The following is a 57,671-nucleotide window of genomic DNA, read 5'->3' as shown; positions in this document are numbered from 1 at the left end:
CGCCTACGAAGGGAATGCGCAGAACTTCCGCATTCTCACATTCCTGGAGAAGCGGGCAGGCAGCGACAGCGGTCTGGACTTGACGGCGGCTGTTCTGCTGGCGATCAACAAATACCCGTTCAGTCTGGATGAGCCGGGCCGGCTCAAGGGCGTGTACGGGATGGAATGGCAGGGCATATCGCAGCTCCGGCATATGTGGAACATGCCTGCGGGGTGCTCTACGCTGGAAGCCCAGCTCATGGATTTGTGTGATGATATCGCGTACTCTACGCATGATATCGAAGACGGCATCCGCGCAGGTAAAATTCAAATGAACCGTTCCTTCTTCGAGGACGACCGGCTGGTCGGGCATCTGGTTCAGGAGATTGTAAACGATCAGGGGAATCTGGAGGTCGGCTGGGACCAGGTGGACATTCCGGCCATGGTCAAGCGGGTGCTTGCCTCTTACCTGGAACAGTGGGAAGTGATCTACGCCCAGTGTGACCGTGAGCCTTCACGGACGCGCAGGGAGATGAAGGCCCGCTGGGTCAGCACTTTTGCAGGGAAAGTCGGGATTATCGACGATCAGGATAAGGGCTGGAAGCGGGTCACTTTCGTCCAGGATGGACGGCAGGATCTGGACCTGCTGAGAACAATGGAAATCATCAAGAAACTCGCCTGGGTGACGCTGATCAAAGATTTCCGGGTTCAGCGCCTCCAGAAACGCAGCGAGATTATTATCCGCCGGTTGTGGGACAGCTTCAAGGTACAAGATCAGGGCAGTCTGATCATCCCTCCGGACTGGATAGAGAACTATGAGCGCCACCGCAGCGTATGGCCGTGGCCCCGTCTGGTTGCCGACTATATCTCCGGCATGACGGATGCCTATGCGGAGAAAGTCGCCGCAGAACTCTACGCCAGCAAAAGCGGCACCATCTACGAGATGGACTAACCGGCTCCGCACTCCAGCTTCGGGCAGTCCGTCAGCCTGACAGTCTGACGGGCGGGCGTATCAATATAGCCTCGTTGATTCCTGACAGACTTCCAGAGGAGCGGAAGCGGCGTTAAGAAGTGCAGCGCGCAGCATCAGGCACGCAGGGGCTCCGGCTCCGGCTTGCCGAAATAATACCCCTGAAACCACTCATATCCGAGATCCCTTAAGCATTCCAGGTCATCCCGGTCTTCAATCCCTTCGGCAAGCGCGCGTGAATTCAGCTCCTGGGTCATCTGGACCACGGCTCTGGCGACACGCTGCTTGCCTTTATCTTTGGCGATTCCGCGGCTGAATTCGATAGCCAGCTTCACGACATCCGGTTCCAGTTCCGCCAGAACCTGCAGACTGTTGAAGCCCGTTCCTACATCGTCAAGCGCATAACGGAAGCCGTGAGCTTTGTAGTATTCCAGAATACTGCGGAGATGCTGTTTGTTCTTTATTTCTTCGCTCTCCACAACTTCGAACACAATAGACTCCGGACGAATGCCCGAGCGTTGTACCATATCAACGGTAGATTGGAGGCAGTGCTGCGGATTATAAATGGACGTCGGCAGGAAATTGATAAATACCAGCCCGTCCCCTAATCCCACCGCATTTTTAACCGCTTCCAATCTGCAGGCACGATCCAGCGCAAACAAGCGGTCCCTTGCCTTAGCGGCCTGGAACAACTGCACCGGAGGAATGATTTCTCCCGCTTGTGACGTGCCACGGGATAGAAGTTCATAGCCTATGATGGAACTGTTCTTTCCATTATAGGAAACGATCGGCTGGTAGAAGGTGCGGATAGACCGGTTACGTATAATATCGTCGATCCAGTGGGCGTCCCTCGCCTCTTTAAAGGACAGGATCGGTTTGAGTTTATCGAGACCGTTATACGGGTCCTGTTTTGCAGTTTCCACAGCGAGAATGCCATTGGCTTGAAGATGTACCGCTATATAATCGAGCATCGCATTAAATAATGATTCGTGCATCCAGAATAATCGCGGATTAATTTTGCACCAATGATCCGGCGGAAATTCCGGTAAATAGGCATCCAGAAACGCGGAAGATTCATTTTGACTGAAGTAGACCGTGTAACCGCGCTCCCCAACGAAGCAGTTTGAGCAAGTGATTGCCATGAACGTTCTCCTCAAGTCACAAATTGGATGGATACTCGTTTATATTACTGAACATTGGCTATAAATTACAAGCCATGTCAGCATATTTTTGTCCGGAATGAGCCATTCAGCCGTTCATTATAACGATCCGCCCCGTTTGCCCCCTCTCCTTCTTACTTCCACTTCAATTTCCCCCTTTTCCTTCCAATAGATATTTCGTTTTCGCTCATGCTTATTCCAAATTAAGTATTTCTCATTCTCCCCCGGACATAATACTTGTAGAGTCGGCCGACCCTTTAATTCAAGGAATCAAGGAGCGTTATCCCCTTTATTTATTTGGTTTATTTTTTTATAATATCCGGTAAAATTGGTTGTCTCCTCCTAAAATCTGCTAAATCGTTATTTTCCAGCATATAAATAAAATAAAATTTGTGCCTTGACACCTATCACTGCTGGTAGTACGATACATACATCATTTCCGACTATAAACATAGGCATTAAGGGGGATTACCATGAACAACAATTTGATTCAAGCCTTCCAGACGAACTGGATCAGCTTAGTCATTTCTCTAGTCGTCATCGGCTTTCTTTATTTTCTCGGCAAAAAGCGTGTCAGCTTCGGCTACCGCGTCCTGATCGGTCTCGGAATCGGTCTTGTCGTCGGTATTTTCCTGAATGCTTTCAAGCTGGACGCCAAAAGCGTGTCAACCATAGGAAGCATTTATGTGAATCTGATTAAAATGATGGTTATTCCACTCGTTGTGGTGCTTGTTATCAACAGCATCGCCGGAATTTCCAATCTGGGTCAGCTGCGCAAAATCGGGATCAAGACCATTTCCCTATTCCTGGCTACTACAGGTGTCGCAGCGCTGATCGGCCTGCTCGTTGCTCTGGCTTTCAATCCGGGCTCCGGGATTGCGCAGAGCGTGCCCCAGAACTTCAAACCGAAAGAGATTCCAACCTTCTCCCAGGTTATTCTGGATCTCGTACCTGCGAATCCTATTAATGAGATGGCGACCGGCAAAGTCGTTCCCGTGCTTATCTTTGCGATCTTTATCGCGGTAGCCATCGTGCATATCGGCTCCAAGAAGCCGGAAGTTGTACAACCGGTGAAGCAGCTGATCGAATCGCTTGCCAGTGTCCTTCACCAGGTCATCAAGTATGTGATCCGCTTAACACCTTACGGCGTATATGCACTAATCGCCGCTATGGCAGCCAGATACGGCGTCGAAACCTTAAAGCCGCTGATCATGCTGATTATTGCGACCTATACGGCACTTCTGCTCCACTTCGTTATCACATTCGGCGGCCTTGTAACTTTCGTAGCACGAGTCAATCCGCTCAAATTCCTGCGTAAAGCTTATCCGACAATTGCGGTTGCTTTTACAACACGAAGTAGCTACGCAACCCTGCCGGTTAACCTTGAAGTTCTGACCAAGCGCATGCGTGTATCCCCACGTATCGCGAGCTTCGTGGCTCCGCTCGGCGCAACGATCAATATGAACGGCTGCGGCGGTGTGTGGCCGGCCATGGTAGCCATTTTCGTCGCCGGCGTATACAACATTCAGCTGGGCGTGTCCGACTACATTCTGATCGTCCTTGTCAGCATGATCTCTTCCGTGGGCGTAGCCGGTGTTCCCGGACCTGCCGCCATTTCGACCACTGTCGTGTTAACCGCCCTCGGCCTTCCGCTGGAAGGACTGGGACTGACGCTTGCCATCGACGCGATCGTCGATATGGGCCGTACCGCTGTCAATGCAACAGGTACAACCGTATCCACTCTTATTGTGGCTGATTCCGAAGGCGAATTCGACCGCGCCTCGTTTGACCGCGACGAAGAAGATGAACTGGAACTGAACCCGGCTTAAGAAGCCGCTGATCTTGGCCGATACTTGCTGTACAGTACAGTGTCAGCATTAAAATCTTCTCTTTAATAAAAAAGCGTACAGTCTATCTGGAACGAACAGATAGACCGTGCGCTTTTTTCTGCATTTGCCGGCCGCCTCGGCACCTCGAGTATCTGCGGGTGTTGGGTATGCCTGGCAGAGTGCCATGCCATACTAACAGGACATTCCCACCCAGACAGGAGAATTCTACGCCATGAACAACATCGGGAGCATTTATAGCCGTGACATACGGAATATCGTGACCAACTGGGCCGCAGCTGTCGTCATACTCGGACTTGTTTTACTTCCTTCGCTGTATGCCTGGTTTAATATTAAAGCCTCCTGGGACCCTTACGGACAGACAAGCGGTGTCCTCATAGCGGTCGCAAACAATGATCAGGCAGCCGATCTGCGCGGACAAGCAATTAATTTGGGCGAGGAGATTGTCACTTCTCTGAAGAAGAACCACAAAATCGGCTGGACCTTCGTCGATCAAGAGGCTGCGCTCCGGGGAGTTGAGCACGGCGATTATTACGCCAGCCTTGTAATTCCAGCCGACTTCTCGGCCAAAATCGCCACTGTGCTGACGGATGACCCGCAAAAAGCGGAGATTTTGTACACCGTGAACGAGAAAATCAATGCGGTGGCGCCCAAAATCACCTCCAAAGGAGCCTCCAGTGTGATTGAAGAGGTGAGCGGCAATTTTGTCAAAGTGGCGAACGGAACCATTTTTCGGATTTTTAATGAGGTCGGTATCGAGCTGGAAAATGAGCTGCCGACGATCGAGAAAGTAAGGACTCTTGTGTTCAAGCTTGAAACGATTTTCCCGGAATTGAATTCAGCCGTAACCACAGCGCTCACCGATGTGAAGAAAACTAATGAGATTATTCGCAAAGCGCAGGACAACCTCCCCATCGTATCCCGGCTGGCCCAAGACGGCGAGCAATTTACGAGCCGGCTCGGGGATTATCTCAGCAGAAGCTCTGAGGCGGTCAAAGCGGCGGCTCCGGATATCAAGCAGGACCTGATCCTGCTTCGGCATACCGCCGCTTCAGCGGAAGAGCTGACGGGGATTCTGCAGGATGCCGCGGCTGACCCTGCGCTCGTTAAATCGGCCTTGGACCGGACTGCAGGGCGGTTAACATCTGCTGTCGGGGCAGCAGACCGGATGGCCTCTTTGTTCGGGCAGCTCAACAGCTCCGGCGGATCACAGGTGCTCACTTCCGTCATAGAGAAGCTCCAACAGACGAAGAATCGCTTCCAGCAGATGCTGACGTTGGTCAACCAAATCACAGAAGGACTCGATAAAGGAGAGCAGCCTGCCAAGGAGCTCGTTGATAACCTCAGCCGGTTGTCGGAGGAGGCTGACAGCCTTCTCGGGGATATTCTCCAGCGGTATGAAGGCCAGATTCAGCCGCAGATCCTGCAAGCGATGAAGCAAGCCAATACTGCGGCCCGGAATGCCCATAACGTGCTGGTCGAAGCGAATAAGAGCATCCCGGATCTGACGAAGATCCTGCAGGACGCCGCCAAGGGCCTGACACTCGGAGACCGGGAGCTGCATGCGATCCAGAGCCAGCTGCCCGAGGTGGAAGCCAAGGTCAAAGGACTGGCTGAACGCATCCGTTCTTTTGAGAAGGAGGGCAACCTGGCTGAAATTATTGATCTGCTAAAAAACAATTTCGAGAAAGAAAGCGAATTTTTCGCGGAGCCTGTCTTGTTAAAAGAAAACAAACTGTTCCCTATCCCGAACTACGGCTCCGCTATGTCGCCTTTCTTCACGACCTTATCGCTATGGGTCGGAGCTCTGCTGCTCGTCTCCCTGCTTACCGTGGACGTCCATGAGCCGGTTTACCGCAGCTACCAGGTGTTCTTTGGCCGCTACCTGACCTTCCTTACGTTAGCAATTCTGCAGTCGCTTATGGTGACACTGGGGGACATTTATATTCTAGGCGCCTATGTGGCGGATAAACTGGGGTTCATCAGCTTCGGGATGTTGCTCAGCGCCGTCTTTATGCTCATTGTCTATACCCTCGTGTCGGTATTCGGTAACGTGGGCAAAGCGCTGGCCATTGTACTTCTCGTGCTCCAGCTGGCCGGATCAGGCGGCACCTTCCCGATCCAGGTTACACCGCCGTTTTTCCAAGCGATTCATCCTTACCTCCCTTTCACCTATGGGATCGATTTGATGCGCGAAGCCGTCGGCGGCATTCTATGGGATAACGTGTATTCCGATGTCTTCATGATGGCCGTCTATGTGGGGATTACACTCTTAATCGGTCTGGCTTTGAAGGAAACCATCAATACAGCCAGCAGGAACCTTGTCAAGAAGGCAAAGGAAAGCAAGCTGATCCATTAGGCGCAGCCGGCCGAAAAACACAAAAAACCGTCTCTCTCCTATAAGAAGAGGGACGGTTTTGGGACAGGTATTACGAACAGACTGGAATCAAATTCTTAGAATTTGACAGCCGCTTGAACGGTCGCAGCCAAGCCCTGTTCAACGATTTCACCCGCACGGTCCGGGAACTGGTTATGGGATTCGATGATGACTTCCTCAGGGTTGATTCCCCACAAAGCCAAATTCGCCTTCACATAACGGATTGCGGATTCAAAGGAGCTCATCGGCTCTGTAGAATAAACACCGCCGCGGGCGCTTAGCAGAACCACTTTTTTGTCGCCTGCAAGACCGACCGGGCCTTCAGCTGTGTATTTGAACGTTTTGCCGGCTTGGGCCAGGTAGGACAAATACGTGATCACTGGTGCCGGAGCTGTATAGTTCCATAGCGGGAATGCCAGCATAACTTTATCCGCTGCCAGGAATTGATCCAAGTAGGAATTCACAGTGTCCGCCATTTGCTGCTCTTCGGCAGTCAGGTCAAAACCCTGATTGATTTTGTATAAAGCCGTGATAGCCGTATTACCGAAGTACGGCAGGTTCGCTTCGAACAGATCCAGTTCAATAATCTCATCGTTCGGATTCTGCTCTCTATATGCCTTTACAAAGGCTTCGTACATTTGAACACTGACAGCTTGTTCAGCCGGACGGTCGTTAGCTTTGATAAAAAGAACTTGTGACATGATAATCCTCCATAATGTTGGGATAGGTTTTAGAAAATATTCTAATTATGTTAGTATGACATAAAGGTGCAATTGAAGGAAGTAGACACATTAAAGTATCCAAGTATCCTAAAAGAAACCTAAGGGGGAATGCCCGTGTCATCCGATGCAGAATCTTGCCAGGTTCAGCCGGCGCTGGAGATTATCGTAGGCAAATGGAAGTGTAAAATTCTGCTCCATCTGCTCTTTACCGGGACGAACCGGTTCAGCGAACTCCAACATGCCCTGCCTGGTATAACCAAAAAAATGCTGACCACTCAGCTTCGCGAACTGGAAAGCCAGGATATCGTGCAGCGTGTCGTCTATCCGATTGTTCCGCCCAAAGTCGAATATTCCTTGACCCCTTATGGCAGAACCCTTGAGCCTGTTTTGAAAATGATGCATGAATGGGGTTCCACCCATGTAGAGCACATGCGGATCAAACAGCAAGAGATTGAGACTTACGCATTGACCGCAAGCAAGGGATAAGATAACGGGCAGGTTAAATAGAGAGGAACGGAGTCTATCGTTTAGATTCTTACCGCTTCATGCAGGCGCCGCACCGCGTGCCCAAATCTGCTCGCGATACAAAACCAGAGGAATACTCCAACCACATTCACTAAGAACAGCCAGCCGCGGAAATCCCGGTTGGCTGTTCTGCTGTTTTGCTGTTTTGCTGTTTTGCACAACTTCTCGTTGACTGCCGGCCACGCTGGTTTTACAATAATCATTAGCCGACTAACTAAATAAGGAGGACTGCAATGTCTATGAATATCCATGAATCAGATTCTATGATGCAGATTATGTCCCGGGTGATCAAGCTTCACCGCAGACATTTACATAATCAGCTGCAGGACTATGAAGTCTTTCCAGGCCAGCCTCCTCTGCTGATCCGTCTGGCCGAGAAAGACGGGCAGAGTCAGAATGAACTAGCCGGGCAGATGCGCGTTAAGCCTGCAACTCTTACCGTGATGATCAGCCGCATGGAGAAGACTGGCCTCGTGGAGCGCAGAGCAGACAGCAAAGATATGCGGGTCTCAAGGGTATACCTGACGTCAAAAGGCCACCAAGCTACCGAAGCCGTCAAAAAAACACTCGCCAAGATCGAGAATGTCAGCCTGGAACAATTCACACTGGAAGAAAGGCTGCTATTCCGGCGTTTTCTGCTGCACGTATATGATAATTTAAATGAATTAGATGACAGCCTAGACTAGATAGCCGACTAACTAAATGGTGGTGAACCGCTCTGTTTAAACTCAGCCGTTATATCAGGCCTTACTGGAAGGCCGCACTTCTGGCGCCACTCCTGATGCTGCTTGAAGTCTACATGGACCTGCTGCAGCCCAAACTGATGGCCGATATTGTCAACCACGGGGTAGCATCCGGGGATCTTGCCTATATTCAGCGCACCGGGCTCCTCATGCTCGGCGTGGCCTTGATCGGGCTGATCGGCGGAGCAGGCTGCACAATTTTCTCCAGCATGGCTTCGCAAAGCTTCGGTACCGATCTGCGGGCCGACCTGTTCCACAAGATGCAGACATTCTCCTTCCGTAACCTGGACCGGTTTAAAGCCGGCTCCCTCATTACCCGTCTGACTGGTGATGTCGTTCAGGTTCAGACCCTTGTACAGATGACCCTGCGCGTGCTCGTACGCGCCCCTTTTCTGGCGATTGGCGGCGTTATTATGGCCTTCATCATCAGTCCCAGGCTGGCACTTATTCTCGCCGCATCTGTTCCGGTCCTGTTCCTGGTCTTATTCATCCTGATCCGGCTGTCCCAGCCCCTGTTCGTACAAGTGCAGCAGCGGCTTGATGGTGTAAACACCGTTCTCCAGGAGAATCTGAGCGGGATTCGTGTCGTCAAAGCTTTCGTCCGTGCCTCTTTCGAGAAGAGCCGCTTCGGCAAAGCTAATCGTGACTACACCGAAATCGCGCTGAAAGCGGCCCGGACCCTCGCCATCAACATGCCGGTCATGACGTTCATTATGAATGTGATTCTGATCGCGGTCCTCTGGTACGGCGGTGCCGAGAATTGGAACGGCAGCCTCCCGGTAGGCGATTTGATCGCTTTTCTCAATTATGTGACACAGGTGCTCACCTCGCTGCTTTCCGTCGGCATGATGATGATGTTCGTCTCGCGAGCCAGAGCATCCGCCGACCGGATCAATGAAGTGTTCGAAGCGGAACCGGAAATTACGGACAAGGCGGATGCTTCTGTGAGCGCAATTCATTCAGGAGAAGTCGTGTTCGACCGCGTCTCCTTCGCCTACGGCGAGGACCGCGGCGAGCTGGCTCTCCGGGATGTCAGCTTTACCGCCCGGCCCGGGCAGAAACTGGCTATTCTGGGAGCCACGGGATCGGGCAAGTCCTCACTCGTCCATCTGATTCCCCGCCTGTATGACCCGACCGAGGGACGGGTTCTCATCGACGGCACCGACGTCAGGGACATAGCGCTGGAGCACCTGCGCAGCCGCACCGGCATTGTGCTGCAGCAGGCCATCCTGTTCAGCGGGACGATCCGCGAGAACATCCGTTACGGCAGGCCGGATGCCTCGCAGGAGGAGATGGAATCGGCCGCCCGGGCGGCCGAGATCCACGACTTCATTGCGGGCCTTCCGGACGGCTACGACACGCTGCTCGGCCAGCGGGGCGTCAACCTGTCGGGCGGCCAGAAGCAGCGCATCTCCATCGCGCGCGCCCTGCTTGTACGCCCGGCGATTCTCATTCTCGACGACAGCACGAGCGCCGTCGATCTGGCAACGGAAGCGCGCATCCAGAAGGCGCTTAAAGAGCAGATGAGCCGCAGCACCTGCCTGCTCATCGCGCAGCGCATCTCGTCCGTTATCGATGCGGACAACATCATCGTGCTCGAAGACGGACACATTGCGGCTCAAGGCACCCATGCCGAGTTGATGCGCTCCAGCACCGTGTACCGGGATATCTATAAATCCCAGCAGGGAAAGGAGGAAGTTATTCATGGCGGATGACACTAACCGCAGCCGCTCCGGGTCCGGCAGCCCGGCAGACGCTATGGGAGGCGGACCCGGGCGCGGCGCGGCTCACGGCGGCTCCCGTGTGCTGCCCAAAGTCCGCCCCAAGAATACGGGCGCGACACTCAGCCGGCTGAGCCGGTATCTGGGCCGCCAGCGTAAAGGTCTGATTACCGTTATCATTCTAACGGTGCTAAGTGCCGGTGCGGGCTTAATCGCCCCCTACCTGCTCGGCAGAGCCATAGACGCCTACATCATTCCCCGGGATTACTCCGGACTGCTCCAGCTCTGCTTCCTGCTGCTGGGCCTCTATGTATTCAGCAGCGCCATGCTGTGGTTCCAGGCCTATGTCATGGCCGGAGTCACGCAGCGTACCGTAGGAAGCCTCCGGCAGGACCTGTTCACCCATCTTCAGAAGCTGCCGCTTAAGTTTTTTGACAGCAGAACGCACGGGGAGCTTATGAGCCGGACGACGAACGATATCGAGAATGTATCCAATACACTGAACCAGAGCCTGATTCAGCTGATGACCAGCGTGGTTACCATCATCGGCTCTCTGGCCTTCATGCTGGCGATGAATGTATGGCTGACACTTGTCAGCCTGGCTTCTATTCCGCTCATCATTTTCCTTACGGGTCAAATTTCCAGACGGACGCGGAACCATTTTAAAAGCCAGCAGAAGAACTTAGGGGAACTGAACGGCTTTATTGAAGAAACCATATCCGGTCAAAAAGTCATTAAAGTGCTCCGCCGGGAAGAACAGGCGGCTGCCCAGTTTAATACGATCAATGCTGCGCTCCGCAAAGCGGGTACTCAAGCCCAGATTTATTCCGGCATGGTCGGTCCGTTCAATAACGTCGTGAACAACTTCAGCTTCGCTCTCATCGCGGCTATAGGAGGCTGGATGGTCATCAACGGCTGGACAACGCTCGGAATCATTGTCAGCTTCCTCAACTATTCCAGGCAATTTACCCGTCCCATCAACGAATTGGCGAATCAATACAACCTGATCCAATCCGGAATTGCGGGAGCCGAAAGAGTTTTTGAAGTGCTGGATGAAGGGACGGAATATACGAGCGGAGAAAGTGGAGCAGGCACGGACACTGAAGCGGCCTCAAACGAATTAACGGGAGGGGGTTCGAAGCAGATTTCAGAGCCTGCTGCCGGCCGGACCGCAGTACAGAGCGTGTGGGCGGCTGACGGGCAGAACAGAAAAGCATCGAATGGTCCGGCTCCGTTACAGCCGCTGGCGGGCAAAGTCGAATTCAAGGACGTTTCCTTCTCCTATCACAAGGAATCTCCTATTCTCTCTGATGTGACCTTCGCGGCAAATCCCGGGGATACCGTCGCATTAGTGGGACCGACCGGAGCCGGCAAAACCACGATTGTCAATCTGCTCACCCGGTTCTATGACATTGACCAGGGCAGTATCTCTATCGACGATGAGGATATCCGCCATCTGGACAAAAGCTTCCTGCGCAGCCAGCTGGGCATCGTCCTCCAGGACGCCTACCTCTTCTCCGACACGCTGCGCGAGAATATCCGGTACGGACGGCTCGACGCCACCGACGAAGAGGTAGAAGCTGCCGCCAGGCTGGCTAACGCGGACGGCTTCATCCGCAAGCTGCCGCAGGGATACGACTCGGTTCTCTCTGCCGAGGGGAGCAACCTGAGCCATGGACAGCGGCAGCTTATCACGATCGCGAGAGCTATTCTCGCCGATCCGGCTATCCTCATCCTGGATGAGGCCACAAGCAGCGTAGATACACGCACGGAGATGCACATCCAGGAAGCGATGGGCGTACTGATGAGAGGACGGACCAGCTTCGTCATCGCCCACCGGCTCAGCACGATCCGCGATGCGGATCTGATTCTGGTCCTAAGCAGCGGGAGAATCATCGAGCGGGGGACTCACGAAGAGCTGCTGAACGCCCGGGGATTCTACTATGACCTGTATAGCAGCCAATTTCGTGAAATCGTGTAGGATGGATGCGCGGACAATGCCCCTTATGGCTAAACTAAAGCTCGTGCAATAGACCCGACTCATTTGTACTTGCCTCTGCTCAATGCGCCAGCAAGAACCTCGGAAATCCTGCTCCTGGCGAACGGAGCCTTTCTTTACCGGATACTTGCAAGAGCAGCTCCTCCGGTTGAACTGTGACCCCTAAGAAGGACACTTGAACAAAAGTGGCCCTCTTGCGGGTCACTTTATTTTTAATCCCCGAAATGATGAGAAGCGATTCGAAAATGTCCGCATTAAGCCCAGTACCATGTGTAAAAGCAACAGATCCTCTCCCGGGACCGGGCCATGACTGCGTCCGGACAATCAGGCGTTGAAATAATTCCAGGCATTCAGGAACCATAAGAGATTACCTCTCGCCGCATCAATCGCTAGATTATGGACGAGGGTGCAGGTGCAGTTACAATTATAGGTTACAGTTATAGTTACAGTTGAAATTTTCATCACGGAGGATAACAGATCAGACAAATGATCCAGAATTCCTTTGCAGCTGGAACCGTAATCATCGAATATATTCAATTTGTTCGCTCCCGCCGGAGGGTCCATATTTCTTTACTTCACATCTCTTCTCTTTACCCCCATATGCAGAATAAAATTGTTATTTCCAGGAAAATATAATACTTTATTGTGTAAACACACCCCAATTATTAACCTTACACGAGTTAATACATTTGTTGAAAAATTAGAGACCCGCACGTTCATTGTCCACAGTCCCCCCCGGTAATACCCCACATAAATCGTAGAAAAAATATCTCCATTTAAAGTAAGCGGATGCCTCATAATCTAATCCATTCAGTGCTCAATCTTGTAAAACTCAGGATAAAACTTCATGAGCGCCTTTTCACGGCAGCTTTCCTATTAATAAAAGTAAATATTATCCTTCCAGATACTACTAATAATTTGAAAATTTAACTATTTTATATATAATCAATAGTAAGAAACAAAGATCAAAGGAGGGTCATGACAATCTACACGGACAACGAACAGGAACAGAGCTTAATTACAGACCTTCTGTTACAAACGGACGGAACGACAACCCGCACGATTGAGATTATCGTTCGTAATCAGGTCAATATTCACGTTTATGAACATGACCGCGCAGCTCCGGAATGTATTCCGGAGGAGGTCCGGCAAGCTTTTCCGGCAGGCAGGCAATTCATCAGACGCCTTTCGAGCTTAACTTTGCCCGGCAGTGTGTTATCTTACAATATTGTCTATGCGAACCTGCTGTCGCTCCCAGCCGACCTGGCCCGGCAGCTCGATAACCGGCAGTTTCCGCTCGGCAAACTGCTGGCGGAGTATCCGACCCGAAGGGAAATAACGGAGACCGGAATCGAGCACAGAAATAACATGAAAGAATTTTCCCCATATCACCTGAGCGCTCCTACATACCTTATGAAAAAATATAAGATTATGGGGGGAGATTCGTGCTGGTTCTACCTGATCGAATATTATGATCGTGATGCAATTGTCCGCTCCGCTTCCCGCATTTCTTCCGCCTTCTTTCCAAGCTGACAACCGGCTCTTACTTTCACGAATCAATAAACGGACCAATAAGTCGTCAATAATTAATAAAAAAGCGCCTTCCCCAACCCGGGAAAGACGCTTCTTTAGCTTACATAACTAATGCATTCCGTGTGTGTGAGAATCCGAACGATCCCCTGCGCCGCTCTCGCGGTCACGACTGCTCATAAACGGCCAAAAGTTCGCAGGCCCGAACATGCGGACCATAACCGGAATAAACAACGGCAGCATGATTAGTGCATACATGAACAGTCCGCACAAGACGATGGTGGCAATCTGCAGCAAGGACATAACACCTGAAGGAAGCATTGCGGCGAACGTGCCCCCGAGAATAAGAGCTGCGGACATAATGACCGTCCCCATGTTCTTCATCGCTTCCAGAATAGCCTGCTGCGGAGATAAATGCTTGTATTCTTTAAAACGGTCCATCAGGAAGATACTGTAGTCGATACCGAGCGCCATCAGCATCACGAAGCCGAAGAACGGCACCGCCCAGCTGATGCCCGAATAGCCGAGCATACGGACGAAGATCACTTCCGTAATCGCCATCGACGTGTAGAAGGTCAATAATAGTGACAGGATCAGGTAGATCGGCATCACGATAGAGCGGAACAGAACGATCAGAATCAGTGCAATCCCGATAATCATCAGAATCGCCGTACGAGAATAATCCGCTGCCGAGATATTACGCAAATCGTTGTTCATGCTCGTAACGCCATCCACCGCGTAAGTGGCATTTTCCAGGCCCGTGCCTTTGAGGGCCCGCTCCACTGCCGCCGTCAGCTGGGCGGATTGCTCCATCGTCTCGATCTCGTACGGATTGCCTTCGAACACGACGTCGAACTTGGCAATCTTACGGTCTTCCGACATGTAAGCATCCAGCGCAGACTGGAAATCCGCATTCTGCAGCGCTTCATTCGGAATGAACCAGCCGCTAAGCTGCTTGTTCGGGGCCGATGCCAGCTCGTTCAAGTAATCCTGAGCCGATTTCAAACCGCCTTCCACCTGGGAGAGACCATCCGCGCTTTGCTGCAGCCCGCCCGTCAATTCGCCCAGTTGGCCATTGACCTGCGCGAAGCCCTGCTGGAGCTCCTTCTGCCCGGCGGACAGCTCGTCGAAGCCCTTCGTCATCGCAGGCAGCTTCGAGACGATCTGGCCTTGGCCATTTGCGGCCTGGTCGATGCCCGCCTGCAGTTTGGCGATGCCGTTCACGAGCTCGCCGAGCCCTTGCGCCAGCGCAGTCTGGCCGCCAGCGGCCTTCTCGAAGCCGGCGTTCGCCTGCTGAAGACCGCCCGCCGCACCCGCAAGCTGCTGATTCAGCTGCTTGAGGCCTTCGCCGAGCTGCACAGCCCCTGCCTGCAGCTGCGTCACCGTACCCTGCGTCTTCGCGAAGTCAGGGTCATTCTGCAGCTCCGGATATTTCTGCGCGAGGCCGCTGAGGCCCTGGCCGACGCCCTCCAGCCCTTGGGCGAGACCGGATGCCTGCGCGGCGACCTGCCCGTATCCCTTGGACAGGTCGCTCAGACCGCCGCCGATCTGCTTGTAGCTGCCGAGCAGCTCGCTTGCTGCAGCCGCCAGCTGATCGGCGCTCGCTTTGGCCTGCGCGAGGCCCGAGCGCAGTTCGCCCGCCCCGGCGGAGCCGCTGCGCAGCCCCTGCTCGAGCTGCTTCAGCCCGTCGCCGAGCTGGACGACGCCCGCCTTGAGGGCATCCGTGCCCTCGACGAGCTTGCCCGCGCCGCTGGCGGCTTCATTCAGCTTCGGCGCATTGGCGCTGAGCGCGCTGCTTGCCTCGGCAAGGCCTTTACCGATCTCGCCGAGACCGCTGCCGCTCTTGCCGATTCCGTCCTCGAGCTGCTGCGCCTGCTTCGTGACCTGCAGGTCATCCAGCGCATCGCCGGTCGGACGTGTCACGCTTCGTACGCTTTTGACGCCGTCGACCTTGGCAAGCTCGCGCGTCACCTGCTCGGCTGCTGCCAGTCCGTCCGCATTGTCGAGCGGCTTGTCGGTCTTCACAACGACCGTCGAAGGTAGTGAATCCCCTGGTCCGAAGCTTTCGGAGATTATATTGAACGCTTTGACGGAATCGTATTTGTCTCCGACTTCATCAAGCGAATTGAAAGATGTAGTTCCTTTATACGCCACCAGAAACGGCACGATAATAACCGCCAGAATAGCCAGCGCCCAGAGCGGACGCTTCAGCGAGAAATTGCCCACCGAACCCCACAGGCGGCTTGGCTTGTGCTCCAGCGAGCCCTTGGCGGGCCAGAAAATCGCCTTGCCGAGCACGGACATAAAGAAGGGCACGAGTGTATTGAGCGCCACCAGCATGACCGCAACGCCTACGGCAACCGCCACCGCGGAGCGGTAGAGGACAAACGTAGATAAGCCGATGGATGCGAAACCGACCAGTACGGCAAGACCGGAGAAAAATACCGTTTTACCCGCTGTTTTATACGTAGCGACAATCGCTTCTGTCGTATCCCCTTGATGATGAGCCAATTCTTCCTTAAACCGGCTGATCAGCAGAATACAATAATCCGTTCCGATGCCGAACAATACGGCGACAAGGAAAATTTGGGTAAAATTCGATAGTGGGAAACCCGCGTATTCCACGAGAAAAGCTACAACAGACTGCGAAGCCAGGTAGCTGAATCCTACCGTCAGCAGCGGAATGAAAGGAGCTACTGCCGAGCGGAATACCACAAACAAAATACCAAGGATAAAAAATACGGTAATAAATTCCGTTTTCTTGAGCCCTTCCTGCGAGCTCGCCATAACATCCTCTTGAATGAGCCAGTTGCCGGTGTAGTAGTGCTCCACCTTAATGTCAGAGACCTCTTTGTACAGCGCCTCGCTGACCTCTTTAGGCTCCCGGTCATTCCGGGTCGTGTTCACCAGGACAAGGACTGTTTTCCCGTCCGCGGACACCATTTGCTTTTCCAGCTCTTTGTTGTCAAAATGCGTATTCACCGTAGTGACGCCTGCCGAATCCTTGGCGTTCTTAAGCTTCTCCGTCCCCCGCTTAATCTCAGCCAGCTCGGCGTCCGTCAGTTTGTTCTCGCTATGAAACACGAGCACAGAGGATTCTTCCCCCGCCACTTCCTTTGTACCTTTCTTCATTTCTTCAATCATTTTGGAGGCGGTAGTAGAAGAGTATCCATCCGGTACGGTAATCTGCCCTTTCTCACGTACCAGGTTCTCCATGTTCGGTGCGGTGAGGAACAACCCGGCCGCAACGGCAATCCAAAGTACCAGCACCAGCCATTTAAATTTCAATATGGTTCTCATTTCTTCTCTATGTCCCCCTCATCCGGTTGAACCAGTACTTGAGCCAGTTTCTCGAATGTCTCTACAAAGGCGATGGCCTCGTGTTCGTCAAAATGCTGAATAACAGTCCCCAGCATCTCTTTGATTTTGTCATGCATGGCGTCTACGGCCGCCCCGCCTTTATCGGTCAGAGACAGATACGTGACGCGGCGGTCTTTATCGTCCGGCTGCCTGGTGATGAGCTGCTTATCGAACAAGCGCGTAATAATCGCGGTAATCGAGCTTTTACCGACGCAAAAAATACTCGCAAGCTCGGAGGATGTACTTCTGTCATGGCCCTGCAGATACTTCAGCGTACCATACTGCTCCAGCGTCAATCCCTCCGGCATCCCGTCCTTAATCATGGCATTGATCCGGCGGTTCACGGTAAAAGAGGCATTCTCATACCGGACAATAACATCGGCTAATATTTTCTCATCCATAACCTAACTTCTCCTTCCTGTCGTCCTGTCAGAGGCTTGTATAGATTGTTCGACAATCACATAGTTCTATTATAGAATTATTTAACAGAAGAACTATAGCAAATATTACCTGCCCCGTCAACTGACGAGCTTCACCCATGTGCTCTTTGTTGCCTGACCTATAATAAAGGCTCTTCCCACTCAATCGGGAAGAGCCTCTTTGTGTGTATCCTGTTCTTAGCGGGCGCCTGCCGGAACCTTCTCGTCGATCGGCACGACCGCATCGTGAAGATCGCGTTCCAGTTCTTGCGTGTAGGCTTGACGCTTGTCTTCAGACCATTTGAAACGTGCAGCCATGTAGGTGATAACCGCTTCTTTCCATGTTCTAACCCAGTCGATGTTGAAGAAAACGGCGCCTGTACGGCGTACGAAGAAGTCAGACGGCTTCACTGTCATTTCCTGCTCAATCGAATATACGAGTGCGGCAAACAGGGAAACCGGCATTTTGTTAGCTTCTGCTTCTGCCTTGTGGCTCTTGATCAGCTTGTAGACAGCATCAATGTTAGAGCCGTAACGGTGTGCAAGTACCTCGGCCTCATCGGCCGACAGGCCCAGCTTCTTGCCTTCGGCTACTTTGGACTCCAGGAAAGCCGGGAAGCGCGCGGATCCGCCTACATCCCCGCCGGAGATTGTCATGGTCTTGGTCTGACAGCCGGATACGTTGACGCCGCCGTCCGCTTGAAGCTGTGATACTACCAGATTCACAACCGTCTCCGCCATTTTACGGTAGCCCGTCAATTTACCGCCTGCGATGGAGATAAAGCCGGTGTTGGAAACGAAAATTTCGTCTTTTCTCGAAATCTCGGAAGGATCTTTACCTTCCTGGTGAATAAGCGGACGCAAGCCGGCCCAGCTCGATTCCACGTCCTGCTCCGTCAGCTTGAGGCTGGGGAACATTTCGTTCGCCGCACGGACAATGTAAGTACGATCCTCCGACGTCATAACCGGGCGGGCGATGTCTTCCTTGTAGTTCGTGTCCGTCGTACCGATGTAGGTTTTGCCGTCTCTGGGAATCGCGAACACCATCCGTCCGTCCGGTGTATCGAAGTAAATCGCTTGGCGCAGCGGGAAACGCGAGCTGTCGAACACAAGGTGGACACCTTTGGTCAGACGGAGCGTCTTCCCTTGCTTGGAGCCGTCCTTCTCACGAAGCGTATCGACCCAAGGGCCGGCAGCATTGACGATTCTCTTCGCGCGGATCTGGTGCGTCTCGCCTGTCAGCTGGTCCACGACTTGTACGCCGACGATCCGTCCATTGTCATAGACGAGGCTTTCCACCTTCGCGTGGTTAACCGCATGAACGCCGAAGGAGATGGCTTTCTTCATGACTTCAATCGTCAGACGCGCATCGTCGGTGCGGTATTCTACATAGTATCCGCCGCCTTTAAGATTCTTCTCTTTGAGAAGCGGTTCTTTCGCCAGAGTCTCCGCAGGGCTGAACATTGTGCGGCGCTCGCTTTTCTTAACACCTGCCAGAAAATCATAGACGCGCAGGCCGATCGAAGTGGAGAACGAACCGAAGGTTCCTCCTTGATAGAACGGCAGCAGCATCCATTCCGGTGTTGTTACGTGAGGACCGTTCTCATATACGATGGCACGCTCTTTACCAACCTCTGCCACAACCTTGAACTCCAATTGTTTCAAATAACGCAGTCCGCCATGGACCAGCTTTGTAGAACGGCTTGATGTTCCCTGTGCAAAATCCTGCATATCGACTAGCGCTGTCTTCAGACCGCGGGACTGTGCATCCAGTGCAATACCCGCTCCGGTAATCCCTCCGCCGATCACGAGCAGATCATAGACCGGATCCTCCATTCTATACAGCAGCTCTTTTCTTGTATCCCCCGAAAATTTCGTTTCCATGTTGTGCTCCCCTCTGAGATAGCAAAAAAAACCACAAACACGCCGGTCGCGCCCAAATAGGACGTAACGGCTGTTGTGGTTTCTCCTGATCTCCAACCAAATGTATGAACTTGTTACAATCAGTTTACCATAGTCTGCATCTTGTTGGAAGCCGTAATGCCAATTTATATCATTATGCGTTAAAATGCTTCCATAAATTCATATCCGATGTGGTTACAGCCGTCGCACCGGCCGCCAGAGCGTTCTCGACATCGTCCACGGTACGGATCAGTCCGCCAGCCACCACGGGGATACTCGTGTTCTCCCCGACCTCCCGGATAATATGCGGCATGACGCCTGGCAATACTTCAATGTAGTCCGGCTTCGTGCGTTTCAGCAGCGCATAGCTTTTACGGAGTGCGCTCGAATCCAGAAGGAACAGCCGCTGTATAGCCAGAAGCCCGTTTTCCTTTGTTTTCAGAATGACGCTGGCACGCGTGGAGATCAAGCCCGTCGGCTTAATGTGCTGGCACAGATACTCCGTTGCGTACTCGTCATTCTTGAGCCCCTCCACGAGATCAACATGCAGCAGGGGCTTCTTTCCGTGTGACTTCGCAAGATCGACCAGACTTTTGAGCATACCGATGTGACAATCGAGCAGTACGATGTACTCAAACGGAGAGAACAACAGTTTCTCCAAATCCTTGATCTTGCGGACCGCAGGCAGGACCTTCTGGTTGTTAAATGGCATGAACCGCAGCCCCCTTACTCTTTTGATTACGTGCTGATTGTTTCCACTTCCACCGCAATTACATCTTTTATTTTTTTGATTTTCGAATAGACGACGGTCGTCCGGTGCCTTTCCGGTGCAGCCACAACCAGCTGAATTTGTTTCATTTCATCTTTTAAATCCTTGATTTTAATATGCTTCACTTTGATAAATTCCTGCTGCATCTCGTCAATGACATAAGACAAGTCACTATCCGAGGCTACGATGATCAGAATCGACAAATTCCGTTCACTGAGTTTCTTGGGCCCGAACCATTTGAAGAACAGCGGGACGATATTAATCGCCATAATAATAAGGAACACAGCCGTCGAGGCTTCTTTGTAGAAACCAGCACCTGCCGCAATCCCGAGCGCGGACGCCGCCCAGACCATCGCTGCCGTGGTGAGGCCCGATATAATTTCATTGCTCCGGCGCAGAATGACACCGGCTCCGATAAAACCGACGCCGCTAATAATTTGTGCGGCCAGACGCATCGGGTCCATTGTGGTAAGCCCCGGCACTGCATACCTGTGAACGGATTCTATGGATACAATCGTAATCAGACAGCTGGCAACGGAGATAACCATACTTGTTTTGAGACCGAGCGGTTTGTGCTTGAGCTGGCGGTCAATCCCGATTGCTGCACCGAGCAGCATCGCCATGCACAGCTTTTGTAAGAATATCAGGCTCATAGGTTTACATTCCTATCGAGCAATTCTTTCAGTCTGGCAGGGTAATTCGTTATGATACCCGAGACATGTATAGCCATGAGTTTGTGCAGCTCTTCTTCGGTGTTGGCCGTATAGGGATAGACTTGAAGGCCGTGCTCGATAGCTTTCTCAACATCTTCCGCCTCGATTATCTGGTGATATGGATGAAGAGAATATACGTCTACATCGAACGAGCGCGCGTAACCAACCGGATCCCACATCTTGTTGCCATACAGCAGGCCGATTCGGATTTGCGGCTCCATTTGTTTGATTCTCCGCAGGCACTTGTGATCGAAGCAGGACACCACGACTTGCCCGAAGCAGCCGCGCTCACGCACGAAATCTACCAGCTTCTGCTCGATAGCGCCATCTACTTTCAACTCTACATTAATCATGACAGATTCAGGTACAAGATCAAAGACTTCGCCAAGTGTCGGAACCGTCTCCCCTTTGTAGGCTTCGCTATACCAGGATCCGGCATCCACTGCCTTAATTTCGGCTAGGGACTTCGCCAAGATTTCTCCTTGACCGTCCGTTGTCCGGTCGAGTGTCGCATCGTGGATGACGATCAGCTCACCGTCAGCCGACAAGTGTATATCAAGCTCGATGGCCTCGCATCCCTGCTCGAGCCCCAGTCTGAAGGCCCCCAGCTTATTCTCGGGTGCCAGCCCCTTGGCTCCGCGGTGTGCAATAATGATTGGTTTACTTGCTTTCATCATATAACTCCTTTCCCAGGCGGTGTTGTGACGCGCCCCGGCGGATAAAAGAAAAATCACATAAATTGCACAGTCTCCCGACCCGCAATTTATGTGACTCTCCTGTTCTCCGCCACATTTTATTAACTTGTTCTTATCATAGAACGGCTTCAACTTGCTGTCAACGGATTTTCCACCAATATTTCACTATTTAATCGGCAGCTTACTCGGTCCTTGCAGCAGAAAGCGGATTTAACAAGATCTTTCCTTATCTATTTCGTCTATTTCGCTCCGGACCGGAGCCAATATTTCTGTCCGGCGTAGCCAACTGCAAAAATTACAAAAGCTGCCCAAGGAGAAACGGAGAAGACAGGCAGGTATGATTTCAGGAAGAATCCGGCTGCGACAACAGCAGCAATACTAACGATATAAAGGAGAAGAAACAATACGTAGAATTTACGATTATGTTCAGTAAAAGCTGTTCTATTCATAAGGAGCATAACCAGTTTAACCAGAAGGAGCGAGGTCAAAGCTAAGCCCAGCAGGAAAGCTAAGCTCATCTGATTCGAGTATCCGTCAGGCGTACTGGTTACGAGCAGCAAGAGGCCCATCAGGCCTTCGGCCAGGAACAGCCAGGTGACGGCGATCCACGGGATCATCACCAGCATGGACAACCGGTCAACCATCTTCGGACGCGGCAGCTGAGAGACCAGTTCACGGCAATAGCCGGAAGGGTCGCTGCCGAATACATCCTGAGCGGACCGCCCTTCCTTCTGCGCTTGGATCAGATGAAGCAGCAGCTCAAGCAGCAGTTCCTCTCCGCGTCTGTCATCTATCCCGCTCGAACGGATGTAGACAATCATATCTCCGTAATATTTTTTATTCTTCGTATTCAACTGTTTCTGAAGTTTTGTATTATGTGCAATCATTTCCCGAATATTCATTGGTGCGCTCATGCTTGCGTTCCCCCTGTCAGTATGTCATCCACGCTTAGTTTCATCCGGCTCCAATTGTTCCTGAACTGCATTAGCACTTCTTCTCCCGGGCCAGTTAGCTTGTAATACTTACGCGGAGGGCCGCCGGACTTCGAATCCGATTTCATATAGCCTTCAATCCATTGTTCCTTCTGCATACGCAGGAGCAGCGGATAAATGCTCCCCTCGCTCACAAAATCAAACCCGCTATCCTGCAGTTTTTTGGATAACTCATATCCGTACACTTCATCCTGCGAAATAATCATCAGAATGCATCCTTCCAGGATACCTTTGAGCATTTGCGTATACGTCGACAAACCATTCACCACTCTTCACCATATTTCACTAACTATATTGCATTACAATCTAGTTATATAAAAAAAGAACAACCTCTCTTCCCTTCGTTGCCAACGGTAACTACCTTGTTATATAAGTTAGTTTATCTGCCGCTTCACGTTTTGTCAATCAGCCGTCGCCCCTTTAAAATATTGTTTCATTTTCCCTCCTTATGGGTATGCAATTCAGGACTTATCCTTATACAAAAGGGGATGAAACCGCAGCATATATCGTCCGTAATACAATTTTTACATAACGAGATGCCGACAAGGAGGAATTTCCCATTGGATGATGCGTTATCAAATTACAAGCTCCTGCAAGAACGAAGCGATCGAAAAATGAATCCTTTTTTCTGGATTCTTACCTTTGAATGTATGGTCATTCTTCTGCTCGCAGGAACCGCTGTCGCGGCCGGCCCCGTATACTGGGCGTTTACCTCCAGAACGGTCTTGTCCTTCCTTTCTTTGCTTCTAATTCTGCCGGGTCTGTGGTTAGTCCGATTCTCGTTCCGAACGCTGAAATCAGCCGTCTGGAAAAACAACCATTTGAGTGAATACAAGCTGTATGAGAATGAAATCCGCTTTGCTTATTATGAGGAAAAGACCAGACGTGAAGGTTCCATCTCTATGAAAGAGATTAACCGTGTATATGTGGGCTATTATATGGCGCCCAGCCATTATGCCTATGAGCCGAATGTGCGCCGGAAGAAGCAACTGCCCACCTTTCATCTCCTTCCCATGCTTTTCATCCGGTACCGGGAGGCCGCTCAAACTAGAGTCTTGCAAATTCCTTTCCACGATCTGATTGAGATGAAAAGATGGCTGAAATACTTCGGCAAGTTAAAAATGCCCGTCTGGGCAACCGACCTCCTATTGGCCGAAAGAACCGAGGAAGAACAGCTCCTTGCCTTTGATCAGGAGGAAGATGCCAGACCCTTCAGTGTGGAGGAGAGAGGCTTCAGTAAAAGGCTCGATTCTGTTATGAAAGAGCTCGACCAGAAGCGCCGGGAAAGATTAGGACTGGATGCACCGCGTGAACAGGCCGCAGCCGCAAAAACCAGGCGGGGCACGGCCTCCGGCGGCAAATTTATCGCCCCCGTCTCGGCTTCCGGCGGACTGCGCAGAACCACCTCTCACCGGTCGAGGCCTTACGGCAAGCAGAGCCGCGACAGCTGGAAGCTCTCTTCCTTCTTCATTTTCGGCCTCCTGTTCAGCTCTCTGCCCCTGCTCGTTCTAATGGCGATCGAAGGCAGTATCCATCCGGAGAATATGGGCATCTCCCTTCTTTTCCTGCTTGCGGCAGGCGCCGTCTACTTCCTTCTCGCGGAGCGGCTGAGATTCATGCTCGCCCTGCGATACTGCTTAATCGCTTTCATCGGCTGGGTCATGACCGGGGCTATGATGCCGCAGACAGATGAAGGCGTCGGGTCGCTTTTTTATGAAAATGCGGTAGGGGCCGCTCTTCTGCTTCCGTTTACGATATGGCTCCCATTCCTGCTTATCTGGCTCGTGCGGAAGTATGTACCTGACACAGATGAGCATGGCCAACCATCCAACCTGAAGGGGAGAAAAGCGTAATGAATTTAGCGCTGGATATGTTCGCATCCAAGTGGCATCTGATTACACTCGGTCTGATCCTGCTGGCTTTCATTTCCCTCTACATCGGAGGTTATGACCAAAGGACGATTCTTCGCAGCGGGGGCGGTGCCGCTCTTCTTTTGTACATCATTACGACAATTCCAATCGCGGTTATTTCTTATGAGATCCATGATCAAGAGCGGAAGACAATCGCTCAGATGGATCTTCACTACTACGAGAGGGCTAACGATGCCAACCGGAAAGGAAGACCTTTCGAGGAGAATAACAAGCTCGCTGCGGGTACATTTGCTTTCTGGGACGACACATCCGCCGATATTGTAATTTATGCAGGAAACTACAGCGATTCCTACACGTTCCGAGGCAAGCTGCTGGTAACTACCCTGAATAAGGAAGGCCGGAAAATTCATGAAAAGACATACGATAACGTAGTATTGAATCCGAATGACAAGAAGAAAATAGATAAAGTCTCTTCCAGCCAGGAATTAGACAGTTACACGTACACGTTCACACCGGAGCCTTAGGAGAAAGTTCTATGCGGCACGAAACATTAAAACCCTCCATCCTGTTTAGGATGGAGGGTTTTGTATAAGTCAATCCAGGCTGCCCTCGTAGGAAGCCGTAAATTTCCTCGGATAAAACAAAGAAGCTGTTCACAACATAATGTTGTGAACAGCTCCTCTTAGCTAATTACAGTTTTACAACGTTCTCAGCTTGTGGTCCACGGTTGCCTTGAACAACGTTGAACTCAACGCGTTGTCCTTCGTCAAGGGATTTGAAGCCTTCGCCTTGGATTGCGGAGAAGTGTACGAATACATCGTTGCCGCCTTCAACTTCGATAAAGCCAAAGCCTTTCTCAGCGTTGAACCATTTAACTGTACCTGTTTGCATGTGTGTTACCTCCAAAAATTAAATTTAACATGTTCTCTTTATTCTTAAAGCAAATAAAAATTCACATATTATAAAAGGCTCCATCGCACAAATGTTAACCCTTTATAATAAGTGAATCCAGGTTGACATATACTCGATTGACTTCATCTTATCATAGCCAAAAGTGAAAGGCAAGTTATTTTCCTATTTTCAGGTGCATTTTTTTGGAAATAAAAATGCTTTCATATAATACAATGTAAAATCCTGCTGTAGAAGGTTTCCGCGCACCAATCTTTTTGTAGTAACTTTCTCCAGCCTGATTAAAGTAGCGAGATCGAGGTTAATACTAAACAACCACGAGTTACAACAAAAAAACATCGGAACAATAGGAGGTAGTTAGAATGAGTTTCTTATGGTCTTTAATTATCGGTGGTATCATCGGTTGGTTAGCTGGAATGATTATCGGGAAAGATATCCCAGGCGGCATTATCGGTAACATTATCGCTGGTTTCCTGGGTGCTTGGCTTGGCGGCCTGCTGCTTGGCAGCTGGGGTCCCGAAGTTGGCGGTTTCTATTTCTTCCCGGCCTTGATCGGCGGTATCGTGCTCGTATTCATCGTGAGCCTGATCCTTCGTTCTATGGGAAGCAAAAGAGCGTAACGTATAGATGAAGAAAAGGATCGTCTGAGGGAAATCCCTGAGACGATCTTTTTTTTGCGTTTAAAGGTCCTTCCCTATACCCACACCTAAATCCCGATTCCAGGACCAATCCTCCTCCGCCTCTTGTAATCCCGCAATGCAAATTCCCGTGCTTTTTTCTAAACAAAATGCACAAAAGGTGCACACGGTATGTCACAGTCTCAGCCCGTCCGGGTAATCATTTATAGACATTCTTCATAAAGGAGCAGCACTATGGCTAAAAAATTTGATTACTCGCTCGACTATGAGCATCTGGATCTGCGCAAACACCCCGAAATTTATACGGTAGGACGCGGTGAGCAGGGAGTACTGCTTGTGCAGCCCTATAAAGATGAAATTCTGCCCCACTGGCGCTTCAAAACACCCGCAATTGCCGAGGAGTCATCCAGCAAGATTTATGAGCTATTTCTTACTTATAAGAAAAAAGGCGACTTTATCGGCATGGATATGGCCAGAAAGTTTCTGCAGATGGGCTATACGCGCGCAAGACGCTATGCCAATCACAAGGGCGGGCGCAAATATTCGAAGAAGGACGGCTCAATTCTGCCTTATCAGAACGATGAAGTGAAGGCTGAAGCCGCCGCGATCTTCAAAGCAAAATGGGAAATCGCTAAAACCGATGAAGATTACAAGAAAATGAAGCGGATTCATCAGCAAAAATTCGAGCAGGAATGAGGCCGGACAGACAAACAGGTGCTGCTCCAGAGGCTGCTTAATTTAATTTGACAACACCTGCTCCTAATAATGAACGGTAAAGTGCCGCCATTCCGGGGGTAGAAGCGCCTGATACCGTTTCTGTAAGAAGCGGTCATCCACCAGCACGAGCGTACCGTAGTCGTTCTCCGTCCGGATCAGCCGCCCGCCTGCCTGCATCACCTTGTTCATTCCCGGGAACACGTATGCATAATCAAAACCGCTGCGGCCTTCGAGGTCAAAATGCTCCTTGATCCTATCCCGCTCCGGTCCGATCTGAGGCAGACCGACTCCAACCACCACCACGCCCGTTAAGCGTTCTCCCCGAAGATCAATGCCTTCGGAGAAAATCCCGCCCATTACGGCGAACCCGATCAAGGTGCGGGGAGAGTCTTCCTGAAAAGCAGACAGGAAGCTCTCTCTCATCTCTTCGGACATAAACGGCTCCTGAACGAGCATGTCCATATCCGGGGCAAGCCGGAGGATCTGGCTCCGGCACTGCTTCTGAAGCGGGTCCCCTGAGCCCGGTTCCTTCTCTTCCTCCAGTTGCGGAAGAGACGCGCCGGAGGGCTCCGTTACATTCGGAGCTATGTCCCGATCCCAGGTCGCATCGGGCGGTTTATCCGGCGGCGACGCTTCTGGCCGGACGCTGCTTTCTTCATGCCGGACAGCTTCGGCATAAGGACTGCTGAACAGCGCCGCCACCTCCCTCATGTAGTCGTAGGAGGGAAAGAAGACCAGGTAATTACCTGGTTTGTCGCGAAGCAGCCTGTTCAGCATCCCGACGATCGGTTCCAGGGACTTCTCACGATCCTTGTAGCGGGTAGACAGCGGCTCGATCCAGACGTCGAGCTGCTCCTGCCGGAACGGCCACGGAATCGCGATGGTATAATCGTCTTCACCGCCTCCCAGCATATCCATATAATACGAGAATGGAGAAAGCGTGGCGGAGAAGTAAATGTGTGAGCGGAAGCCTCTGCCCATATGGGCCAGCAGAAGCGAAGGATCCAGGCACATCAGCTTGAGCCGCACGTCGTTCTTCTGCAGCTCCGCCAAGGTGACGAACTTGTCGTCATAATACTTGGCTGTGCGCAGAAACCGCTGTGCGGTGAAGAACATGTCCAGCAGAAGCTCGGAGTCTCCGACGCCTGAAGGCGCGGCGAGCTCTCTTTCCGCATGCTGGACAAAAGCTTCCAGCAGCGGCAGAAGCTCCTCCGGCAGCTCCTTCAGCACGGCGCTGCGCTGCTCGCCGCGGGCTTTGCGGAAGGCGATGAAGTAGTCGTTCACCGCCTTCGCCGCGCCGGCCACACCCGGGCTCCGTTCCTTGAACTCTCTGCGCAGCTGCAGGAACGGAGCTTTGGTAAGCTCGGCCGAGAACATCTCACGGCCCCGGTCGACCAGATTGTGCGCTTCATCAATCAGCAGCACCGTCTGCTTTTTGAGCTCCTCCGGCATTCTCTTCAGAAACACCTTCGGATCAAAAATATAATTATAATCGCAAATAACGGCATCGGCCGCGTAAGCTGCATCCAGCGAGAATTCAAACGGACACACCTTGTGCTTGCGGGCATAGGTCTCAATTACGGTACGGTTCATCTGCGTTTCATGCTGCAGCATATCCAGAATAGCCCCGTTGACCCGATCGTAATACCCCTCGGCAAACTCACACGATTCTTGGCTGCACAGTCCTTCCTCGCGGAAGCAGATCTTGTCCTTGGCCGTCAGGGTGACGACTTTCATCTGAAGCCCCTTGGCGTTCATAAGAGCGAAAGCATCCTCAGCGGCCGTTCTTGTCAGCGTCTTGGCCGTCAGGTAGAAGATCCGCTGCAGAAGCCCTTCACCGATCGCCTTGACGGAAGGAAACAGCGTCGAGATCGTCTTGCCTGTTCCTGTCGGTGCGTTGGCAAATAACTTCCGTTCCTCGGCAATGGTCTGATAAACCGCGCCGGCGAACTTACGCTGGCCTTCCCGGTAGGCCTTATAAGGAAACGCCAGCTCCTTAATGCTGAGGTCTCTATTTCGGCGGTTGCGAAGCTGCATGTCCGCATACGGCGCATAACGCCTGACAGCTTCCAGCACCGCGGCTTCCAGTTCTTCAAGAGACAAGACCCGGACATACTGCTGCTTCTCATCGGTTCCGACCTGCACATAGGATAACTGGACACGAATCTGACCGAGTCCCTCCTGCTTGGCATACATGTAAGCATAGCAGTATGCCTGCGCCCAGTGGACGGGATACCGGTTCTCCTCAATCAGATGAGGGTCACCACCCGATGATTTAATTTCGTCTATGGTGATCTCATTGCCGTCAAAAAGCAGCCCGTCACATCTGCCCTCCAGAACAAATACCATTTCACCATAGGGAATTTCCATTTGCAGAAAAACTTCCTTCTGGTCCTGCTCCCCGTAAGTCTGCTGCACTTTCTGGTGAGCCTTCGTTCCTTCCGTCAGCGCGGTCGCGGTCCGGAAGCCCGTTTCGATACTGCCGCTGCGATAGGCATATTCCACTAAAGCTCTTACTGAGATTTTAATAAGATCAGACATACCCTCACCTGCCGGATTTCGATTATCGCACACAGCGCGGCTCTAGTGCAGCGAACGTGCGTTCTTCGGCATATTATAGCATGTGGCGTCACCTTAACCCAACTTCATCAATGGGTGCCCGCGATGCCGGTGCTGAATCATTGCATTCGGCAGCAAGTTTTATACGCAATAAAAGCTCCTCCCGCATCATAGCGGAAAGAGCTTTTATAGCGTGCGTGTTTTCATGTTCCTATTCCGCGGCCATATCCACATTCTTGAACTGGTTATAAAACATCCGGTAATACGTCCCCTGCTCCTGTATGAGCGGTTCATGCGCACCCTTCTCTACGATTTGGCCTTTGTCGATCACCATGATGGTGTCCGCATCCCGGATCGTATTCAGCCGGTGCGCGATCACAAAGCTCGTGCGCCCATCCATCAGCTTAAGCAGCGCATCCTGGATGTGAAGCTCGGTGCGGGTATCGATGCTGCTGGTCGCCTCATCGAGGATGAGGATCGACGGCTTGGCCAGAATGGCACGCGTTATTGCCAGCAGCTGCCTCTGACCCTGACTCAGGTTACCGCCGTTCTCAGCCAGCATGGTCTCGTACTTGGCAGGCAGCCGATTAATGAATACATCTGCGTTGGCCATAGCCGCAGCCGCTTCCACTTCCGCATCAGAGGCCCCGGGTCTGCCGTACTTGATGTTCTCCTTGATCGTCCCGGAGAACAAGTACGTATCCTGCAGGACAATCCCGAAAGTCCTGCGCAGACTGTCGCGGGTATATTCCCTGATATCACGGCCGTCAATCAGGATACGGCCTCCGGTCACATCGTAGAACCTGGTCAGCAGGTTGACGATCGTCGTTTTACCGGCTCCGGTCGGTCCCACAAGCGCGGTGCTGCTTCCTGGCGCCGAATCGAAGCTGATATTCCGCAGGATCGGAACGTCCGGACGGTAGCCGAAGCTGACATTTTCAAAAACCACATGCCCCTTCGAATTGTTCAGTTCCACGGCGCCCGCCTGGTCTGCCTGCTCCTCACGCTCATCAAGCACTTCAAAGACACGTTCGGCTCCGGCTACACCAGACTGCAGAATGTTGAAAATATTAGCCAAATCATTCAACGGCCGCACGAACTGACGGGAATAACTGAGAAAACTGGCTATGACTCCAACCCCGATTTCCCCGCGGACTGCCAGCAGCCCGCCTACGAGTGCCACTGCAACAAACCCGATGTTGTTAATGACGTTAAGTAAAGGCATCAGAAAACCCGAGCGGATCTGCGCCTTCAGCCCAACCTCGCGCAGCTTCTCATTCACTTCCTCAAACTCGGCAATCGCTTTCTCCTCATGGTTGAACGCCTTAACCACCTGCAAGCCGGAAATCGTTTCTTCGATATGCCCGTTCAGTTTCCCGAGCTCGACCTGCTGCTGTCTGAACAGCACGCTGGTTTTCTTCGTAATGGTACGCGTCAGCACATACAAGATCGGCACCGTAATCAGACTCGCAAGCGTCAGCACCGGACTCAGCACGAGCATCATCACAAGAGAACCGATTATCGTAATGACCCCGCTCATTAATTGAGTCGTCGACTGCGAGATTGTGCTGCTGACATTATCAATATCATTGGACAGCCTGCTCATCACTTCCCCATGGGGCCGGGTATCGAAATACGAAACCGGGAGCTTCTGCAGTTTATCAAAAAGCGCTCCGCGCAGACGCATCACAATCCGCTGCGACACCCCGGCCATGAGCCAGCCCTGGAGGAAGGTAAGTACGGCATCGGCCGCATAAGCGGCAGCCAGCACGATGACCAGGATCTCAAGCAGGTCGAAGTCTACCTTCCCGCCTGAACCGGACATGGCATCTACCGCAGACCCGATCAGGTAGGGTCCGACCAGCGTCAATCCGGAGCCTGCCAGGATAAAGAGCATGATCAGCGTCAGCAGCTTGCGTTCTTGGCCGAAGTACGCCCAGAGCCTGAGCAGCGCCGCTTTAAAATTTTTGGGTTTCACGACCGGGCCTTTGCCCCTCATGCCCCCGTGTCCTAAGCCCGGGCGGCCCGCACTGCCGGGAGGACTGCCTGGGGTGTTCGAAGCACCCGGATTTTCCGGATGATCTGAACTGCCCGGATGGCCGGCCGATGAATTCACCGGGCCTCTTACGGAGTTTTCCTTGGAACCGGACATGCTAATCTGCCTCCTTTCCCATTTGAGACCGGAAGATTTCTTGATACACCCGGCTGCCCGCCAGCAGCTCACCATGCTTGCCCATGCCTACAATGACGCCGTCATCCAGCACAATGATCTTGTCCGCATCCATAACCGAAGTGATCCGCTGGGCAATCAGCAGGCAGGTAAGCCCCTGTGCATACTGCTTAAGGGATGCCTTGATTCTGGCTTCTGTCGCAGCATCCACGGCACTGGTGCAGTCATCCAGAATCAGGATATCCGGCTTGCGCACAATAGCCCTTGCAATCGAAAGCCGCTGCTTCTGCCCGCCGGAGAAATTGACCCCGCCCTGTCCGAGCCTCGTCTCGTAACCTTCCGGGGAAGCATCGATAAACCCGTGCGCCTCGGCCATCCTCGCAGCCTGCTCCATCTCCGCCGCAGTGGCGTCTTCCTTGCCCCAGCGCAGGTTGTCCGCCACCGTTCCCGTGAACAAGACCGTCTTCTGGGGAACGACCGCTATTCTCTCCCGCAGCTCCTGCGGGTCCAGCAGCGTGACGTCCACTCCCCCTACTTTGACACAGCCCGAGGCGGCGTCATAGAAGCGCGGGATAAGACTGACCAGCGTGCTTTTGCCCGAACCGGTCGAGCCGATGATGCCGACCGTCTCCCCGGGCTGGCACGAGAACGTAATGTTCTTCAGGACGGGATCGCCGGACGATCCCTCATACGCGAACGTGACGTTCTCGAAGTCGACCCTGCCTCTCACCCGGGCTTCCGCATCTTCGTGCAGCCGGGCAGAGGCTGGAGCGCCGCCCGGATGCCGTTCGCTTCCGGCAGCCGTGTCCGGGCCTCCGCTCTGGATAGCAGCTTCTTGAGTGCCGCCGTGATTGGCGGGAATTGTCCCTGCGCCGCTATGGATTTTGCCAGAATGAACATGGACTTCTTCCAATTCCACCGGATTTCCCTGGGAAAATACCTCTGCAATCCTGCCCGCCGAAGCTCTGGCACGCACAAACATAGTGAACACCATCGAAATCAGCATCAAAGAGAACAAAATTTGTGTCATATAGTTAACAAAGGCAATAATATCTCCCGCCTGCATCTGGTTCTGGTCCACCCGGAGCCCTCCCAGCCAGAGTACGGCAACGATTCCGAAGTTCACAGTCAGTATAATACCCGGGTTAAAAACGGACATGACCCGCATTGCGGTCACAGAGCGGTGCTTGTATTCCCCGTTCGCTGCGCCGAACTTGTCCACCTCGTAATCAAAACGGTTGAATGCTTTGACCACCCGGACCCCGGATAAATACTCCCGCATCAGGCCGTTGACCTTGTCCAGCGCATGCTGGACTTTAATAAAGTACGGGAATCCGATTTTCATATTGAGTGCGATCAGTAAAGCGACCACGGGAACAACGACGACGAGAATAACAGCCAGCGGCGGATTGAGCCGGGAAGCCATAATGAGGCTGCCGATACAGATCAGCGGGGCTTTGACGAACACCCTCATGAGCCCGTTCACAAACATCTGGACCTGCGTGACATCATTAGTCAGCCTGGTTACCAGCGAAGCCCGGTCGAATTTGTCGATATCCGCAAAAGAAAGCGACTGGATCTTGCGGAACAGATCGGATCTCAGCTCCGCACCGAAATTCTGCGACACGTGACTGGATACGATATTACGGATAGACGCCGACGCAGCTCCAAGTGCGGTAATGAGCAGCATCAGGCCGCCGATTGTCCACACATAGTCCATCCTCCGCTCAGCGACGCCCACATCAATAATATGGGCCATCAGAGTCGGGAGCATCAGGTCGCACAGCGCCTCAAGCGTCAAGAATGCGACCGCTACGCTGAACGGCTTCCAATGCTTGCGTATGTATTTTCCATCAATAGGCATTCTTATTCCACACCCCGTCTCACTCAGCTGAACTGTAATAAATTGCGTGCATTCTCTTCTTCCAACATACTCCTATGTTCTTTAAAAGTCACTAGCTGTGCGCTTTATTAAATCGCAAGATGCAGCAAGGTGCCCCCGACTATACACCCTCACGAACCTGTGAATGACTGAGATCAAAAAACCTGTCCTTCCGGATATTTTCCGCTGGACAGGCTTTGAGTTAAGATGCATCCCCGGAATTCCTTGTCCGGTTAAATAAGAGGTAGATAAACATGTTAATCAGCGGTCCCAGCAGGGCGACACTGATCAGGGTTCCGAAGCTGATCGGACCTTTTGCCAGCAGAGCAAGGACGAGCCCCAATATCTCCGTTAAAGTTTTGGCCGCGCCAACGCTCCAATTGAGCTTCTTGCTCAAAGCCAGCGTTAAATCATCGTGCGGAGTTCGGATCGGCACCTTGGTATTCAAATAAACCGCAATGCCCATTGCGAGCACAAGCAGACCTCCCAGGAAGGCCCCATACTTGGTGAAAAGCTGCACAGGATTTAAGGCCGTCAGGACGTATCCGTTAAAGAAATCAATCAGCGAGCCGACTAGCACAACCGGAATAAAGTTCAACAGTTGAGGATAGGTCCGCTTAACGGCAGCCGCAATGAGGATAAGGATAAAGCCTACAATAAAAACCCAGGAGCCGATGGTCAAGCCGATCTGCTGCTGGAGGCCGACATTCAGCGCATCCCAGGGTGCGGCACCGACGTCGGCCCTGATGATCATGACAACTCCGAAAGAAATGAGCGCCATCCCCAGAATATAAGAGGCGATTATGGAAGCAAGTTGTCTCATATTGAACTCCTGTCGTTGGGGTCTGGTAAGCAGGGAAAAAGAAGTGACGCATGGACTCACGGGTAATTGTGCTTCACCTCAGCTATGCCTGTCAAGAGGAACAAAATGGCCCCTTTCCCTCTTGGAGAGGCGGCTGTAATCAAGGAAGACGGAAACCTGTATGTACCCTTTCTTTCTTCCCGGAGAACTTAAAGACTCAAATTGAGGTCGTCGGCACCGAACTTCACATCCGGTAAGCTCCTACAATAAAGCAGCCTCCTTCTATAGAAGGGGCTGCTTTTTCATTCGGTTCTATAGGCCGTCAGGGATTTACTGTTTTTTAAATCTTTTCTTCAGGAACACGGCTGCACCTACAACTACAATAAGAGCCAAGAGCGCGTAGACGATGTTGGAGTAAATATCCATGTAGTGAACGATTGTTTCCCAAGAAGCTCCGACCGCAGCGCCCACGTTAACCAGAACCACGTTCCAGATCAGCGAGCCCAGGGTAGTCAGAATAAGGAAGGACGAAAAATTCATTTTGGTTGCGCCCGCCGGAATTGAAATCAAGCTCCGGATCAGCGGAACAAGCCGGCATAGGAATACTGCCCATACGCCGTATTTTGTAAACCAGTCGTTCGCCTTATGAATATCTTCTTTCTTCAAACGCAGGATCCGACCATACTTTTCTACGATAATTTCCAATCTGCGGACTTCCAGGATACGACCGACTCCATAGAGGATAACCGCTCCTATGACCGACCCCAGCGTAGCCGCAATCACCACACCGGTCACACTGAGACTCGTGTATGTGGTCATAAACCCGCCCAATGTCAGGATAATCTCGGATGGGATAGGCGGAAACAAATTCTCAACGGCAATAAGAAAAAAAATACCAAAATACCCGAACTGCTCCATGATTTCTGTAATCCAGGACTCCAAATACACCACTCCTTTACAACTATAGACGAACCAAATCCGATAAAGTCAGCGCGGCCCCATGGTTATTATAGATACATTCCAATCAGGCAAGCTGTAAATAATTATGTAAACCGCTTAAATAACCGACTCTAAAAAAGATCATAACGGAATTATGCGCCGGGGTCCACTTTGTTTAAATAATCCAAGCCCCCCGGACATACACATTCATATTCACATACAGGGCCAGACAGACGTATCTCATATAAAAAAGCTCTCCGAACGATCATTGCATGACCGTTCGGAGAGCTTGTAAAGTTCATCCTGCCATGCACAAACGGCAGGCTTGCATGAAGGGTTCGCAGGTTCTAGTAAGCCAGTGCGAACAGGCCTTTAATGTGCGACAGATAACGGATGTTACTTGCTTCCTTCATCAGGGAAGCAGGCAGACCTTTCAGGCGGGTCTGGTTAGCACCGATCGAACCGATCGCATCTTTACGGCCCAGACTTCCGAGCGTACCCGAGAATACAGGAGTAAAGCTGTCCATCGGAGTGCCGTTGAAGTGTGCGAACAGGTTGTAACCGATTGTCTCACCCATCTGCCAAGCGAGCTGTGCAGTTGGAGGGAACGGACGCTCAGCACCTGCAGGGAATACCACCGCGCTGTCGCCGGCTACGAATACATCCGGGTGCGAAGTGGATTGCAGGAACTCGCTGACGGTTGCGCGGCCGCGGTTCACTTCGATACCGCAGTTCGCTACGACGGAGTTACCTTGAACGCCGCCTGTCCATACGAGCGTGTTCGTTTCGATTGTGCTGCCGTCTTTGAGAGATACAGTGGATTCCTGCATTTCCGTAATGGCAACACCCGTCAGGAACTTCACGCCGCGCTTCGAAAGGCTGGTTGTTGCGCGCTCGATCAGTTCAGGTGCGAAGCCCATGAGAATGGAAGGAGCTGCTTCTACGCAGTACAATTCCACTTCCTTGAAATCCACGCCTTTGCTGCGGCACAGGCCAGGAAGCATATCAGCCAGTTCGCCGACCAGTTCGATGCCTGTCAGACCGCCGCCGCCGACAACGAAAGTTGCGTCCGCTTTGTTCTTGGTCTTGCTGTAAGACTCGATACAATCTTCCACGTGCTGGCGGATTTTGTTCGCATCGTTAACCGATTTCAGCGTGAAGCTGTGCTCTTGCAGTCCCGGAATTCCGAAGAATGCCGTTTCACTGCCCAGAGCGACAACAAGCGCGCTGTAATCGAACGATTTGCCGTTGGACAGAACGACACGCTTCTCGTCCGGGGAAATCGTCTCGACCGTTCCGATCTCGAGATTAATATCTTTACCGCGCAGAAGTTTCTCCAGAGGCAGGGCAACTGCTTTCTCAGACAGATTGCCTACAGCCAGACGGTGCAGCTCGGTAATAATTTGGTGAGTCGGAAAACGGTTCACAACCGTAATCGTAGCTTCTTCAGCCGATAAGTGTTCACGGGCCGACAATGCGCTAAGCAAGCCGCCGTATCCGCCACCTAAAATCAAAATATGCTTCGACATTATTCATCCTCCGTTCTTGTTTCTTATGAATTGCGCTGGTTCTGTTTATCTGCTTGAATTTCCAGGAATGCTTGCACGAAGCGGAAAGATTTTTGTACTGTCGGATCTTTCAGCATTTTGAGCAGGCCGAAAAGACCGATTGTGGAAGTCTCTGCCTGTGCGCGGTCACCAGCTTCGATCGCAGATGCTGCAACACCTTTGGCTTTCTCCGTAATCGGCTTAACAAATTCTTGCATGCCACCTTTTAAATCATCGATCAGAACTTGGTCCGTTGCAACGCTTTGGGCCAAATCGTAAGCTTTTGTCATAATCGTAACCATTTCGGCCAATTTAGGCAGGTTCTCAACGAGAACAGTCAAGGACTCCTGTACCTCTGGCTGCATCAACTGATCAAGGACATCCTTGGGCTGCTTTTCGGTAGTACCTGGGGTTTGAGCGGATGTTTCTGACATAAGTTAACGTCCTCCTTTACATTGAAATAGAAGCCCGTTTATTTTTCGATCCCTGTTAGTCGCGGCACACGTCTTCTATCTCCGCATAAGTTTCCCAAATTAACATAAATGTAATCTTCATCACTGTAGGATTGTAACATTTTTCACATAAAAGAAAAAAGAATGGCAATCTGCTATCTGGGAGTGATGAGCTCATTTCTTAACAAGGTCGGGAGTAAACAGGTCGAAACGGAACTCTACATACCCCCTATTATACTCCTGTGATGCAAAAAGGAGAAAAGCATTTTTTTGTAGTTGTGAAGGATTTGTGACAAAAATCACTTCTTTTCTCGCCTTTATCTCCTAAAGAAGCCAGGAAAGCTTATTAATCCCTCGTTTTCCTTCTTTTTATCCGTCAAATAAGCCGTATTTCCGACAAACTGTTGTATTGGAACATACAGTTCCTTATTCTGCGTGATGATAGGAGATACTGAAAAGCCCGCCAGCCTGAGGCTGCGGACATGTCTCCTTGCAAAGCGTGTGTTTACAGCTTGGACCTGCGGATCAACTGGTTCATGACCTCCGAGAAAATCAGGCCGACCGCGATGGCTCCTGAAATCAGGAAAGCTTTGGCCGCAAGCTGAACGGCGATATTGTAGTCATTCTCCACAAAAGACCGCATGGCATCATACGCCATTCCGCCGGGCACCAAGGGAATGATGCCGGATACGCTGAAGACGATGATGGGAGTTTTGTAGATTTTGGCGAAAAGCTGGCTGATGACCGTCACGAAAAAGGCTGCCGCCAGCGTCCCTATCACGGCATCCATATGCTGTCCGTTCACCAGTACAATATATAGAAACCAGCCCATCATACCGACGAAGCCGCACTGGAGCAAGGTGTTGCGCGGGACATTGAAGATGATCCCGAAAGCTGCGGAGGCAATATAGCTGGTTACAAGCTGCTCAAGCATCACATGATTCCTCCGTCAATAAAATGAAAACACGATGGCAATGCCCGCTCCGATGGCGAAAGCCGTCAGGAACGCCTCCGCTCCCTTGGACAAGCCCGAGACGAGATGGCCCGCCATCAAGTCCCTTACGGCGTTCGTGATTAACAACCCCGGAACGAGAGGCATGACGGAGCCGATGATGATTTTGTCCAATTCTTGCCCGAGACCGGTGAAGACGAATAAGGAGGACAGGAGCCCGATAATGAAGGACGTCAGAAACTCGGCGAAGAACTTGATCTGCACCAGCCGGTGAAAATACAGCACGCCGGCAAATCCGATGCCGCCGGTTACGACAGCCGGCAGGAAATCAGCCCAGCTTCCCTGGAACATGATCGTGAAGCAGCCGCTCGCAATAGCGGCCGACGCGATCTGCAGCGGGATCGGATAAGCCCTCCTGCTGGCGTCCACTTCCTGCAGACGGGTGTACGCCTGCTCCAGGGTGATCTCGCCGCTGCTGAGCTGGCGCGAGATGGCATTCACGTGCGTGACCTTGTGCAGATTGGTCGACCGTTCGGAGATCCGGACCAGTTTGGTCGGATCGGAGCCGTCGATCGAGAAGATAATGCCTGTCGGGGTCACGAAGCTGTGTGAATGATGAACTCCGAAGGAGGCGGCGATTCGAGTCATCGTATCCTCCACCCGGTAGGTTTCCGCTCCGCTTTGGAGCATGATCTTGCCGGCGAGCAGGCATACGTCAACCATCCGGTAAGTCTGACTAGGCGCTTGTTCCATCCTGCACCTCTTTCTAGTGGTAATAAAGACACTTACACTCATGCTGCTGCAGTCAGGCCGTTACTTTAACAGTCCGGTAAGTTTATTGAACTCATCCTCTGTCAAATCTCTCCACTTGCCTTTGGCGATTCCATCCAGCTTGATATTCATAATCCGTATCCGCTGCAGACGCGTAACTTGATAGCCGAAAGCCTGGCACATCCGGCGGATCTGCCGGTTAAGGCCCTGGGTCAGGATAATGCGGAATACATGATCGCTGATACGCGTTACTTTGCAAGGCTTCGTCTTCGTTCCGAGAATGCGGACCCCCGTAGACATGCCTTGGATAAAAGAAGCCGTGATCGGCTGCTTGACCGTCACAATGTACTCTTTCTCATGATTGTTCTCTGCACGCAGAATCTGATTCACGATGTCTCCGTCGTTCGTCATCAGGATCAGTCCTTCAGAGTCCTTATCGAGCCGTCCAATCGGGAAGATCCGCTCGGGATGACGGACATAATCGACAATATTGCCGGCGATATGACGCTCGGTTGTGCATGTAATACCGACGGGCTTATTAAGCGCGATGTACACGTGCTTCTTCTTGGCGCCGATAGGCTTGCCGTCGATTCTCACCTCGTCTCCCGCTTCTGCCGTGCTGCCCAGCTCCGCCACGACACCGTTGATCGTGACCCGCCCGGCCTGAACGAGTTCATCTGCTTTTCTCCTGGAACAAATTCCGGTTTCGCTAATAAATTTATTGATTCTCATGAAGCTGTCCCTTTCTCCGCGCCTGGTATGTGGCCCTGCCTTGATTTAGTTGATTTATATGCCTGTATTGTACCATATCTATAGATAAATCGTTGTATTCGGATTGGATACAGTATCATCGATTCTTTTAATTGACCGTTTGTTAAATAACTCGGACAGAAGCAGCTCAACCGAAGCTGCGATAGAGGATTGCAGAGCCTTCCTCCGGACAAAAGAACCTTGCTCTATGAGCAAGGTTCTTTCCATCCTCTATAATATACCGTATTGCCTATTCCGTTATTGTGCCTTCCGTCAAATTAGCCCGGCAGGTGCGTCTTCTCCAACCAGGAAGGTCAGCCTTTTCTCCAATAACGAAATACTCACTGGGGTATTCAAGTAAATTTCACCGTCCGTGTCCGCTTGCATACTCCGGTCGGTTGACAGAGTGAGCTCCCTGGTGCGGATAAATTCAAAGCTGCTTGCGTGGGCGTCCCATTCCCGGAAGCTCTTGATTTTAAACAGCTCCTTCAAAAGCGGCAAACCGGCTTCACGGATAATGGCAACGTCAAGTATGCCGTCAACCAGAGCATCCGCATCCAGCGGCAGAGGCTGAGTTCCGAGGAAACGGCCATTGGCCACAAAAATCATGACGGCCTCGCCTTCCTCAGTACCCCCGTCATACTTCAAAGAGAATCGGAACGGGTCCGCCGAAGTGACGGTCTGGAGCGTACTGATCAAATAACTCAGCTTCCCCAGCTTTCCTTTCAGCTGCGGATTGATATTCTCGGAAGTATCCGTTATGAGGCCAACACCCAGGAAGTTGGAGAAATACCGGTCATTCACCCGGCCGATGTCCACGGCACGCGTAGTTCCCTGCATCAAGGCCTGCGCGGCCTGATCGAGTGTCTGGGGAAGATTCAGCGCCCTGGAGAAATCATTACATGTCCCTCCCGGCAGAATCCCTACCACAGGTGGAGACGCAAGATCTGCCAGACCGTTGACGCATTCGTGCACCGTGCCATCCCCGCCAAGAATGAACACCACATCGAATTCTTCCCCCCGCTCCGCGCAGATCCTCTCTGCATCGCCGGGCTTCTCTGTCTGCACCAGAACCAGTTCCCCTGTACCAGCCGCCAAAGGCCCGATTACCGCCCCGAGTCTATTATCCGTCTCATCCTGACCCGCATTTCCGTTATGGATCAGAATTGCCTTCTTGAACATATCAGCCTCTCCCTCCTTAGCTCGCTTCACTCTTCCTAGGATGTACTTACCCGTTAGAAGCATTCTGGATCACTTGTAAGGAAAGGGAATAGAAGACAATTCATGCAGGTTCCTATTTGATCTTTTCCTGATCGGCGGCCCGCAAGAGCAGGCAAGGAAGACTTAGTTTTTAGTTAACTCGACAGGCTCTAGATTTCTTTGCGCTGAAAATAAGCGAGCCCCGCTGCGAAGAAGACCACAAACCCCCCTGCGATTACGTACAATAGCGTATCCAGGCTCGTATGCAGCGCACCGAAGCTGTCGTCTCTGGCCGGCAGCATAGCCAGAAAAGGCTGCACCCACGGATAGAAAGGCCCGTACGTCTCCGAATTAGCTACGAGGATATTCGGCAGCGTGAAGATGACGTTCAGCGCGAGCGGAGTCGCGAAGCTCGCCCAGGCCGCGGACACCCAGAGCTGAAGCGCTGCAAGCGGCAGAGTGGCGAGCCAGCCGCCGAATATCGGCCACAAGATCTGGCTCCACGGAATCGGCCCTCCGAAGCCTCTTGCGAAGCCGGCGCCCAGCAGACCGCCCAGCAGCAGCAGCTGGGAAACGGCCAGCAGCAGCACAACGATCAGAAACTTCGCCGTATATAGATGCAAGCGGGATACCGGCAGGGCCAGAATCTGCTTCCAGCCCCCTCCGGTATGCTCATAGCGGCATACAAATGCCGCGAAGACCCCGGTAAGCAGCGGCAGAAACAGCAGCGCATGGATAAGCGCCATGTTGCTCAGCAGCAGAACCCACTCGATTTGCGGTGTGCTGCGCTCCGCGTCCAGCACACCCGCCAGCGAAGCCAGGACAGGCGAAACGAATAGGAGCAGCCAGATATTGCTTTTGCGCAGCTTCAGCCATTCCACTGCCAATACCTTTCCGAAAGCCGTCATCTCAGTTCACATCCTGTCTGGTGAATTGGGTAAGGCCTGCAAAAAATACGACGGCACCGAGCGCCAGTCCCATCCATACGGCCTGCTGCGGGCCTGCCTGCGTGAGCAGCAAAGGCCACTTCCAGAAGAACCAGTCCGGTGCATTGGCACCGAACAAGCTGAGTACGGTTCCCAGAATGCCTACGGTAAGCGGAATAGCCTGATTTTTAACAGTAATGGCAAGCCACAGCTGCAGCGTAAGAATCGGCGCTCCGGCAAGCAGCGGGAAGAAACTGATGCGCAGCAAATCCGCCACAGGGAAATTCCAGCCGTAGTTCAGCGCGCCTCCCAGAAGAATCGTGCATACGGCCAGCACAAGGCAGGACACCACGAGCAGAATGGCAATCAGCAGCAGCTTCGCGGCAAACACACTGAACCTCGAGACCGGCAGGGCCAGGAGCTGCTTCCATGCATTCGTCTGATGCTCGTAGCCTGCAATCATCGAAGTAAGCAGCGTCATTCCGAGCAGCAGCGCAGGGGCTGCCATAAACTGCACATTGGACAGCACGCCTCCCCACAGGTCTGCCCCATACTCTTTGGTCAGGTAATCATAGCGGAGGAAGAAGTTCACGGCCTGCAAGCCTACAGCGCCGATCGGGCCGAGAAACACCAGGAACCAGACCAGGGTCCGCCGGATCTTGATAAAATCCGCGGCCAGCACTTTGGCGGTCATAAACTGCTCGCCTCCCCCACCAAATCGAGGAATACATCTTCAAGCGATTTCTTCTTCTCCTCTACCCGGTAGACGGAGTGGCCTGCCTCTACGAGCCCCGCAACGATATGAGCGATCTTCTCGTCCGGCGCCTGCTCCAGCAGCAGCGAGGAGTCCTGCTGCGCCGCGAAGCAGCCTGCGGAGGCGGCAATGCGGACCGCCTGCTGAGGGTCGCTTACGGCGATGCGGATCTGCCCTCCGGCCCGCAGCCTCAGGGCATCGATGGAGTCTTCGAAGATCATCGAGCCTCCACGGATGATCCCGACCCGGCTGGCCATCTGGTCCACCTCGCTCAGCAGATGGCTGGATACCAGAACGGTGACGCCGTACTGGACCGGCATGCTCTTGATCAGCTCCCGCATTTCGAGAATACCTGCGGGATCGAGACCGTTCGTCGGCTCATCGAGGATGAGCAGATCAGGATTCCCGAGCAGGGAAGCCGCAATGCCGAGCCGCTGCTTCATGCCCAGGGAGTATCCCTTTACGGCCCGCCCCGCCTCCTTCGTAAGCCTCACGATAGCGAGAACTTCATCGATCCGTGATTTCGGCACATTCAGGATGCGGCGGATCGCTTCCAGATTCTCATAAGCGGTCAGATGCCCGTAGTAGGACGGGTACTCGACCAGCGACCCGACCCTGCGAAGGATCGGCAGCTTGTCTTTACGCAGATCTTTGCCGAACAGGTGAACGGTTCCTTTTGTAGGCCGGATCAATCCGAGCAGCATCCGGATTGTTGTGGTTTTACCGGCTCCGTTCGGTCCCAGAAAACCGTAAATATCTCCTTTGCGGATTTGGAGATTGACGTTATCGACCGCTTTTCTCGCTTTATAATGTTTGGATAATCCATAAGTCTGTATGACCATGTCATTCATGTCACCATCACCCCGCCTTTTATCCTAAAGGGTGAAGGTTAAAACGAAAGGTTCCTGTTGGTTAAATTTCGTTTAAATCCGTGCCTGTTATATAGACTTTCGTGCCCTGCGGGGTACTGACGATATCCCATTCCAGGCGCATTTCTTTAACCATCATGGCCACGATGGTCAGGCCGATCCCCGCTCCCTTCCCGGACGAAGGAGTACGCATACCCGGGCCGCGGTCCTGGATAACGAGCGCGGTGCGCCCTTCCTTCACTTCGGTGCGCAGACAAACATAGCTGCCCGACTTGGCATGGCGCAGGACGTTCTGGAAGATATTGTCCAGAATCCGGTTAAACCACCGGGGATCGATGTTCCAATACAGCGGCTCTTCCGGCAGCTGCACATCGACCTCGAACCCTTCCTCTTCCAGAACCGGATACCAGCCGGCTGCAGAAGTCCTCATAAGCCGGATCATATCCGTCTTCACCGGCGTAAGCGGGTATTTGCGCGCGGAAAGCAGCGTGTAAGAGAGCAGATTGTCGATCAGCCGGTTCAAATCGTCGGATTTGGTGCCGATCAGCGCCAGGGAAGCACGTCCCTGCTCCGACAGAGGCTCTTTGTCCAGCGTGTAAGCATGGCTGCGGATAATGGTCAGCGGGGTCCGCAGATCATGCGACAGGTTAGCGATGAGCTGCTTACGCAGCCCCTCCTCTTCGCGCTCCCGCTGGCGGCTGGTCGTCAGCTCCTCGATCATCCGGTTGAACGCCTGCTCCAGCTGGCCGATTTCATCCATTTTGCGGATGGTAATGGAGTGCGGGATATCTTTGCCTTCCGGCAGCGCCATCGCCTCTTCCAGGCGGACCAGGCGCCTGCGTATTTTATAAAAGAACAGCCATGAGACAAAGAGAAACAAGAGAAAGATCGCAAGAATAATGACTATGACATATTTCTGTGAATAAAACGGATCTTCAGATTTCATAAGCGCCCGCGGAATTTGAATCACCATAAAGCCCTGCTCCGGGTCCTGTCCGATAAACGCGACTACGGTGAAGGGATCTTTTTCATAACTTTTTTTCATAAACGCTATGCCGTCGTCAAAAGACCACTGCTTCGGAAGATCCGTGCGCTCCGGCAGAGCAAGACGTGATGAACTCGCACCATCCACCCAGAAAAAATCCGCTTTCGGAAGCTTTTCTTTGTAGGTGCGAAGCTCCTGATCCAGAACTTCCGGGGTTGCCCCGCTTAACTTCTGCGCCTCCTTGTGCCACCACTCTTCGATTCTGTCACCGTGAGCATAAGGATTCGGCTCTTGCGACTGATCCCGGTTCAATGTCTCGGGCACGTAATACACAAGTGCCGCAAGCGGAAAAATAAAGGGCCAAATCAGCATCGCCAGAATGACGATCGCCAGATATTTGACGAGCAGGGAGTGACGCCATTTCATCTTCATAATTTCACCCGGTAGCCGATGCCGCGGATGGTCTCCACGATCTCCGGCTGACCGGGATCACGCTCGATTTTCTCCCGAAGGTAGCGGATGTGAACCATCAGGGACTTATCTCCATCAATAAAAGGCTCTCCCCACACGCCTTCGTAAAGCTGCTCTTTGGTCAGAATCTGGTTAGGGTGCCGCAGAAAGTACATAAAAATCTGAAACTGCTTGCCGGTAAGCATGATTTCTTCGTCCGTTCTCGAATCTACGATCCGGTTCTCCTCCATGTACACCTTCAAATGATGAAGCTGAATCATAGGGGCCGACAGCTTGCCCGCTCTGCGCAGCAGAACCTCCACTCGCGCGGTGAGTTCATCGGGATGGAACGGCTTAGTCACGTAATCATCGGCAAACTGCAATCCCTGAAGCTTATCGTCGATAGCGGTCCTTGCAGACAGCATCAGGATAGGCGTATCGGGATAAGTTTTCTTCATCCGTTGTCCGATGGAGAAGCCGTCGAGTCCCGGCAGCATGACATCCAGAATGACCAGGTCGCTCCGCTCCCAGTAATCGGCCGCCTTGTCCCCGGAGGTGAGCCAGATGACGTCGTAGCCCCGCTCCGTCAAGTGACCGTCCACCCATTTGCCTATCTCGGCATCGTCCTCTATGTATAGAATTTGTTTATTCATTGCCGCCGGTCCCCCTTCCACTTTCTTCCCAATTATATATCCGTTACTTTACAAAGACATCTGCTGCATTGTCAAGTTAACTGGGATCTTTCGCTAAAAACCCTTTTAAACCCACCGAACCTTCTGCTTTGCAAAGGCTGTTCTTCCAGTATCCACTCCGTGTATGACAAACGGGATCTCCATGAATTACTATAGACATAACCTCTCCCTTCATCTCTGAAGAATCCGAGGACGCGCGCGAAACTGGAGGCACCTCACAGATGTTCAACCTAACCCGGAGTTACCGCAAACACGCTTTATCTATCATTCATAAAAAAATAAGCTCCGCTCTGCGCCTTCTGGGCGGCATTCCGTTCAGGAAGGGCTCGGTTATCGCGGGACGGTACCGGATCGGGCGCTGGCTAGGGTCGGGCAGCTACGGCGTAGCGTATTTAGCCGAGGACCTGCAGCACGGCCGCGACTGTGTAGTGAAGCGGGTGTGGCCTTTGCGGGGCGGCAGCAGCCGCGCCGATCTTATTTACAGCATGGAAACGGACATGCTGCGTCGTTTTAGCCATCCCGCTTTCCCTGTTGTCTACGAATCGTTCCTCTGGCGGGGGCAGCGCTGTTTTGCGATGGAATTTATGCCGGGCAGCAGTCTGGACGCCTTGCTGTTCCGGGATGAGCGGAAGTTCACGGAATCGCAGTCTCTGCGCATCATCCGTCAGCTGCTGGATCTGGTGATAATTCTGCAGGGGGAGGGCATCATCCACCGCGATATTTCCATCGCTAACGTGCTGCTGGACGGAGATACGGTGAAGCTGATCGACTTCGGGCTGGCCCGGGAGATTCCGGCCTCAGGCGATCTCCTTGCAGAGCCTCCGGCATGGGAAGAGCTCGATGCCCTGGACGATGATCCTTCGGAGAAGAAGTTTAGGCGCGCGCTGCATGTTTCGAGCGATTTCTATGCCATCGGCCATCTGCTGCTCTTCCTGCTCTACAGCACCTACGCCATGGAGGATGCGGGACCGGATTCTTCCGCCGCAATCGCGGAATCGGACCCGAGCCGGGGATGGGGACATGAGCTGGAGCTTCACCCGGCAACAAAAAAGCTGCTCCGCCGGTTGTTAATGACGGAACAGCCTTTTCTGAATGCAGAAGAAATCTGTACTTGTGTGGATGACATTCTGCCTCTGCTTCCTGCAGCAGACTAACTGCTGTACGAACTTGAAGAACGTTTTTTCTTGTAATGGTTGTGGCCGTAGTTGTTATGATTGCCATATTTCTGCTTGCCATGCTTCCGATAATCGTCACTGCTGTGTTTAGGACGGTAATGCGAACTGCTGTGTTTGTCTTGGCCGAGAAGTTTACCCAATAATTTGCGCAGCATACGTCATACCTCCTTTCGAGCATTTGGACGTACTATACGGGAGCGAAGGTGATACGTTTCATCCGGCCTCTCTTGAGATCGTCTCCCCTTAAATCTTTATCCATTTGTCAGCTTGCTGAATAAATCTACAGGTTCCATGTGTTACATGCAGAAAAAGACAGCAGAACCTATGTCCTGCTGCCTATGGGAAGAATGTGATTCTGTTGATTTATTGCCGGGACTCCACTAGCTGCTCCTAACCTTAAGCTTGTTTGGAAGCTTCCAGATCGATTGAAATTTTAATTTCATCCCCGATCAGCATCCCGCCTGTTTCCAGTGCAGCATTGTAAGTGAGACCATAATCGCTGCGTTTAATACTTCCTTTGCCGCTGAAGCCTACTTTCTCATTGCCCCATGGATCTTTCCCTGCTCCCTCGAAGGTAACATCGAACGTTTCGGGACGTGTAACGCCATGCAGCGTGAAATCTCCTGTTACTTTATACTCATCATCGCCGGTTTTTACAATTCGGGTAGACCGGAAGGTCATCTCGGGATTCTTCTCTACGTCAAAAAAATCGGCGGAACGCAGGTGGTTGTCACGGTCGGCATTGCGGCTGTCCACGCTGTTGAGGTCAACCGAAACATAAACGGAGGCCGTCGTAAGATCGGAAGGATCTGCATCGATTTGTGCTTCGAAAGACGCAAAATTACCTTTTACTTTGGCGATCATCATATGCTTAACCGTGAAGTCCAGGCTGCTGTGTGTAGAATCTACGATCCATTTGGAATTTGTCATGTGAATTTCCCCCTTGTAATTAACTTACTAAAAAATAACCACTTACTAAAAATTATTATGTTACTATCATATTCGCTTCTTCTCTTTTTGTCAATCTTCTGTAAAAAACATATGGAAGGTCTCCGCATGTATGCGGGCTCCCAACAAATGTCGAAGACAAACATAAAAAAGACTGGGGAAGCCCCCAGCCTGTTCTTCTTATTCATGTTACAGACGACAGACAGCGTATCATGGACACTGAAGAATTTCCTTCACAATCCATATCCATGTATTCGCATATTCACACACCAACTGCTACCACTTGGACGAGCCCGAGGATCTTCCTCCGCCCCCAGAGCGCCCGCCGCCCCAGCCGGAACTACCGGAGGAGCGCCCTCCTTGCCCGCCCCAGCCAGAACTGCCGGAAGACCGGCCTCCGCCTCCCGGTCCTCCGGGACCGTTCCTGCGCGCACGCTCCGCGGACACATGACGCTGATAATCGCGATCCATCTGCGCCAAGATCTGCTCGCCAGCCGCGATTTGCCCCATCGCTTCCACGAAGAGGCCCTGCGCGATCAGGCGCTCGCTCTCCTCCGCCAGCGTTCCATAGCCGGAGGAGTACCGGGAAAGGCTGATGCTGCGGCTATAGCGCGCGTGCCTGCTGCGGTACTCTTCTTCAAACTTCCTCAGATGGCGGACAGCCTCTTCTTTCTCCTGGACCAACTGCTGCACCTGCTCTGCAACACGCAAGCTGTCTGCAGCGGATCTCTGCAATTGTTCCTCCAACCGGTCTACATCAAGGCCGGAGCCTTCCATTTGCCGCTGGAGGTCTTCCGTGCTTCGGATGCCGTCCGTTATCATCCCTGCCAATTCCGTCCGGTTCACTCCCAGCTGACCGAAGCTTGAGGACGCTTGATAAAACCGCTCCTGAACCTGCTGCAGATGGGATTGTACTGAGCGGACCCGCTGGTTCAAGCTATCGTAGTAGCCCAGAATGAGCTGTCTTAACTGCCTGATTTCCGCAGCAAGCTGGAGTGCCTTCCCGCTCTGTTCGGCTGCCCGTCTATATTCCTGAACGTCCGCGGCGACTTCCGACCGGACCTCTGACAGCAGCCGGACCATCTCTTCCTGCGCCTGCAGCAGTCTGTTATATCTCTCCGTCTGCTCGTGCCTGTGATTGGCCGCGAAGTCCGCACCCAGCTTATCCGATTCGTTACGATAAACGCGATCGAAATCGGTCAGCTCCTGTACAAGTCCCTCAAGTTCACGCACGGCTTCTAGAGCAGAATCCCGGTTATGAATCATTTCTTCGACAAGCGCACGCGCCGAACTTAGACCTTCCTCGATCCGGCCTGCTGTGCGCTGTGCTTCCTCCGCATCCCCCTCCTGCAGACGTGCGGCAAGTTGGGGAACTGCATTGCTGGTTTTCTGCAGAATGGCATACGGGTCACCATCCGTCAGCAGAAGCCTCTCCCGCGCGGCTATACTCCTCAGCTCTTCCTCCAGCGATTGAACGCGGGGGAGGTAGCGGGGATGTTCCGCCTCCAGCTTGCCAAGCACGTCTATGGAAATTCGGATTGCCTCCAGCTGCTTCAGCGAGGTCTGGGCCGAGCTCCCGGCTTGCAGATAATCGAACTCATCCAATTCGTCAGCCTTTTCCAGTTCAGCCTGAGCTTCCTGTACTCTCATCTTCATTACAGATAGAGGGTAAGAGGTCTTTGCAGCCCATGCTTCAACCAAAGAATTTGCTGCGGCAAACTGTTCCTTAGCCTGCTCAACTGATCTTCTTACCTGGGCTGATTGTTTCTCAAACTCCGTCAGCCGGGTTCGGTAAGGCTCCAGCCGACTCATATAATCCCCTACATCCTGCGCGAGCTTGCGGGCGCTCTTCTCTTCGGCTGCCTTACCGAAGAAAGCAGCCCGCTGCGCCTGCAGCCTTTCCTCTAAGCTACCGGATTCGCCCTGAAATGCAAGAACAGCCGCCTCGAGTTCTTCGGCTTGCTTACGCGTCTCCCCCTGAAGAAAACCTTTCTCCAGCTCCTGAAAAATGTCTGAGAACAGCAGCCCGTTCAGAACCGGCTGCGCTTCTGCGTACAGGCGTTTGGCTTCCTCCAGATGCTTGCGGGTCCGCGCCATTCTCCTGTACCGCATACCAAGCAGTACGGCAGCGAGCAGCAGAATTACGGATACGGCGATTGTGGTCAGAGTCGCGCCGGATATACCGCTTGAAACGGCTGCTCCTCCAAGCCCGGGCCCTGCTACACGGGGCAGATCATTCACATAGTTGCTGATGGCCAGAATTCCTTCGGCAACTCTCCCCTGTCCCGCAAGCGGAACAAAATTAAGATCAACAATTCCTTTCGCGTTCTTCGCTTTGGTTTTCGAGACTGCGGTTTGGAGTTGTTCATTGTCAAAGACGAGATGTACATAGTTAGGAGAAGTCGTAACGACCAGCATAAGCTGATTTCCCGACAATCCCCATTGATCGTAAGCCGTGTTAGCCAGCTGCTCTCCTTCTTGTTCATTCAGCCCTTTGGCTGTCAGAAGGAGCACCTCATAATCCCGGCCTTGAAGTTCTTGCTCCACTTGTCTGGCCTGACTAGAAGTCAATAAACCGGCAGGATCTGTCACTATCCCCGTTCTTTCTGGAGCTGGCGGCGCAGCGGCAACGGTCGTGCAAATCATCATTAGAAACAGTACAAGCGCTAGTCCGGTCCTGCTGATGGTGTTCATCCTGTTCCCCCTTCACGCAAATACGGTGATGCCACTTCCTATAATAACTATACCCCAAAAGCAGATGTTTGTACTTGGCACGGCTTCTGGACGAAGAAAAGCCCGGAATCAGTGCTGATTCCGGGCTTAAAGGTTTTAATAAGATAAAAGATGATTAGCGAGACTGTTCATTCGAAATTAAGGATTTACTGGAATTACATTCACGATCGCATCCAGCAAAGCTCCTGTTTTATCCATGCTGTATTCCCAGAACATAGCCCCGCCGAGATCATTATCCACCACATACTGCGCTTTGGCGGCTACGGATTGCGGATCGTCATAGGAAAGGAATGTTGTGCCGTCAAACAGGTAAGGAGCTTTGGCTGCATCATCCCAGTAACGGACGAACCCGTTAGCGCTGTTATAATTCGCCAGGATATCATTATAGGTCGGAGCATTTCCACTGCCTTTAGCTTTCTGTCCAAGCCCATTGTTATCTGTCGACTCGACATTGTACCAGATGTGACTGTAGAAGCCCGCTCCGATTACAATTTTATTCGACGGCATTCCTGCCGCCTGGTATCTCTTCACAACCATATCTGCGCTCATACCAGGTCCGTACAGATTCGTGTGATGTCCGGTTTTAGCAGACCAGCCACCTTCGAAGTCATAGGTCATGATGTTGATGTTATCCAGCAAAGGAGCAATCTTGTCGATTTCAACTGCAGCAATATGCTGGGTACCAGCTCCGCCTGCCATTGAAATCTCATAATACTTGTTGTCTTCCAATCCTTGTTTATTCAACTTCTCTCTCAGCATTTGCAGAAGCAGAGTAAAGTTCTTCGTATCTTCGGGTCTTGCCTTCATAACACCATCCGCACTGATGGAAGGATACTCCCAGTCGAGATCCACCCCATCCAGCTTGTACTGTTTGATGTAATCGATAATACTGTCTGTGAAAATATTGCGTGCTTCATCGGTTAACACGGCATCCGAGAAACCATCTGCACCCCAGCCGCCAATGGCGATCAGGATTTTCAAGTTCGGATTCTGTGCTTTCAAGCTTTGAAGGTACGCATAGTTCTCATCATCTTTCTGTCCAGCAAGCGGAATAATCTTCCCATCTTTAACATGAGTGAAGGAATAATCCAGATGCGTCAGCTTGTTGGCATAGACAGAATTGGTTACAGACCAATCTTCCCAACCTGCGATGTAACCGATGACTTTCTTCTGCGGTTTAATTGTGAAGTTGACGGTTGTAGAAGCCGTCTTGCCCAATGTCCCGTTAGCGGCGGTTACAACAAGGGTATACGTCCCCGCCTCGGTAATTCCTGTGCCTTTCGTATAAATCTTACCGTTAAGAGTAGCTCCGCTAACTATTCCGGGAGCGTCTGTCCAGTTCGGCAAAACGCCGGAAGTATACGTCTGGCCATCCACGACGTTAATTACCTGTGGAGCTGCAGGAACAGCGCTGCTAGGCACATAAGGTTTTCCTTGGAGACCATCGGCTAAAGCACCGACCAGAACGCCCGTCCGGTCTTGTCCATACTCCCAGAACATGGCTCCGCCCAATTCTTTGTCGAGTACGTATTGAGCTTTGGCCGCTGCTGATTCCGCATCATCATAGGATAAGAAGGTGCTGCCATCGAACAGGTACGGAGCTTTAGCGGTATCATCCCAATAACGGGTAAAGCCGTTCACTTCATTATACGTAGCAGCGATTAAGTTATAGGTTGGCGTATTCTGACTGCCTGTAGCCGATTGACCTAGTCCGTTCTTATCTGTCGATTTAACGTCGTACCAGATATGACTGTAAAAGGCCACTCCGATCACAATTTTGTTAGCTGGCACTTTAGCTGCTTTATAGTTGTTTACAACCGAATCGACACTGAATGCTCCTCCCCCATAAAGGTTCGTGTGATGTCCGGTCTTAGTGGACCAACCGCCCTCGAAGTCATACGTCATGATGTTAATATTATCTAAAATACCTGCTACTTTCTCAGCTTCAATCCCTGCAAGTTTATCGTTGCTGGCTCCTGCAGCCATAGAGATCTCGTAATACTTGTTATCTTTCAGTCCTTGGACATTCAGCTTCTCACGTAGCTTCTGCAAGAACAGAGTATAATTTTTTTTGTCTTCAGGTCTTGATTTCATTGCACCGTCTACACTAAGGGTAGGATATTCCCAATCGATGTCCACCCCATCCAGACTATTGTCCACCATATACTGAACAATGCTATCTGCGAACGTATCGCGGGAATCTTCGGTTAAGACCGCATCTGAGAAACCATCCGCTCCCCAGCCGCCGATCGCTATCATCAGTTTAAGGTTCGGATTCTGGTTCTTCAAAGTATGCAGATAAGCATAATTTGCCGCATCATCCTGATAAGGGGCCGGGACGATCCGGTCGTTCTTCACGTGCGTGAATGAATAGATCAGATGAGTCAGCTTCGCAGCATCGATCGGATTTGAATCCGCAGAATAGGTATTCCATCCGGCTGCATATGCAATTACTTTCTTCTCTGGATCTACAGTAAAGTTGACGGTTGTAGAAGCCGTCTTACCATATATTCCATTTCCTGCCGTTACAACAAGGACATAGGTCCCTGCTTCTGTAATGCCGGTACCTTTCGTGTAAGCTTTACCGTTGAGGGTAGCTGCGCTTACCGTTCGGGGGGCATCCGTCCAGTTCGGCAGAACACCGGAAGTATACGTCTGACCCTCGGTTACATTCCGCACTTGCGGAGCCGCAGGTACAGCATTATCTGGCACATAGGATTTTCCTTGGAGTCCATCGGCTAAAGCACCGACCAGAACGCCCGTCCGGTCCTGTCCATACTCCCAGAACATCGCGCCGCCCAAATCCTTCTCGAGGACATACCGAGCTTTTGCCGTTACAGACTCCGCATCGTCATAAGACAGGAATGTACTGCCGTCGAACAGATACGGAGCTTTTGCCGCATCATCCCAATAACGGGTAAAGCCGTTCGCCTTATTATATATGGGTGCAATAACGTTATAAGTCGGTGTATTCTGGCTCCCTGTAGCAGCCTGACCCAATCCGTTCTTATCGGTTGACTTTACATCGTACCAGATGTGGCTGTAGAAAGCCGCTCCGATCACAATTTTGTTAGCAGGCACGTTTGCATTTCTATACATCTTTACGACGGAATCGACACTGATGGAGCCGCCGTAGAGGTTCGTGTGGTGTCCGGTTTTGGTGGACCAGCCACCCTCGAAGTCATACGTCATGATGTTGATGTTATCCAGAATCGCCGCTAATTTGTCCGCTTCGATTCCGTCCATCTTCTTCTTGCTTGCTCCGGCGGCCATCGAAATTTCATAGTACTTATTTTCCCTAAGTCCTTGTTTATTCAGTTTCTCGCGAAGAAGTTTCACGAACAACGTGAAGTTAGGCTTGTCTTCGGGTCTAGCCTTCATGACACCGTCTTCACTTAGAGTAGGGTACTCCCAGTCCAGGTCCACCCCATCCAGCTTGTTGTCCACGACATACTTCACAATGCTGTCTGCGAACGTATTACGGGAATCCTCTGTCAAGACTGCATCCGAGAAGCCATCCGCCCCCCAGCCGCCGATCGCAATCATGAGCTTCAGTTTCGGGTTTTGATTCTTCAGAGTATGCAGATAAGCATAGTTCGCCGCATCATTCTGATAAGGAGCTGGAACGATCTTGCTGTCTTTTACGTGTGTGAACGAATAGATCAGATGCGTCAGTTTCGTCGCATCAATCGGATTCTCTGCAGAATAGGTTTCCCATCCGGCTGCATAAGCGATCAGTTTCTTGGCTGCCGCAGGCTCGGTGGTATTTCCTCCGCCGCCAGAACCGCCGCCGCCGTAGCCAGGTGTGCCCACCACGATGGAATCTTTCTGCGGTCCGTCTTTTTTACCGGGCGCTTTGTCAAAAGCAGACCCTTTACCGCCTTCATTTACGGTAACAGATTGAACGGTTCCGTTGCCTGTAACTTTAGCAATTGCATCCAGGATAAGGGATACAATCGTTGCATCCGCATGAATAGAGATAGCGGAATCGCTGCCGGTAACTTTGACCGTTTCGATAGTTCCCTTAACGAGATCAACCTTGATTTTTTGCCCCGCAATTGTCAGTGTGGCAAAATTTCCGGACAACGTAACGGATGTTTCCGCAGGCAGCTCTTTGGATAGCAGAACATCCACGAACCCTGCGCCTGTCAGCGCCTCTTCTTCTAATTTTACAGGTGAATTAACAATAAGATTCTTGATGGACGAGTTGCCCTTGACAACAAGCCGCACTATACCGCTTGCCTTATCCACCACGACCGTACCCAAAGTGGAATCTACGATATAAATAGAGTTGGCGCCGCCGCCGTTAACGGTTGTGGTTCCTTCTACTTTCACGTTCTTGAGCGTAGCGTCACCTTCACCGATTCCTTTGCCCAAGATCAGGTCGCCTTTGATGACCATGTTCTGCAAAGTAACTCCCGGTACGGTGATCGAAACCCCGCCTTGGATGGTTTCCGTACCCGTTGCCGGACCGTAAGTACCTGCCTTATCATAGTTGGTAAGCGCTTGCAAGGATGGTGTACGGCTGAGCAGAACCACCGCTTCCGCGCGGGTTAATTTGCCGTTCGGACGGAATGTACCGTCTTCATAACCATCAATAACGCCCTTTGCTACCATTGCGTTTACCGCTTTTTCACTCCATTCTGCAATCTCTGAGCTGTCCTTAATTCCCTCCAGTTTGTCTTCTAACTGTGTATCAAGCGGAAGTACCCGGGATAGCATGACCGCCGCTTCCTGCCTGCTGATCAGCTGATCCGGCTTAATTGTTCCGTCGCTGTATCCATCAACGTAGCCTGCCGCTACGGCTTTGCTGACCTCCTTATACTGCCACTGCTCGATTGTTACATCAGAGAATTGAATGTCTTTCGTTTCGGTTAAATTGAAAAACCGGTTGATAAGCGCCATCAGTTCCACACGAGTGATAGCCTTGTCCGGCTTCAATGAACCGTCCGGATATCCCTCCAAGAGCCCTTTATGATGCCATTCAGTCAGCTGAGCCTGAGCCCAATGACCTTCAATATCAGCCGAGTTCGCCTTAGCTATTCCGGGAAAAGCAGAAATGTACGAGGAGAAAATCATACCTGTACACAGAATGAAAACGAGCCATTTCCATAAAATACTTTTCTTAAGCGCTTCCATTTTGCACCCCATTTACTTTAGATTTATACAATACCGGTCACAAAGGCTTACAACGTTCACCTCCAATATTTTTCCTTCGGGCGGTATTGTTTCTAAATTCAGCCTTAAGGCTTGAATTTAAAGCGGAATTATGTGCATCGGGATCAAGCAGGTAAGAATAAAGAACTAGTCAATCTGACTTGGCAGTGGGAAATAATTGAAAAACGCGAAATAAACCTGGATACTTGAGGAAAAAAAGAGGAAGAATACTGTCTTGAATTCCATTATATTCGATTGTAATTGGGATAACAGGGGTGTTTTTATACAAAACAAGGAGACAATTCTCTCCTATTCCATACGAATAGTGCCCTTTCTTTATTTTATTCGACATTAAGCCTCATTTGCGCTTTTAATTAAGGGAGACGTTTCAGCATCTATGGGACATGAGCCATAATTCCTATGCAACTGCCGTGGTCCCGTGAGTATAGTGATAACAGCAATTCATAAGAATTATCTGCAAGACTTCCGGCTTTCAGTACCGCTTTCCAAAAGCAGTGGTTTAAGTAATGCCCTGCAAAGGGTAATCATCCTCTAGATAACCGGCGCCGTCATAAGGCCGCGGACAGCAAGAGTGCTCTTGTAGTAGAGAGAAACTCGCCATAGATCTATCTGAGGGGGAATACGTATGAAGCGAAACCACACCATGCTGCAATTTTTCGAATGGCACGTAGAAGCCGATGGTTCTCATTGGAACCGTCTTAAAGAAATGGCTCCGGAATTGAAACGGCTCAAAATTGATTCCGTCTGGATCCCGCCTGTTACCAAGGGCCAGTCCGACCAGGATACCGGTTATGGCGTGTATGATTTGTACGATCTCGGCGAATTCGATCAAAAAGGAACCGTACGGACTAAATATGGTACAAAACAGGAACTCCTTGATGCAATTGCTGCCTGCCAGGAGAACGGGTTGTGCGTTTATGCCGATCTCGTGATGAATCATAAAGCGGGTGCGGATGAGAAAGAGCTTTTCAAAGTAATCGAGGTAGACCAGCATGACCGGACCGAAGAAATCTCGGAACCTTTCGATATTGAAGGGTGGACGAAGTTTACCTTCCCGGGACGCGGAGAGAAGTATTCGGCATTCAAGTGGGATTTCGGGCATTTCAACGGCACGGACTATGACGCCAAGGAAGACCGAACCGGGGTGTTCAAAATCGTAGGCGAGCATAAAGATTGGAACGAAAATGTCGATGACGAGTTCGGCAATTACGATTATCTGATGTTCGCCAATATCGATTACAGCCATCCTGGTGTGCGGGAGGAAATGATCCGCTGGGGCAAATGGCTCGGGAACACACTGGGCTGCGACGGGTATAGGCTTGATGCCATCAAGCATATCAATCACGAGTTTGTGAAAGAATTCGCAACCGAAATGATCAAAGAACGCGGCGAAGATTTCTATATTGTCGGAGAGTTCTGGAAGTCGGACCTCGCAGCCTGCCAAGCTTTTCTGGATACGCTGGACTATAGAATCGATTTATTCGATGTATCGCTGCACTATAAACTGCACGCGGCGTCCAAGGAAGGGCGGGAGTTTGATCTCTCTACGATTTTTCAGGATACACTGGTCAGTTCTCACCCCTCGAATGCGGTCACTTTCGTAGACAATCATGATTCTCAGCCTCACGAAGCACTGGAATCCTGGATTGAAGACTGGTTTAAGCAAAGTGCCTATGCCCTGATTCTGCTGCGTGAAGAAGGCTATCCATGTGTCTTTTATGGAGACTACTTCGGAATTGGAGGGCCTGCTCCGGCCGAAGGGAAGAAGGCCGACATTGATCCTCTGCTGGAGGCGCGCTACCATAAAGCATATGGCACGCAGGAGGATTACTTCGATCATCCGAACACCGTTGGCTGGGTAAGACGCGGCGTGGAAGAGATTGAGCATTCCGGAATTGCGGTTGTGATTTCAAACGGCGACAATGGCGAGAAAAGGATGTGTGTCGGAGAGAATCGTGCCGGTGAGCAGTGGACGGATCTGACCGGCAACCGGCAGGAGCAAATCACCATCGGTGAAGACGGTTTTGCCGTGTTCCCTGTAAACGGAGGAAGCGTCTCCGTATGGGCATATGCAGGCGAGGACTCGAATGGGCATCATCAGGATGAACAAGCGAGCGGGACATGCGACAATACGGAGCAGTAAAGAAGCAGCCGGGAAAGAGGCTGCCGCTAATAAGTTCTGCACCTGCAGTCCTTCGGCGATTACTATTTCACTAAGAATTAAACAAAGGCAGGGGCCCCAGGGGCCCTGCCTCAGATTGCAGACAAACTCCTTTGTTCCGAATGGAACTCAGGAGTTTGTCTTGTTTGGAGAAATAAAAAACTCAAAAATGCAGTAAGTTTCTGTTTTGAGCCACCGGTTCTCCAAAGCCAGGTGGC

Annotated in this window: 45 protein-coding genes (1 of these 45 running past the window's edge); 14 read left to right on the top strand and 31 right to left on the bottom strand. The window is 51.8% G+C overall.

What is annotated here, in order from left to right; genetic code table 11:
* A protein-coding gene (locus tag EDM21_RS19370) for a deoxyguanosinetriphosphate triphosphohydrolase family protein (RefSeq protein ID WP_157338094.1) crosses the window boundary here: on the top strand, window positions 1-931 show its 3' portion. 386 nt of this gene lie to the left of the window's left edge; the window shows 931 of its 1,317 coding nt (coding positions 387-1,317); its start codon lies beyond the left edge, outside the window; its stop codon occupies window positions 929-931.
* Between the two features lie 134 nt (window positions 932-1,065).
* Here EDM21_RS19370 and EDM21_RS19365 read toward each other — a convergent pair whose 3' ends face one another.
* On the bottom strand, window positions 1,066-2,091 hold the full coding sequence (locus tag EDM21_RS19365; RefSeq protein ID WP_157338093.1) for an EAL domain-containing protein: 1,026 nt from the start codon (window positions 2,089-2,091) through the stop codon (window positions 1,066-1,068).
* Window positions 2,092-2,582: 491 nt separating this feature from the next.
* Here EDM21_RS19365 and EDM21_RS19360 point away from each other — a divergent pair, with 491 nt between their 5' ends.
* Window positions 2,583-3,938: a dicarboxylate/amino acid:cation symporter gene (locus EDM21_RS19360; protein WP_157338092.1), complete on the top strand. Its 1,356-nt coding sequence runs from the start codon at window positions 2,583-2,585 to the stop codon at window positions 3,936-3,938.
* Between the two features lie 232 nt (window positions 3,939-4,170).
* Window positions 4,171-6,315: a YhgE/Pip domain-containing protein gene (locus EDM21_RS19355; RefSeq protein WP_157338091.1), complete on the top strand. Its 2,145-nt coding sequence runs from the start codon at window positions 4,171-4,173 to the stop codon at window positions 6,313-6,315.
* Window positions 6,316-6,410: 95 nt separating this feature from the next.
* On the opposite strand, the gene EDM21_RS19350 is transcribed toward EDM21_RS19355, so the two are convergent.
* Complete coding sequence (locus tag EDM21_RS19350) at window positions 6,411-7,034, bottom strand: FMN-dependent NADH-azoreductase (RefSeq protein ID WP_157338090.1); 624 nt, start codon at window positions 7,032-7,034, stop codon at window positions 6,411-6,413.
* Between the two features lie 135 nt (window positions 7,035-7,169).
* Here EDM21_RS19350 and EDM21_RS19345 point away from each other — a divergent pair, with 135 nt between their 5' ends.
* The 5 genes from EDM21_RS19345 (at window position 7,170) to EDM21_RS19325 (ending at window position 13,576) form a co-directional block, all read left to right on the top strand.
* Entirely contained in the window at window positions 7,170-7,541 is a 372-nt protein-coding gene (locus EDM21_RS19345; protein WP_338044023.1) for a winged helix-turn-helix transcriptional regulator, read from the top strand.
* A 272-nt stretch (window positions 7,542-7,813) separates the two neighbouring features.
* Window positions 7,814-8,266 carry a MarR family winged helix-turn-helix transcriptional regulator gene (locus tag EDM21_RS19340; protein ID WP_420850678.1) on the top strand — a complete coding sequence of 151 codons (453 nt, stop codon included), beginning with the start codon at window positions 7,814-7,816 and terminating at the stop codon, window positions 8,264-8,266.
* 95 nt (window positions 8,267-8,361) lie between these two features.
* Window positions 8,362-10,038 carry an ABC transporter ATP-binding protein gene (locus EDM21_RS19335; protein WP_420850677.1) on the top strand — a complete coding sequence of 559 codons (1,677 nt, stop codon included), beginning with the start codon at window positions 8,362-8,364 and terminating at the stop codon, window positions 10,036-10,038.
* Window positions 10,028-12,025: an ABC transporter ATP-binding protein gene (locus EDM21_RS19330; protein WP_157338088.1), complete on the top strand. Its 1,998-nt coding sequence runs from the start codon at window positions 10,028-10,030 to the stop codon at window positions 12,023-12,025. Before EDM21_RS19335 ends, EDM21_RS19330 begins: the two co-directional genes overlap by 11 nt.
* A gap of 996 nt (window positions 12,026-13,021) precedes the next feature.
* Window positions 13,022-13,576, top strand: coding sequence for a chorismate pyruvate-lyase family protein (locus EDM21_RS19325; protein WP_157338087.1), 555 nt, complete (start codon window positions 13,022-13,024; stop codon window positions 13,574-13,576).
* 108 nt (window positions 13,577-13,684) lie between these two features.
* Here the strand turns inward: EDM21_RS19325 and EDM21_RS19320 are convergent, their stop codons facing one another.
* The 8 genes from EDM21_RS19320 to EDM21_RS19285 all read right to left on the bottom strand — a co-directional run bounded on the left by EDM21_RS19320 (window position 13,685) and on the right by EDM21_RS19285 (window position 22,662).
* Window positions 13,685-16,873, bottom strand: a complete 3,189-nt coding sequence (locus tag EDM21_RS19320) for an MMPL family transporter (protein ID WP_157338086.1) — start codon at window positions 16,871-16,873, stop codon at window positions 13,685-13,687.
* Window positions 16,870-17,334 carry a MarR family winged helix-turn-helix transcriptional regulator gene (locus EDM21_RS19315; protein ID WP_157338085.1) on the bottom strand — a complete coding sequence of 155 codons (465 nt, stop codon included), beginning with the start codon at window positions 17,332-17,334 and terminating at the stop codon, window positions 16,870-16,872. Before EDM21_RS19315 ends, EDM21_RS19320 begins: the two co-directional genes overlap by 4 nt.
* A 216-nt stretch (window positions 17,335-17,550) precedes the next feature.
* On the bottom strand, window positions 17,551-19,236 hold the full coding sequence (locus tag EDM21_RS19310) for a glycerol-3-phosphate dehydrogenase/oxidase (RefSeq protein WP_157338084.1): 1,686 nt from the start codon (window positions 19,234-19,236) through the stop codon (window positions 17,551-17,553).
* 172 nt (window positions 19,237-19,408) lie between these two features.
* Window positions 19,409-19,966, bottom strand: coding sequence for a glycerol-3-phosphate responsive antiterminator (locus EDM21_RS19305; RefSeq protein WP_157338083.1), 558 nt, complete (start codon window positions 19,964-19,966; stop codon window positions 19,409-19,411).
* Window positions 19,967-19,992: 26 nt separating this feature from the next.
* Entirely contained in the window at window positions 19,993-20,676 is a 684-nt protein-coding gene (locus tag EDM21_RS19300; protein ID WP_157338082.1) for an MgtC/SapB family protein, read from the bottom strand.
* The gene (locus tag EDM21_RS19295; protein WP_157338149.1) at window positions 20,673-21,410 is read right to left on the bottom strand and encodes a glycerophosphodiester phosphodiesterase; all 738 of its coding nucleotides are present in this window, start codon (window positions 21,408-21,410) and stop codon (window positions 20,673-20,675) included. The genes EDM21_RS19300 and EDM21_RS19295 overlap by 4 nt, the downstream gene beginning before the upstream one ends.
* A gap of 260 nt (window positions 21,411-21,670) precedes the next feature.
* Window positions 21,671-22,345 carry a DUF1129 family protein gene (locus EDM21_RS19290; RefSeq protein WP_235918276.1) on the bottom strand — a complete coding sequence of 225 codons (675 nt, stop codon included), beginning with the start codon at window positions 22,343-22,345 and terminating at the stop codon, window positions 21,671-21,673.
* Window positions 22,342-22,662, bottom strand: coding sequence for a PadR family transcriptional regulator (locus EDM21_RS19285; RefSeq protein ID WP_157338147.1), 321 nt, complete (start codon window positions 22,660-22,662; stop codon window positions 22,342-22,344). The genes EDM21_RS19290 and EDM21_RS19285 overlap by 4 nt, the downstream gene beginning before the upstream one ends.
* Before the next feature lie 321 nt (window positions 22,663-22,983).
* On the opposite strand from EDM21_RS19285, the gene EDM21_RS19280 reads away from it, so the two are divergent.
* Window positions 22,984-24,276 carry a hypothetical protein gene (locus EDM21_RS19280; RefSeq protein WP_157338081.1) on the top strand — a complete coding sequence of 431 codons (1,293 nt, stop codon included), beginning with the start codon at window positions 22,984-22,986 and terminating at the stop codon, window positions 24,274-24,276.
* On the top strand, window positions 24,276-24,818 hold the full coding sequence (locus EDM21_RS19275) for a hypothetical protein (RefSeq protein ID WP_157338080.1): 543 nt from the start codon (window positions 24,276-24,278) through the stop codon (window positions 24,816-24,818). The genes EDM21_RS19280 and EDM21_RS19275 overlap by 1 nt, the downstream gene beginning before the upstream one ends.
* 166 nt (window positions 24,819-24,984) lie before the next feature.
* Here EDM21_RS19275 and EDM21_RS19270 read toward each other — a convergent pair whose 3' ends face one another.
* Window positions 24,985-25,185: a cold-shock protein gene (locus EDM21_RS19270; RefSeq protein WP_016423690.1), complete on the bottom strand. Its 201-nt coding sequence runs from the start codon at window positions 25,183-25,185 to the stop codon at window positions 24,985-24,987.
* 380 nt (window positions 25,186-25,565) lie between these two features.
* Here EDM21_RS19270 and EDM21_RS19265 point away from each other — a divergent pair, with 380 nt between their 5' ends.
* Both EDM21_RS19265 and EDM21_RS19260 read left to right on the top strand, forming a co-directional pair.
* On the top strand, window positions 25,566-25,823 hold the full coding sequence (locus tag EDM21_RS19265) for a GlsB/YeaQ/YmgE family stress response membrane protein (RefSeq protein ID WP_068776658.1): 258 nt from the start codon (window positions 25,566-25,568) through the stop codon (window positions 25,821-25,823).
* 252 nt (window positions 25,824-26,075) lie between these two features.
* Window positions 26,076-26,537: a DUF4385 domain-containing protein gene (locus EDM21_RS19260; RefSeq protein ID WP_157338079.1), complete on the top strand. Its 462-nt coding sequence runs from the start codon at window positions 26,076-26,078 to the stop codon at window positions 26,535-26,537.
* Between the two features lie 63 nt (window positions 26,538-26,600).
* Here EDM21_RS19260 and EDM21_RS19255 read toward each other — a convergent pair whose 3' ends face one another.
* The 16 genes from EDM21_RS19255 to EDM21_RS19180 all read right to left on the bottom strand — a co-directional run bounded on the left by EDM21_RS19255 (window position 26,601) and on the right by EDM21_RS19180 (window position 45,219).
* Window positions 26,601-29,099, bottom strand: coding sequence for an ATP-dependent DNA helicase (locus tag EDM21_RS19255; protein WP_157338078.1), 2,499 nt, complete (start codon window positions 29,097-29,099; stop codon window positions 26,601-26,603).
* A 229-nt stretch (window positions 29,100-29,328) separates the two neighbouring features.
* Window positions 29,329-31,116, bottom strand: a complete 1,788-nt coding sequence (locus EDM21_RS19250; protein WP_235918281.1) for an ABC transporter ATP-binding protein — start codon at window positions 31,114-31,116, stop codon at window positions 29,329-29,331.
* A gap of 154 nt (window positions 31,117-31,270) precedes the next feature.
* Complete coding sequence (locus tag EDM21_RS19245) at window positions 31,271-33,151, bottom strand: ABC transporter ATP-binding protein (RefSeq protein ID WP_157338076.1); 1,881 nt, start codon at window positions 33,149-33,151, stop codon at window positions 31,271-31,273.
* Window positions 33,152-33,371: 220 nt separating this feature from the next.
* A complete protein-coding gene (locus tag EDM21_RS19240; RefSeq protein ID WP_157338075.1) occupies window positions 33,372-33,992 on the bottom strand; it encodes a YczE/YyaS/YitT family protein in 621 nt (206 codons plus the stop codon).
* 309 nt (window positions 33,993-34,301) lie between these two features.
* Entirely contained in the window at window positions 34,302-34,913 is a 612-nt protein-coding gene (locus EDM21_RS19235; RefSeq protein WP_157338074.1) for a DedA family protein, read from the bottom strand.
* Window positions 34,914-35,257: 344 nt separating this feature from the next.
* Window positions 35,258-36,439, bottom strand: coding sequence for an NAD(P)/FAD-dependent oxidoreductase (locus EDM21_RS19230; RefSeq protein ID WP_157338073.1), 1,182 nt, complete (start codon window positions 36,437-36,439; stop codon window positions 35,258-35,260).
* 23 nt (window positions 36,440-36,462) lie between these two features.
* Entirely contained in the window at window positions 36,463-36,891 is a 429-nt protein-coding gene (locus EDM21_RS19225; protein WP_157338072.1) for a DUF1641 domain-containing protein, read from the bottom strand.
* A gap of 523 nt (window positions 36,892-37,414) precedes the next feature.
* On the bottom strand, window positions 37,415-37,843 hold the full coding sequence (locus EDM21_RS19220; protein WP_068776650.1) for a threonine/serine exporter family protein: 429 nt from the start codon (window positions 37,841-37,843) through the stop codon (window positions 37,415-37,417).
* A 15-nt stretch (window positions 37,844-37,858) separates the two neighbouring features.
* A complete protein-coding gene (locus tag EDM21_RS19215) occupies window positions 37,859-38,614 on the bottom strand; it encodes a threonine/serine exporter family protein (protein WP_157338071.1) in 756 nt (251 codons plus the stop codon).
* Between the two features lie 60 nt (window positions 38,615-38,674).
* Window positions 38,675-39,364 carry a 23S rRNA pseudouridine(2604) synthase RluF gene (gene rluF / locus EDM21_RS19210; RefSeq protein ID WP_157338070.1) on the bottom strand — a complete coding sequence of 230 codons (690 nt, stop codon included), beginning with the start codon at window positions 39,362-39,364 and terminating at the stop codon, window positions 38,675-38,677.
* 291 nt (window positions 39,365-39,655) lie between these two features.
* Window positions 39,656-40,564, bottom strand: coding sequence for a diacylglycerol/lipid kinase family protein (locus tag EDM21_RS19205; RefSeq protein ID WP_157338069.1), 909 nt, complete (start codon window positions 40,562-40,564; stop codon window positions 39,656-39,658).
* Between the two features lie 188 nt (window positions 40,565-40,752).
* A complete protein-coding gene (locus EDM21_RS19200; RefSeq protein WP_157338068.1) occupies window positions 40,753-41,490 on the bottom strand; it encodes an ABC transporter permease in 738 nt (245 codons plus the stop codon).
* A gap of 1 nt (window position 41,491) precedes the next feature.
* Window positions 41,492-42,202 carry an ABC transporter permease gene (locus EDM21_RS19195; protein ID WP_157338067.1) on the bottom strand — a complete coding sequence of 237 codons (711 nt, stop codon included), beginning with the start codon at window positions 42,200-42,202 and terminating at the stop codon, window positions 41,492-41,494.
* Entirely contained in the window at window positions 42,199-43,113 is a 915-nt protein-coding gene (locus tag EDM21_RS19190) for an ABC transporter ATP-binding protein (RefSeq protein WP_157338066.1), read from the bottom strand. Before EDM21_RS19190 ends, EDM21_RS19195 begins: the two co-directional genes overlap by 4 nt.
* 61 nt (window positions 43,114-43,174) lie before the next feature.
* Window positions 43,175-44,548 carry a sensor histidine kinase gene (locus tag EDM21_RS19185; protein WP_338044022.1) on the bottom strand — a complete coding sequence of 458 codons (1,374 nt, stop codon included), beginning with the start codon at window positions 44,546-44,548 and terminating at the stop codon, window positions 43,175-43,177.
* Entirely contained in the window at window positions 44,545-45,219 is a 675-nt protein-coding gene (locus tag EDM21_RS19180; protein WP_157338065.1) for a response regulator transcription factor, read from the bottom strand. The genes EDM21_RS19185 and EDM21_RS19180 overlap by 4 nt, the downstream gene beginning before the upstream one ends.
* Window positions 45,220-45,479: 260 nt before the next feature.
* On the opposite strand from EDM21_RS19180, the gene EDM21_RS19175 reads away from it, so the two are divergent.
* Window positions 45,480-46,412 (top strand): serine/threonine protein kinase, encoded by a 933-nt coding sequence (locus tag EDM21_RS19175; RefSeq protein ID WP_157338064.1) that lies wholly within the window; start codon window positions 45,480-45,482, stop codon window positions 46,410-46,412.
* On the opposite strand, the gene EDM21_RS19170 is transcribed toward EDM21_RS19175, so the two are convergent.
* The 4 genes from EDM21_RS19170 to EDM21_RS19155 form a co-directional block, all read right to left on the bottom strand.
* Window positions 46,409-46,588, bottom strand: coding sequence for a hypothetical protein (locus EDM21_RS19170; protein WP_157338063.1), 180 nt, complete (start codon window positions 46,586-46,588; stop codon window positions 46,409-46,411). The two genes, EDM21_RS19175 and EDM21_RS19170, sit on opposite strands and share 4 nt — an antisense overlap.
* 241 nt (window positions 46,589-46,829) lie before the next feature.
* Window positions 46,830-47,363 carry a YceI family protein gene (locus EDM21_RS19165; RefSeq protein ID WP_157338062.1) on the bottom strand — a complete coding sequence of 178 codons (534 nt, stop codon included), beginning with the start codon at window positions 47,361-47,363 and terminating at the stop codon, window positions 46,830-46,832.
* A gap of 294 nt (window positions 47,364-47,657) precedes the next feature.
* Window positions 47,658-50,075: a TPM domain-containing protein gene (locus tag EDM21_RS19160; protein ID WP_157338061.1), complete on the bottom strand. Its 2,418-nt coding sequence runs from the start codon at window positions 50,073-50,075 to the stop codon at window positions 47,658-47,660.
* Window positions 50,076-50,252: 177 nt separating this feature from the next.
* Window positions 50,253-55,253, bottom strand: coding sequence for a glycosyl hydrolase family 18 protein (locus tag EDM21_RS19155; RefSeq protein WP_157338060.1), 5,001 nt, complete (start codon window positions 55,251-55,253; stop codon window positions 50,253-50,255).
* 664 nt (window positions 55,254-55,917) lie between these two features.
* On the opposite strand from EDM21_RS19155, the gene EDM21_RS19150 reads away from it, so the two are divergent.
* A complete protein-coding gene (locus EDM21_RS19150) occupies window positions 55,918-57,435 on the top strand; it encodes an alpha-amylase (RefSeq protein WP_157338059.1) in 1,518 nt (505 codons plus the stop codon).
* Window positions 57,436-57,671: the final 236 nt, after the last annotated feature.

It is taken from the genome of Paenibacillus lutrae, assembly GCF_009757775.1.
Classification (GTDB): Bacteria; Bacillota; Bacilli; order Paenibacillales; family NBRC-103111; genus Paenibacillus_F; species Paenibacillus_F lutrae.
This window is presented reverse-complemented; position numbering and strand designations above follow the sequence as displayed.

Excerpts from the sequence above, each read along its gene's own strand:
- EDM21_RS19365 (WP_157338093.1), bottom strand. The coding sequence starts at position 2,091 with ATGGCAATCACTTGCTCAAACTGCTTCGTTGGGGAGCGCGGTTACACG.
- EDM21_RS19360 (WP_157338092.1), top strand. The coding sequence starts at position 2,583 with ATGAACAACAATTTGATTCAAGCCTTCCAGACGAACTGGATCAGCTTA.
- EDM21_RS19355 (WP_157338091.1), top strand. The coding sequence starts at position 4,171 with ATGAACAACATCGGGAGCATTTATAGCCGTGACATACGGAATATCGTG.
- EDM21_RS19350 (WP_157338090.1), bottom strand. The coding sequence starts at position 7,034 with ATGTCACAAGTTCTTTTTATCAAAGCTAACGACCGTCCGGCTGAACAA.
- EDM21_RS19340 (WP_420850678.1), top strand. The coding sequence starts at position 7,814 with ATGTCTATGAATATCCATGAATCAGATTCTATGATGCAGATTATGTCC.
- EDM21_RS19335 (WP_420850677.1), top strand. The coding sequence starts at position 8,362 with ATGCTGCTTGAAGTCTACATGGACCTGCTGCAGCCCAAACTGATGGCC.
- EDM21_RS19330 (WP_157338088.1), top strand. The coding sequence starts at position 10,028 with ATGGCGGATGACACTAACCGCAGCCGCTCCGGGTCCGGCAGCCCGGCA.
- EDM21_RS19325 (WP_157338087.1), top strand. The coding sequence starts at position 13,022 with ATGACAATCTACACGGACAACGAACAGGAACAGAGCTTAATTACAGAC.
- EDM21_RS19320 (WP_157338086.1), bottom strand. The coding sequence starts at position 16,873 with ATGAGAACCATATTGAAATTTAAATGGCTGGTGCTGGTACTTTGGATT.
- EDM21_RS19315 (WP_157338085.1), bottom strand. The coding sequence starts at position 17,334 with ATGGATGAGAAAATATTAGCCGATGTTATTGTCCGGTATGAGAATGCC.
- EDM21_RS19310 (WP_157338084.1), bottom strand. The coding sequence starts at position 19,236 with ATGGAAACGAAATTTTCGGGGGATACAAGAAAAGAGCTGCTGTATAGA.
- EDM21_RS19305 (WP_157338083.1), bottom strand. The coding sequence starts at position 19,966 with ATGCCATTTAACAACCAGAAGGTCCTGCCTGCGGTCCGCAAGATCAAG.
- EDM21_RS19300 (WP_157338082.1), bottom strand. The coding sequence starts at position 20,676 with ATGAGCCTGATATTCTTACAAAAGCTGTGCATGGCGATGCTGCTCGGT.
- EDM21_RS19295 (WP_157338149.1), bottom strand. The coding sequence starts at position 21,410 with ATGAAAGCAAGTAAACCAATCATTATTGCACACCGCGGAGCCAAGGGG.
- EDM21_RS19290 (WP_235918276.1), bottom strand. The coding sequence starts at position 22,345 with ATGAGCGCACCAATGAATATTCGGGAAATGATTGCACATAATACAAAA.
- EDM21_RS19285 (WP_157338147.1), bottom strand. The coding sequence starts at position 22,662 with ATGCTCAAAGGTATCCTGGAAGGATGCATTCTGATGATTATTTCGCAG.
- EDM21_RS19275 (WP_157338080.1), top strand. The coding sequence starts at position 24,276 with ATGAATTTAGCGCTGGATATGTTCGCATCCAAGTGGCATCTGATTACA.
- EDM21_RS19270 (WP_016423690.1), bottom strand. The coding sequence starts at position 25,185 with ATGCAAACAGGTACAGTTAAATGGTTCAACGCTGAGAAAGGCTTTGGC.
- EDM21_RS19265 (WP_068776658.1), top strand. The coding sequence starts at position 25,566 with ATGAGTTTCTTATGGTCTTTAATTATCGGTGGTATCATCGGTTGGTTA.
- EDM21_RS19260 (WP_157338079.1), top strand. The coding sequence starts at position 26,076 with ATGGCTAAAAAATTTGATTACTCGCTCGACTATGAGCATCTGGATCTG.
- EDM21_RS19255 (WP_157338078.1), bottom strand. The coding sequence starts at position 29,099 with ATGTCTGATCTTATTAAAATCTCAGTAAGAGCTTTAGTGGAATATGCC.
- EDM21_RS19250 (WP_235918281.1), bottom strand. The coding sequence starts at position 31,116 with ATGAGGGGCAAAGGCCCGGTCGTGAAACCCAAAAATTTTAAAGCGGCG.
- EDM21_RS19245 (WP_157338076.1), bottom strand. The coding sequence starts at position 33,151 with ATGCCTATTGATGGAAAATACATACGCAAGCATTGGAAGCCGTTCAGC.
- EDM21_RS19240 (WP_157338075.1), bottom strand. The coding sequence starts at position 33,992 with ATGAGACAACTTGCTTCCATAATCGCCTCTTATATTCTGGGGATGGCG.
- EDM21_RS19230 (WP_157338073.1), bottom strand. The coding sequence starts at position 36,439 with ATGTCGAAGCATATTTTGATTTTAGGTGGCGGATACGGCGGCTTGCTT.
- EDM21_RS19225 (WP_157338072.1), bottom strand. The coding sequence starts at position 36,891 with ATGTCAGAAACATCCGCTCAAACCCCAGGTACTACCGAAAAGCAGCCC.
- EDM21_RS19220 (WP_068776650.1), bottom strand. The coding sequence starts at position 37,843 with ATGCTTGAGCAGCTTGTAACCAGCTATATTGCCTCCGCAGCTTTCGGG.
- EDM21_RS19215 (WP_157338071.1), bottom strand. The coding sequence starts at position 38,614 with ATGGAACAAGCGCCTAGTCAGACTTACCGGATGGTTGACGTATGCCTG.
- rluF (WP_157338070.1), bottom strand. The coding sequence starts at position 39,364 with ATGAGAATCAATAAATTTATTAGCGAAACCGGAATTTGTTCCAGGAGA.
- EDM21_RS19205 (WP_157338069.1), bottom strand. The coding sequence starts at position 40,564 with ATGTTCAAGAAGGCAATTCTGATCCATAACGGAAATGCGGGTCAGGAT.
- EDM21_RS19200 (WP_157338068.1), bottom strand. The coding sequence starts at position 41,490 with ATGACGGCTTTCGGAAAGGTATTGGCAGTGGAATGGCTGAAGCTGCGC.
- EDM21_RS19195 (WP_157338067.1), bottom strand. The coding sequence starts at position 42,202 with ATGACCGCCAAAGTGCTGGCCGCGGATTTTATCAAGATCCGGCGGACC.
- EDM21_RS19190 (WP_157338066.1), bottom strand. The coding sequence starts at position 43,113 with ATGAATGACATGGTCATACAGACTTATGGATTATCCAAACATTATAAA.
- EDM21_RS19185 (WP_338044022.1), bottom strand. The coding sequence starts at position 44,548 with ATGAAGATGAAATGGCGTCACTCCCTGCTCGTCAAATATCTGGCGATC.
- EDM21_RS19180 (WP_157338065.1), bottom strand. The coding sequence starts at position 45,219 with ATGAATAAACAAATTCTATACATAGAGGACGATGCCGAGATAGGCAAA.
- EDM21_RS19175 (WP_157338064.1), top strand. The coding sequence starts at position 45,480 with ATGTTCAACCTAACCCGGAGTTACCGCAAACACGCTTTATCTATCATT.
- EDM21_RS19170 (WP_157338063.1), bottom strand. The coding sequence starts at position 46,588 with ATGCTGCGCAAATTATTGGGTAAACTTCTCGGCCAAGACAAACACAGC.
- EDM21_RS19165 (WP_157338062.1), bottom strand. The coding sequence starts at position 47,363 with ATGACAAATTCCAAATGGATCGTAGATTCTACACACAGCAGCCTGGAC.
- EDM21_RS19160 (WP_157338061.1), bottom strand. The coding sequence starts at position 50,075 with ATGAACACCATCAGCAGGACCGGACTAGCGCTTGTACTGTTTCTAATG.
- EDM21_RS19155 (WP_157338060.1), bottom strand. The coding sequence starts at position 55,253 with ATGGAAGCGCTTAAGAAAAGTATTTTATGGAAATGGCTCGTTTTCATT.
- EDM21_RS19150 (WP_157338059.1), top strand. The coding sequence starts at position 55,918 with ATGAAGCGAAACCACACCATGCTGCAATTTTTCGAATGGCACGTAGAA.